At 61.9% G+C, this 57039-nt stretch carries 46 protein-coding genes, 3 tRNA genes and 3 rRNA genes (2 of these 52 only partly in view); 26 read left to right on the forward strand and 26 right to left on the reverse strand.

Annotated features, from left to right (window positions below; translation table 11 throughout):
• The 3 genes in view from pssA to msrQ are tightly spaced (at most 54 nt apart) and all read left to right on the forward strand, a layout consistent with a single transcriptional unit that may run on beyond the window.
• Positions 1–203, forward strand: partial view of a CDP-diacylglycerol--serine O-phosphatidyltransferase gene (gene pssA, locus LW136_RS04970; protein WP_014819285.1) — the end only. 637 nt of this gene lie to the left of the window's left edge; the window shows 203 of its 840 coding nt (coding positions 638–840); the start codon falls outside the window, past its left edge; it ends in the stop codon at positions 201–203.
• Between the two features lie 54 nt (positions 204–257).
• Positions 258–1265 carry a protein-methionine-sulfoxide reductase catalytic subunit MsrP gene (gene msrP / locus LW136_RS04975; RefSeq protein ID WP_042928850.1) on the forward strand — a complete coding sequence of 336 codons (1008 nt, stop codon included), beginning with the start codon at positions 258–260 and terminating at the stop codon, positions 1263–1265.
• Positions 1265–1876, forward strand: coding sequence for a protein-methionine-sulfoxide reductase heme-binding subunit MsrQ (msrQ, locus tag LW136_RS04980; protein WP_042928851.1), 612 nt, complete (start codon positions 1265–1267; stop codon positions 1874–1876). Before msrP ends, msrQ begins: the two co-directional genes overlap by 1 nt.
• Before the next feature lie 28 nt (positions 1877–1904).
• Here the strand turns inward: msrQ and LW136_RS04985 are convergent, their stop codons facing one another.
• Positions 1905–2345: a hypothetical protein gene (locus LW136_RS04985; RefSeq protein ID WP_042928852.1), complete on the reverse strand. Its 441-nt coding sequence runs from the start codon at positions 2343–2345 to the stop codon at positions 1905–1907.
• A gap of 101 nt (positions 2346–2446) precedes the next feature.
• Here LW136_RS04985 and LW136_RS04990 point away from each other — a divergent pair.
• From LW136_RS04990 to LW136_RS05025, 8 genes are all read left to right on the forward strand, one after another.
• Positions 2447–3983: ribosomal RNA gene (locus LW136_RS04990) — 16S ribosomal RNA — on the forward strand.
• A gap of 91 nt (positions 3984–4074) precedes the next feature.
• A tRNA-Ile gene (locus LW136_RS04995) sits at positions 4075–4151 on the forward strand.
• Between the two features lie 30 nt (positions 4152–4181).
• Positions 4182–4257, forward strand: a tRNA-Ala gene (locus LW136_RS05000).
• A gap of 253 nt (positions 4258–4510) precedes the next feature.
• Positions 4511–7401, forward strand: a 23S ribosomal RNA gene (locus LW136_RS05005).
• 133 nt (positions 7402–7534) lie between these two features.
• A 5S ribosomal RNA gene (rrf, locus tag LW136_RS05010) occupies positions 7535–7650 on the forward strand.
• The 16S, 23S and 5S rRNA genes sit together here with 2 tRNA genes alongside, the layout of an rRNA operon.
• 449 nt (positions 7651–8099) lie before the next feature.
• Positions 8100–8756: a paraquat-inducible protein A gene (locus LW136_RS05015; protein ID WP_041016175.1), complete on the forward strand. Its 657-nt coding sequence runs from the start codon at positions 8100–8102 to the stop codon at positions 8754–8756.
• On the forward strand, positions 8743–9366 hold the full coding sequence (locus LW136_RS05020) for a paraquat-inducible protein A (RefSeq protein WP_042927444.1): 624 nt from the start codon (positions 8743–8745) through the stop codon (positions 9364–9366). The genes LW136_RS05015 and LW136_RS05020 overlap by 14 nt, the downstream gene beginning before the upstream one ends.
• Positions 9359–11668, forward strand: a complete 2310-nt coding sequence (locus LW136_RS05025; protein WP_234174734.1) for a PqiB family protein — start codon at positions 9359–9361, stop codon at positions 11666–11668. The genes LW136_RS05020 and LW136_RS05025 overlap by 8 nt, the downstream gene beginning before the upstream one ends.
• 103 nt (positions 11669–11771) lie before the next feature.
• On the opposite strand, the gene mksF is transcribed toward LW136_RS05025, so the two are convergent.
• From mksF to mksB, 3 genes are all read right to left on the reverse strand, one after another.
• Positions 11772–14606 (reverse strand): Mks condensin complex protein MksF, encoded by a 2835-nt coding sequence (gene mksF / locus LW136_RS05030; protein ID WP_234174735.1) that lies wholly within the window; start codon positions 14604–14606, stop codon positions 11772–11774.
• Positions 14603–15304 carry an Mks condensin complex protein MksE gene (mksE, locus tag LW136_RS05035; protein ID WP_234174736.1) on the reverse strand — a complete coding sequence of 234 codons (702 nt, stop codon included), beginning with the start codon at positions 15302–15304 and terminating at the stop codon, positions 14603–14605. Before mksE ends, mksF begins: the two co-directional genes overlap by 4 nt.
• 108 nt (positions 15305–15412) lie before the next feature.
• The gene (mksB, locus tag LW136_RS05040) at positions 15413–16654 is read right to left on the reverse strand and encodes an Mks condensin complex protein MksB (RefSeq protein WP_234174737.1); all 1242 of its coding nucleotides are present in this window, start codon (positions 16652–16654) and stop codon (positions 15413–15415) included.
• A gap of 319 nt (positions 16655–16973) precedes the next feature.
• Between mksB and LW136_RS05045 the strand changes: the two genes are divergently transcribed.
• The 5 genes from LW136_RS05045 (at position 16974) to rimI (ending at position 22554) form a co-directional block, all read left to right on the forward strand.
• Positions 16974–18071 (forward strand): carboxynorspermidine decarboxylase, encoded by a 1098-nt coding sequence (locus tag LW136_RS05045; RefSeq protein WP_042927450.1) that lies wholly within the window; start codon positions 16974–16976, stop codon positions 18069–18071.
• A gap of 26 nt (positions 18072–18097) precedes the next feature.
• Entirely contained in the window at positions 18098–19339 is a 1242-nt protein-coding gene (locus LW136_RS05050) for a saccharopine dehydrogenase family protein (RefSeq protein ID WP_042927451.1), read from the forward strand.
• A 402-nt stretch (positions 19340–19741) separates the two neighbouring features.
• A complete protein-coding gene (locus LW136_RS05055) occupies positions 19742–21286 on the forward strand; it encodes a 2-isopropylmalate synthase (RefSeq protein ID WP_042927452.1) in 1545 nt (514 codons plus the stop codon).
• The gene (locus LW136_RS05060; protein WP_042927453.1) at positions 21283–22092 is read left to right on the forward strand and encodes a hypothetical protein; all 810 of its coding nucleotides are present in this window, start codon (positions 21283–21285) and stop codon (positions 22090–22092) included. Before LW136_RS05055 ends, LW136_RS05060 begins: the two co-directional genes overlap by 4 nt.
• A 9-nt stretch (positions 22093–22101) precedes the next feature.
• Complete coding sequence (gene rimI, locus LW136_RS05065) at positions 22102–22554, forward strand: ribosomal protein S18-alanine N-acetyltransferase (protein ID WP_003281964.1); 453 nt, start codon at positions 22102–22104, stop codon at positions 22552–22554.
• A 410-nt stretch (positions 22555–22964) separates the two neighbouring features.
• On the opposite strand, the gene LW136_RS05070 is transcribed toward rimI, so the two are convergent.
• Positions 22965–23507: a hypothetical protein gene (locus LW136_RS05070; RefSeq protein WP_042927454.1), complete on the reverse strand. Its 543-nt coding sequence runs from the start codon at positions 23505–23507 to the stop codon at positions 22965–22967.
• 180 nt (positions 23508–23687) lie between these two features.
• Here LW136_RS05070 and otsB point away from each other — a divergent pair, with 180 nt between their 5' ends.
• From otsB to LW136_RS05095, 5 genes are all read left to right on the forward strand, one after another.
• A complete protein-coding gene (otsB, locus tag LW136_RS05075) occupies positions 23688–24464 on the forward strand; it encodes a trehalose-phosphatase (protein WP_234174738.1) in 777 nt (258 codons plus the stop codon).
• A 16-nt stretch (positions 24465–24480) separates the two neighbouring features.
• Entirely contained in the window at positions 24481–25896 is a 1416-nt protein-coding gene (otsA, locus tag LW136_RS05080; protein ID WP_042927458.1) for an alpha,alpha-trehalose-phosphate synthase (UDP-forming), read from the forward strand.
• A gap of 80 nt (positions 25897–25976) precedes the next feature.
• Entirely contained in the window at positions 25977–26621 is a 645-nt protein-coding gene (can, locus tag LW136_RS05085) for a carbonate dehydratase (protein WP_234174739.1), read from the forward strand.
• Complete coding sequence (locus tag LW136_RS05090) at positions 26621–27520, forward strand: DMT family transporter (protein ID WP_042927461.1); 900 nt, start codon at positions 26621–26623, stop codon at positions 27518–27520. Before can ends, LW136_RS05090 begins: the two co-directional genes overlap by 1 nt.
• 125 nt (positions 27521–27645) lie before the next feature.
• Positions 27646–27722: transfer RNA gene (locus LW136_RS05095), tRNA-Met, on the forward strand.
• A gap of 82 nt (positions 27723–27804) precedes the next feature.
• Here the strand turns inward: LW136_RS05095 and LW136_RS05100 are convergent.
• The 5 genes from LW136_RS05100 to LW136_RS05115 all read right to left on the reverse strand — a co-directional run bounded on the left by LW136_RS05100 (position 27805) and on the right by LW136_RS05115 (position 31741).
• Positions 27805–28098 carry an excalibur calcium-binding domain-containing protein gene (locus tag LW136_RS05100; protein ID WP_080583047.1) on the reverse strand — a complete coding sequence of 98 codons (294 nt, stop codon included), beginning with the start codon at positions 28096–28098 and terminating at the stop codon, positions 27805–27807.
• Between the two features lie 157 nt (positions 28099–28255).
• Positions 28256–29119 carry an IS3 family transposase gene (locus tag LW136_RS05105; protein ID WP_043220498.1) on the reverse strand — a complete coding sequence of 288 codons (864 nt, stop codon included), beginning with the start codon at positions 29117–29119 and terminating at the stop codon, positions 28256–28258.
• Positions 29116–29418 (reverse strand): transposase, encoded by a 303-nt coding sequence (locus LW136_RS05110; protein WP_042922387.1) that lies wholly within the window; start codon positions 29416–29418, stop codon positions 29116–29118. The genes LW136_RS05105 and LW136_RS05110 overlap by 4 nt, the downstream gene beginning before the upstream one ends.
• 140 nt (positions 29419–29558) lie before the next feature.
• Positions 29559–29816, reverse strand: a complete 258-nt coding sequence (locus LW136_RS22855; protein WP_042922385.1) for an AAA family ATPase — start codon at positions 29814–29816, stop codon at positions 29559–29561.
• On the reverse strand, positions 29813–31741 hold the full coding sequence (locus LW136_RS05115; RefSeq protein WP_234174740.1) for an AAA family ATPase: 1929 nt from the start codon (positions 31739–31741) through the stop codon (positions 29813–29815). The genes LW136_RS22855 and LW136_RS05115 overlap by 4 nt, the downstream gene beginning before the upstream one ends.
• 305 nt (positions 31742–32046) lie before the next feature.
• On the opposite strand from LW136_RS05115, the gene LW136_RS05120 reads away from it, so the two are divergent.
• Positions 32047–32256 (forward strand): hypothetical protein, encoded by a 210-nt coding sequence (locus tag LW136_RS05120; RefSeq protein ID WP_234174741.1) that lies wholly within the window; start codon positions 32047–32049, stop codon positions 32254–32256.
• Between the two features lie 168 nt (positions 32257–32424).
• Positions 32425–32586, forward strand: a complete 162-nt coding sequence (locus tag LW136_RS05125; protein WP_014819307.1) for a hypothetical protein — start codon at positions 32425–32427, stop codon at positions 32584–32586.
• A 120-nt stretch (positions 32587–32706) separates the two neighbouring features.
• Here LW136_RS05125 and LW136_RS05130 read toward each other — a convergent pair whose 3' ends face one another.
• The 7 genes from LW136_RS05130 to LW136_RS05160 all read right to left on the reverse strand — a co-directional run bounded on the left by LW136_RS05130 (position 32707) and on the right by LW136_RS05160 (position 41430).
• A complete protein-coding gene (locus LW136_RS05130; protein ID WP_042922380.1) occupies positions 32707–33963 on the reverse strand; it encodes an OprD family porin in 1257 nt (418 codons plus the stop codon).
• 268 nt (positions 33964–34231) lie between these two features.
• Positions 34232–35947, reverse strand: a complete 1716-nt coding sequence (locus tag LW136_RS05135; RefSeq protein WP_042922390.1) for a tannase/feruloyl esterase family alpha/beta hydrolase — start codon at positions 35945–35947, stop codon at positions 34232–34234.
• A 251-nt stretch (positions 35948–36198) separates the two neighbouring features.
• On the reverse strand, positions 36199–36597 hold the full coding sequence (locus LW136_RS05140; RefSeq protein ID WP_042922378.1) for a DoxX family protein: 399 nt from the start codon (positions 36595–36597) through the stop codon (positions 36199–36201).
• Between the two features lie 111 nt (positions 36598–36708).
• Complete coding sequence (locus LW136_RS05145) at positions 36709–38208, reverse strand: sigma-54 interaction domain-containing protein (protein ID WP_042922375.1); 1500 nt, start codon at positions 38206–38208, stop codon at positions 36709–36711.
• A 77-nt stretch (positions 38209–38285) separates the two neighbouring features.
• Positions 38286–39656 carry a TRAP transporter large permease gene (locus LW136_RS05150; RefSeq protein WP_042922374.1) on the reverse strand — a complete coding sequence of 457 codons (1371 nt, stop codon included), beginning with the start codon at positions 39654–39656 and terminating at the stop codon, positions 38286–38288.
• Positions 39657–39672: 16 nt separating this feature from the next.
• Positions 39673–40275, reverse strand: a complete 603-nt coding sequence (locus LW136_RS05155; RefSeq protein WP_042922371.1) for a TRAP transporter small permease subunit — start codon at positions 40273–40275, stop codon at positions 39673–39675.
• 69 nt (positions 40276–40344) lie between these two features.
• Positions 40345–41430 carry a TRAP transporter substrate-binding protein gene (locus LW136_RS05160; protein WP_234174742.1) on the reverse strand — a complete coding sequence of 362 codons (1086 nt, stop codon included), beginning with the start codon at positions 41428–41430 and terminating at the stop codon, positions 40345–40347.
• Between the two features lie 335 nt (positions 41431–41765).
• Between LW136_RS05160 and LW136_RS05165 the strand changes: the two genes are divergently transcribed.
• Positions 41766–43148, forward strand: coding sequence for an IS1380 family transposase (locus LW136_RS05165; RefSeq protein ID WP_034018616.1), 1383 nt, complete (start codon positions 41766–41768; stop codon positions 43146–43148).
• Positions 43149–43498: 350 nt separating this feature from the next.
• Here the strand turns inward: LW136_RS05165 and LW136_RS05170 are convergent, their stop codons facing one another.
• The 9 genes from LW136_RS05170 to LW136_RS05210 all read right to left on the reverse strand — a co-directional run bounded on the left by LW136_RS05170 (position 43499) and on the right by LW136_RS05210 (position 53981).
• Positions 43499–43897, reverse strand: a complete 399-nt coding sequence (locus tag LW136_RS05170; RefSeq protein ID WP_014597531.1) for a MerR family transcriptional regulator — start codon at positions 43895–43897, stop codon at positions 43499–43501.
• Between the two features lie 77 nt (positions 43898–43974).
• Positions 43975–45156: an acetyl-CoA C-acetyltransferase gene (locus LW136_RS05175; protein ID WP_042922369.1), complete on the reverse strand. Its 1182-nt coding sequence runs from the start codon at positions 45154–45156 to the stop codon at positions 43975–43977.
• 255 nt (positions 45157–45411) lie between these two features.
• Positions 45412–46041 (reverse strand): CoA transferase subunit B, encoded by a 630-nt coding sequence (locus tag LW136_RS05180; protein ID WP_042922366.1) that lies wholly within the window; start codon positions 46039–46041, stop codon positions 45412–45414.
• Positions 46042–46045: 4 nt separating this feature from the next.
• Complete coding sequence (locus tag LW136_RS05185; protein WP_042922364.1) at positions 46046–46741, reverse strand: CoA transferase subunit A; 696 nt, start codon at positions 46739–46741, stop codon at positions 46046–46048.
• An 85-nt stretch (positions 46742–46826) separates the two neighbouring features.
• The gene (locus LW136_RS05190) at positions 46827–47726 is read right to left on the reverse strand and encodes a hydroxymethylglutaryl-CoA lyase (RefSeq protein WP_042922363.1); all 900 of its coding nucleotides are present in this window, start codon (positions 47724–47726) and stop codon (positions 46827–46829) included.
• A 251-nt stretch (positions 47727–47977) separates the two neighbouring features.
• The gene (locus tag LW136_RS05195; protein WP_042922360.1) at positions 47978–49879 is read right to left on the reverse strand and encodes an acetyl/propionyl/methylcrotonyl-CoA carboxylase subunit alpha; all 1902 of its coding nucleotides are present in this window, start codon (positions 49877–49879) and stop codon (positions 47978–47980) included.
• Positions 49880–50243: 364 nt separating this feature from the next.
• Positions 50244–51041 (reverse strand): gamma-carboxygeranoyl-CoA hydratase, encoded by a 798-nt coding sequence (locus LW136_RS05200; protein WP_234174743.1) that lies wholly within the window; start codon positions 51039–51041, stop codon positions 50244–50246.
• Positions 51042–51098: 57 nt separating this feature from the next.
• Entirely contained in the window at positions 51099–52706 is a 1608-nt protein-coding gene (locus LW136_RS05205) for a carboxyl transferase domain-containing protein (RefSeq protein ID WP_234174744.1), read from the reverse strand.
• Between the two features lie 111 nt (positions 52707–52817).
• Positions 52818–53981, reverse strand: coding sequence for an isovaleryl-CoA dehydrogenase (locus tag LW136_RS05210; protein WP_234174745.1), 1164 nt, complete (start codon positions 53979–53981; stop codon positions 52818–52820).
• 319 nt (positions 53982–54300) lie between these two features.
• On the opposite strand from LW136_RS05210, the gene LW136_RS05215 reads away from it, so the two are divergent.
• Entirely contained in the window at positions 54301–55323 is a 1023-nt protein-coding gene (locus tag LW136_RS05215) for an apurinic/apyrimidinic endonuclease family protein (protein WP_234174746.1), read from the forward strand.
• A gap of 305 nt (positions 55324–55628) precedes the next feature.
• Positions 55629–57039, forward strand: the 5' portion of a protein-coding gene (locus tag LW136_RS05220; protein WP_234174747.1) for an AMP-binding protein. 272 nt of this gene lie beyond the right edge of the window; only the first 1411 of its 1683 coding nucleotides appear in the window; it begins with the start codon at positions 55629–55631; its stop codon lies off the right edge, out of view.

Consider the following 57039-nt stretch of genomic DNA (forward strand, 5'->3'; position numbering starts at 1 on the left):
GCAATATCAAGTACTACAGCTTCAAGGATCTCGATTTGAAAGGGCGCGTACCTTTCGTCGCTATCCTGATAGTAGTGCTCGTGTTCGCTGTCGTATTCAGTGATCCGCCCCGCATTCTGCTGTTGATCTTCCTGGCGTATGCGGCGTCCGGTCCTGTGCAGTACCTGATGCAGTTGCGCCGCCGCAAGCGTGTCGAGGGTTGATTTTCAGCTCGGCTGCGCGTATTGCTCCATCGGAGTCAATACGCGGAGCAACCCATGCTGATCAAGATTCCCGCTTCCGGCGAGTGTCGTGAGTCAGAGGTAACGACCGAGGCTGCTTACTTGAGCCGTCGGCAGATTCTTGGTGGAGTGATGCTTTCGGGGGCTGCCGTCGGATTGCCAGCTCTCGCTAAAGCTTCCGAGCGTTATCCTGGCGTTACATCGGCGCCAGCGCCGAAATGGTTTACCGACAAGCTCGCCAGCGCCCGTTGGCAAGCCATGACCGCAGACGGCGAAGCCATCACGCCATTTGCGGACGCTTCCAAGTACAACAACTTCTACGAATTTGGCCCCAACAAGGGTGATCCGGCGCGTCATGCTTCGACTTTGAAAGTGGAGCCTTGGTCGGTGTTGATCGACGGTGAGATCGATCAGCCTGGGCGTTACTCTCTTGAGGAGCTGTGCTCGGAAAGCCGACTCGAGGAACGCATCTATCGGCTTCGCTGTGTTGAAGCTTGGTCAATGGTCATTCCGTGGCTGGGATTTCCTTTGGCTGATCTGATTCGCAAGGCCCAACCGCATTCCTCTGCGAAGTTCATTCGTTTCGAAACGGCGTACCGGTCGGAGGAAATGCGCGGAACCCGCTCCGGGTTTGGGCTGATCGATTGGCCCTATGTCGAAGGGTTGCGAATGGATGAGGCCATGCATCCGCTAACGTTGCTTGCAGTCGGGATGTATGGCCGTACGCTACCTAACCAGAATGGGGCGCCGCTGAGGCTGGTGGTCCCTTGGAAGTACGGCTTCAAGAGCATCAAGTCGATTGTACGCATCAGCTTCGTACGCGAGCAGCCGATTACGACCTGGCAGTCGATGGCGCCGCAGGAATATGGGTTCTACGCCAACGTTAACCCGAAGGTTTCGCATCCGCGATGGTCGCAAGCTCGTGAGCGCCGGCTCCCAGGAAGCCTGTTCAGCACAAACCTCCGGGACACCCAGCTGTTCAACGGCTACGCGGAGCAAGTCGCGGGGTTATATAGCTCGATGGATCTCAGTAAGGACTATTGATGCGCTACCCCGTGTGGCGGCCGGCGGTTTTCGCCTGCGCCGCGAGCTTGCCGTTGTATTGGCTGTATCTGGGCTGGCAGTTCGCGCTTGGTCCTGACCCAGGCAAGGTGCTGGTCGATAATCTCGGTGAGGGTGCGCTGGTTTTGCTGCTTCTGACGCTTTCGATGACTCCGATGCAACGGCTGACTGGATGGGGTGGCTGGCTCGCCGTCCGACGTCAGCTCGGACTGTGGTGTTTCACCTATGCACTGCTGCACCTGAGTGGTTATCTATGCTTCTTATTGGGTGGCGAGTTCTCTCGTTTGGGCGAGGAATTGCGCGACCGCCTCTATGTTCTGGTCGGTGGACTAGGGTTTGTCGGACTGACCGTCTTGGCGATGACATCATCCCGGTGGAGCATGCGTCGGCTTGGTAAGCGCTGGAAGAAAGTGCATAGGTTGGTTTATCTCATTGTCATTCTTGCGTTACTGCATATGCTCTGGGTCGTTCGAGCGGACGCGGCCCGTTGGTTTCTCTATGCGGGTATTGCAATGGCGCTGTTTTTCCTGCGTGTTCCAGCGGTGACTAAGACTCTCGCTTCAGTGCGCAGCCGAAAAGGCAGGGGTGAATAAAACTGAAATAAACGGTTGACGTTGATTTTCAGGCTCCTATAATGCGCACCACTTCCGGCGCAGTCCTTAAGCAAAACCTCTTGTAAATCAAAAGGTTAGCGAAATAAAAGGGTTGCACGGATGGCGGATTCAGATAGAATGCGCCGGGCTGGCAGGGTGGTGGTTGAATCCTGTTAGCGGCTTCGGTCGGGTTGATCGGAAGCGGTTGAAAGAGGTGGTTGACAGCGGTTTTGAACGCTGTATGATTCGCCTCCCGCTGACGAGAGACGCAGGTTGATCTGAAGCGCAAGCGGTTGAGAAGAAAGAAAAACTTCTTCAAAAACAGCTTGACAGGTAACAAGGCTGCTGTAGAATGCGCGGCCTCGGTTGAGACGAAAGGCTTGATCGAAACGCTCTTTAACAACTGAATCAAGCAATTCGTGTGGGTGCTTGTGAATGTAAGACTGATGGTCAGATAGATTATCAGCATCACAAAGCAACACTCGTTTATTCGAGAGTTACTCTTTACTTGTAAAGAGATTTGCGATTGCTGAGCCAAGTTTAGGGTTTTCTCAAAACCCAAGCAGTATTGAACTGAAGAGTTTGATCATGGCTCAGATTGAACGCTGGCGGCAGGCCTAACACATGCAAGTCGAGCGGATGAAGAGAGCTTGCTCTCTGATTCAGCGGCGGACGGGTGAGTAATGCCTAGGAATCTGCCTGATAGTGGGGGACAACGTTTCGAAAGGAACGCTAATACCGCATACGTCCTACGGGAGAAAGCAGGGGACCTTCGGGCCTTGCGCTATCAGATGAGCCTAGGTCGGATTAGCTAGTTGGTGAGGTAACGGCTCACCAAGGCGACGATCCGTAACTGGTCTGAGAGGATGATCAGTCACACTGGAACTGAGACACGGTCCAGACTCCTACGGGAGGCAGCAGTGGGGAATATTGGACAATGGGCGAAAGCCTGATCCAGCCATGCCGCGTGTGTGAAGAAGGTCTTCGGATTGTAAAGCACTTTAAGTTGGGAGGAAGGGCATTAACCTAATACGTTAGTGTTTTGACGTTACCGACAGAATAAGCACCGGCTAACTTCGTGCCAGCAGCCGCGGTAATACGAAGGGTGCAAGCGTTAATCGGAATTACTGGGCGTAAAGCGCGCGTAGGTGGTTTGTTAAGTTGAATGTGAAAGCCCCGGGCTCAACCTGGGAACTGCATCCAAAACTGGCAAGCTAGAGTATGGCAGAGGGTGGTGGAATTTCCTGTGTAGCGGTGAAATGCGTAGATATAGGAAGGAACACCAGTGGCGAAGGCGACCACCTGGGCTAATACTGACACTGAGGTGCGAAAGCGTGGGGAGCAAACAGGATTAGATACCCTGGTAGTCCACGCCGTAAACGATGTCGACTAGCCGTTGGGATCCTTGAGATCTTAGTGGCGCAGCTAACGCATTAAGTCGACCGCCTGGGGAGTACGGCCGCAAGGTTAAAACTCAAATGAATTGACGGGGGCCCGCACAAGCGGTGGAGCATGTGGTTTAATTCGAAGCAACGCGAAGAACCTTACCAGGCCTTGACATGCAGAGAACTTTCCAGAGATGGATTGGTGCCTTCGGGAACTCTGACACAGGTGCTGCATGGCTGTCGTCAGCTCGTGTCGTGAGATGTTGGGTTAAGTCCCGTAACGAGCGCAACCCTTGTCCTTAGTTACCAGCACGTTAAGGTGGGCACTCTAAGGAGACTGCCGGTGACAAACCGGAGGAAGGTGGGGATGACGTCAAGTCATCATGGCCCTTACGGCCTGGGCTACACACGTGCTACAATGGTCGGTACAAAGGGTTGCCAAGCCGCGAGGTGGAGCTAATCCCATAAAACCGATCGTAGTCCGGATCGCAGTCTGCAACTCGACTGCGTGAAGTCGGAATCGCTAGTAATCGTGAATCAGAATGTCACGGTGAATACGTTCCCGGGCCTTGTACACACCGCCCGTCACACCATGGGAGTGGGTTGCTCCAGAAGTAGCTAGTCTAACCTTCGGGGGGACGGTTACCACGGAGTGATTCATGACTGGGGTGAAGTCGTAACAAGGTAGCCGTAGGGGAACCTGCGGCTGGATCACCTCCTTAATCGAAGACTTCAGCTTCTTCATAAGCTCCCACACGAATTGCTTGATTCACTAGCGAAAAGCGATTGGGTTTCGACCCGAGAGAGACGATTGGGTCTGTAGCTCAGTTGGTTAGAGCGCACCCCTGATAAGGGTGAGGTCGGCAGTTCGAATCTGCCCAGACCCACCAATTGTCATGGGATGTGGCCGATCTGTAGATGGGGCCATAGCTCAGCTGGGAGAGCGCCTGCTTTGCACGCAGGAGGTCAGCGGTTCGATCCCGCTTGGCTCCACCATTAACTCGAAAATCGCTGAAAGCTCAGAAATGAGTGCTGCTTGCGCATCCTGTGATGTGTGAGGGTATTGATTTCTGGTCTTTGCGCCAGAACTGTTCTTTAAAAATTTGGGTATGTGATAGAAGTAGATTTGAGTGGTCACTTTCACTGGTGATTATTCAAGTCAAGGTAAAATTTGCGTGTTCTCTATGCAAATTTTCGGCGAATGTCGTCTTCACGTTATAGACAGTAACCAGATTGCTTGGGGTTATATGGTCAAGTGAAGAAGCGCATACGGTGGATGCCTTGGCAGTCAGAGGCGATGAAAGACGTGGTAGCCTGCGAAAAGCTTCGGGGAGTCGGCAAACAGACTTTGATCCGGAGATGTCTGAATGGGGGAACCCAGCCATCATAAGATGGTTATCACACACTGAATACATAGGTGTGTGAGGCGAACCAGGGGAACTGAAACATCTAAGTACCCTGAGGAAAAGAAATCAACCGAGATTCCCTTAGTAGTGGCGAGCGAACGGGGATTAGCCCTTAAGCTTCTTTGATTTTAGCGGAACGCTCTGGAAAGTGCGGCCATAGTGGGTGATAGCCCTGTACGCGAAAAGGTCTTAGAAGTGAAATCGAGTAGGACGGAGCACGAGAAACTTTGTCTGAATATGGGGGGACCATCCTCCAAGGCTAAATACTACTGACTGACCGATAGTGAACCAGTACCGTGAGGGAAAGGCGAAAAGAACCCCGGAGAGGGGAGTGAAATAGAACCTGAAACCGTATGCGTACAAGCAGTGGGAGCCTACTTTGTTAGGTGACTGCGTACCTTTTGTATAATGGGTCAGCGACTTATTTTCAGTGGCGAGCTTAACCGAATAGGGGAGGCGTAGCGAAAGCGAGTCTTAATAGGGCGTCTAGTCGCTGGGAATAGACCCGAAACCGGGCGATCTATCCATGGGCAGGTTGAAGGTTAGGTAACACTGACTGGAGGACCGAACCGACTACCGTTGAAAAGTTAGCGGATGACCTGTGGATCGGAGTGAAAGGCTAATCAAGCTCGGAGATAGCTGGTTCTCCTCGAAAGCTATTTAGGTAGCGCCTCGTGTATCACTGCTGGGGGTAGAGCACTGTTTCGGCTAGGGGGTCATCCCGACTTACCAAACCGATGCAAACTCCGAATACCAGCAAGTGTCAGCACGGGAGACACACGGCGGGTGCTAACGTCCGTCGTGAAAAGGGAAACAACCCAGACCGTCAGCTAAGGTCCCAAAATCCTGGTTAAGTGGGAAACGATGTGGGAAGGCTTAGACAGCTAGGAGGTTGGCTTAGAAGCAGCCACCCTTTAAAGAAAGCGTAATAGCTCACTAGTCGAGTCGGCCTGCGCGGAAGATGTAACGGGGCTCAAACCAGGTACCGAAGCTACGGGTTCAACGTAAGTTGAGCGGTAGAGGAGCGTTCTGTAAGCCTGTGAAGGTCAGTTGAGAAGCTGGCTGGAGGTATCAGAAGTGCGAATGCTGACATGAGTAACGACAATGCGAGTGAAAAACTCGCACGCCGAAAGACCAAGGGTTCCTGCGCAACGTTAATCGACGCAGGGTGAGTCGGTCCCTAAGGCGAGGCTGAAGAGCGTAGTCGATGGGAAACGGGTTAATATTCCCGTACTTCTAGTTACTGCGATGGGGGGACGGAGAAGGCTAGGCCAGCAAGGCGTTGGTTGTCCTTGTTTAAGGTGGTAGGCAGAGATCTTAGGTAAATCCGGGATCTTAATGCCGAGAGCTGATGACGAGCTTTCTTTTAGAAAGCGAAGTGGTTGATGCCATGCTTCCAGGAAAAGCCTCTAAGCTTCAGGTAACTAGGAACCGTACCCCAAACCGACACAGGTGGTTGGGTAGAGAATACCAAGGCGCTTGAGAGAACTCGGGTGAAGGAACTAGGCAAAATGGCACCGTAACTTCGGGAGAAGGTGCGCCGGTGAGGGTGAAGTATTTACTACGTAAGCCCATGCCGGTCGAAGATACCAGGCCGCTGCGACTGTTTATTAAAAACACAGCACTCTGCAAACACGAAAGTGGACGTATAGGGTGTGACGCCTGCCCGGTGCCGGAAGGTTAATTGATGGGGTTAGCGCAAGCGAAGCTCTTGATCGAAGCCCCGGTAAACGGCGGCCGTAACTATAACGGTCCTAAGGTAGCGAAATTCCTTGTCGGGTAAGTTCCGACCTGCACGAATGGCGTAACGATGGCGGCGCTGTCTCCACCCGAGACTCAGTGAAATTGAAATCGCTGTGAAGATGCAGTGTATCCGCGGCTAGACGGAAAGACCCCGTGAACCTTTACTATAGCTTTGCACTGGACTTTGAATTTGCTTGTGTAGGATAGGTGGGAGGCTTTGAAGCGTGGACGCCAGTTCGCGTGGAGCCAACCTTGAAATACCACCCTGGCAACTTTGAGGTTCTAACTCTGGTCCGTTATCCGGATCGAGGACAGTGTATGGTGGGTAGTTTGACTGGGGCGGTCTCCTCCTAAAGAGTAACGGAGGAGTACGAAGGTGCGCTCAGACCGGTCGGAAATCGGTCGTAGAGTATAAAGGCAAAAGCGCGCTTGACTGCGAGACAGACACGTCGAGCAGGTACGAAAGTAGGTCTTAGTGATCCGGTGGTTCTGTATGGAAGGGCCATCGCTCAACGGATAAAAGGTACTCCGGGGATAACAGGCTGATACCGCCCAAGAGTTCATATCGACGGCGGTGTTTGGCACCTCGATGTCGGCTCATCACATCCTGGGGCTGAAGCCGGTCCCAAGGGTATGGCTGTTCGCCATTTAAAGTGGTACGCGAGCTGGGTTTAGAACGTCGTGAGACAGTTCGGTCCCTATCTGCCGTGGACGTTTGAGATTTGAGAGGGGCTGCTCCTAGTACGAGAGGACCGGAGTGGACGAACCTCTGGTGTTCCGGTTGTCACGCCAGTGGCATTGCCGGGTAGCTACGTTCGGAAGAGATAACCGCTGAAAGCATCTAAGCGGGAAACTTGCCTCAAGATGAGATCTCACTGGAGCCTTGAGCTCCCTGAAGGGCCGTCGAAGACTACGACGTTGATAGGTTGGGTGTGTAAGCGCTGTGAGGCGTTGAGCTAACCAATACTAATTGCCCGTGAGGCTTGACCATATAACACCCAAACAATTTGGCTGTTAGACGGAAAGTCGACAAACAGACCGAAAATCTGCACGAACACGCAATACCAATTCATCACATACCCGATTGGCTGCAGCGGCTAAACCCCGAGGCAGCAACTGAATTGCTTGACGACCATAGAGCGTTGGAACCACCTGATCCCTTCCCGAACTCAGTAGTGAAACGACGCATCGCCGATGGTAGTGTGGGGTCTCCCCATGTGAGAGTAGGTCATCGTCAAGCTCCTTTCCCAAACCCCCGACCCGCGTAAGCTGGTCGGGGGTTTGCTTTTGGGCTGAAGAAATATCTATCGAGACAGCCAAGGCTGCTTCCGGCTCGGCGTGTAGGAGGGATGGCCGAATAGTGCGGGCGGCAGGCCGAGGCCGTGCAGGACTTTGTGGAGCGTGTCTGCCTGCGATCTATCAAGCGTCGTGGTCATGCCTTCGGATAGCGCTGATGCTGAAATCAGCCGTTGCCGTTTTCTGTTGACGAACGGTTGCGCGACAAGCCGCGGGCCGGTTTGCCCTCTGGTGGCTATGAGTAGGCACTCAGCAGATAGGGTGCCAACGACAACGTATCGATAGTCCCACTCGGTCGTTCACTGCTACTGAGTGTCGTCGTCTTCGCCGACTGACAGCTCACAGCGGCGTGTGCCGCTCGTTTAGAATGAGTGCTTTGCTCGGATATTTGCCATGCCGGAATCGGCTGCTACGCCAGGGCTTGATGAGGTTCCGCTCGAGCAGTTAGTCGCTTGCCCTGAATGTGATTTGCTGATGCTCAAGCCGAACCTCAATCTCGGCGAGGTTGCTGAGTGCCCTCGTTGTGGTTGTGAGCTGTTTCGCTTGCGGCATCGAATCGTCGGACCTGGGCTGGCGTTGGTGCTCGCTGCGTTGCTGCTGTACTTCCCGGCCAACTTCCTACCCATCATGAGACTGAATCTGCTCGGCCGGGTTACTGACGATACGGTCTGGAGTGGTGTGCTCAGTTTGTATAACAGCGGCATGCAAGGTATCGCCGTGGTGGTGTTTCTCTGCAGCATGGCTGTGCCGTTACTTAAACTCCTTTGCCAGCTCGCTGTATTGCTCTGCATTGCGGTTGATCGGGCGAAGCCATTGGGTATGCTGCTCTACCGGACGTATCACCATCTACGTGAATGGGGGATGCTGGAGGTTTACCTGCTCGGCATTCTGGTGTCGATCATCAAACTCAGGGACATGGCCGAACTCAGCCTGGGTATTGGGCTGGCGTGCTTTGCCGGTCTGCTGGTCGTTCAGGTCTGGCTGGAGTTGGTGATGTCGCCGCACCAGGTCTGGCAAGCGTTGTCGGAGCGCCGCGATGCGCGCCGCTGATGCTGGGTTGATGGTTTGCCACGAGTGCCATCAGCTCAACCGGGCGGACGCCGGTCAGCGTGATCAGCGATGCGTCCGCTGCGGTGCACGCGTGCATATGCGCAGACCCAACAGCATCGTTCGAACCTGGGCGCTATTGATCACTGCAGCTCTGCTCTACCTGCCGGCGAACCTGCTGCCGATCATGACGGTACGCATGCTGGGCAGTGGCACGCCGGACACAATCATGTCTGGCGTCGTGACCTTGGCCAAGCACGGCATGTTTCCAATAGCCGCCGTGGTGTTCATCGCCAGCATTCTGGTTCCCACGTTCAAACTTGTTGGAATCGCGATGTTGCTGTTTTCAGTACAGCGCCACCATCCAATGTCGCCGCGCCAACGGATATTGGTTTTTCGCTTTATCGAGTGGATCGGACGCTGGTCCATGCTCGATATTTTCGTCATCGCCATTCTGGTGGCGATCGTCAATTTCGGCAGCCTCGCCAGCGTCGAAGCGGGCTTCGGCGCGATAGCCTTTGCCAGCGTAGTCATCCTGACCATGTTGGCTGCGATTACATTTGACCCTCGTCTGATCTGGGATAACACGGAATCCGGGAACAAGCATGACTGACCTGCCACAAGCCAATACTCGCCCTGCCTCCAGCTGGTCGGCCATCTGGATTCTGCCTCTGATCGCACTGGCTATCGGAGCGTGGCTCGCCTGGCAGGCCTATAGCGAGCGAGGCATCCACATCGAGGTGGTCTTCGAGAGTGCCGAAGGGATCGAGATCGGCAAGACGTCGGTGCTCTACAAGGGCATGACGATCGGTGTCGTGCGTGATCTGCGTCTAGGCGACGATGAGCGTCGGCAGGTCGTTGTCGCGGACATCGAGATGAACAAGGACGTCGATGGCTATCTACGCAGCGGCACGCGCTTCTGGCTGGTCAAGCCCAGTGTGACGCTAGCCGGGATTACCGGGCTGGAGACTCTGGTGTCGGGCAACTACATCGGTATCAGCCCTGCTGATGGCGAGACAACGCGGCGTTTCGTTGCGCTGGCGGAAGAGCCGCCGATGTCCGACAGCCGCATCGGCCTGCACCTGACGCTCAAAGCCGAGCGCCTTGGCTCGCTGAATCGCGGCAGTCCGGTGTTCTATCGGCAGATCCAGGTCGGACAGGTGAAGAACTACGTGTTGTCCGAGGACGACAGTACCGTCGAGGTGCAGTTGTATATCCAGCCGGAGTACGCCCATCTGGTGCGCAAGCACACGCGATTCTGGAATGCCAGCGGCGTCACCGTGGATGCCGGTCTAACGGGGGTTAAGTTCCGTACGGAGTCTCTGGCTAGCATCGTCGCCGGCGGTATCGCCTTCGCCACGCCATCTCACCGCAAGGACAGCCCTGCGACCGATCCGAGCATCCCGTTCCGGCTCTACGAGGACTTCGATGCGGCCCAGGCGGGTATCAAGACACTCGTATCTCTGCAGGATTTCGATGGGCTGCAGGCCGGCCGGACGCCTGTCATCTACAAGGGCATGCAGGTCGGTCTGCTGAAGAAGCTGGATATCGATTCCGACCTCAGCGGCGCGCAGGCCGAACTCTCCATCGACCCGCTGTTCGAGGACTATCTGGTAGAGGACACGCAATTCTGGGTGGTCAAGCCATCGGTATCGGTCGCCGGTATTTCCGGGCTCGAGGCCTTGGTGCGCGGCAATTACATCGCTGTTCGCCCCGGCGAGAAGGGTGCAGAAGCCAGGCGCAACTTCGTCGCACGCGCCAAGGCACCACCGCTGGATATACGCTCGCCCGGCCTTCACCTGGTACTGACGGCGGACAACCTCGGCTCGCTGGATGTCGGTAGTCCTGTGCTCTATCGCCAGGTACGGGTTGGCTCCGTGCAGAGTTACCAGTTCTCACGCGACCAGCAGCGGGTCGTGGTTGGCGTGCACATCGAGCAGCCCTACGCCGACCTGGTGAACAGTTCGAGCCGGTTCTGGAATGCCAGTGGCATTTCCCTTACCGGCGGGCTTTCCGGTATTGAGGTACGCAGCGAATCGCTGCAGAGCCTGCTGGCCGGGGGCATCGCATTCGAGACGCCGGAGCCGCAAGCTCCGGCTACCAGAAAGGTGCCCCGATTTAAGTTGCACAAGGACCGGGACAGCGCAATACGGCGCGGTACCTCGATAGAGATTCGTCTCGATCGCGGCGACGGCCTCGGTGCCGGCACGCCGATCCGCTACAAGGGGCTGGAGGTCGGCGAGGTTGACAGTGTGACGCTTAGCGATGACCTCGGACACGTCGTGCTGCGGGCCCGGATTACCGCCGCAGAGTCGCGGATTGCTCGTGCTGGTACTCAGTTCTGGGTCGTACGGCCCGAGCTTGGCCTCATGCGCACCGCCAATCTGGATACGCTGGTCAGTGGTCTCTATCTTGAGGTGGCTCCCGGCAAACCAGGTGCGGTCGCTCAAGCGCGTTTCGTGGGCCAGGAGCGTGAGCCGCAGAAGGCTGGTGAAGGGCTCACCCTGGTCCTCAGCGCGGCGCGTCTGGGTTCGATCAAGCCAGGCAATGCGGTCACCTACCGTGAGGTGAAGGTCGGTGAGGTGACTGGCTACGAGTTGGGGCAGACTGCCGACCGTGTATTGATCCGCGTACTTATCGAGCCGCGTTATGCTGCACTGGTGCACACCGGCAGCCGTTTCTGGGAAACCAGTGGCTTCGGTGTCGACTTCAGCCTGTTCAAGGGCGCCAGTTTGCGTACCGATTCGCTGGAGTCGCTGATCGAGGGCGGTGTTGCCTTTGCCACGCCTGATGGCGAGCAGATGGGGCGCAGCGCACTACCGGGACAGACGTTCGCCTTGTTCAAGGAGCCGCAGGAGGAATGGTTTGGCTGGGCGCCGAAGATCGAGCTGGGGCGAGCTGCCAGTGACAAGTGACGATTGATCCGGGACGTTGTTGGTGGGCTGAAGTCCACCCTACGGCGATATCCGGATGTGTATGAGAAAGGGCCCCGCGGGGCCCTTTTTCATTGCAGGGAGATCAGGCCGGTTCTTCGGTCCGTTGGGCTGAAGCAATGTGCTCGCTGGCGATCGGTTCGCGGCGGCTGATGTATTTCCAGTCCGCCTCGTCGATGTAGATACCGGCCGGCCCGCTGCCGCCCTCTAGGTCGATGGCGACGTGCGCGGAGACCTGTGGCTTCACCGACGCGAGGATCGGCACGAAGCCCAGCTGCAGGCTGGTTTCGATCAGCGCCTGCTGGTTGCGTTCGTCGATGTCAGCCGCCTCGTCGAGGTAGTAGGGCAGTCGGATGCGCCCGGCCTGCTCGCGGTCCATCAGGTGCAGCAACAGATACATGTTGGTCAGCGCCTTGATGGTCATGGTGGTGCCGTTGGACGCCGCACCGTCGATGTCGGTGTGGATAACCGGCTGGCCGCCAACCTTGGTGATCTCGAACGCCAGCTCGAATAGGTCTTTCAAGCCCAGCTGGTTGTTGTTCGCCGCCACCAGCCGCGCCAGATACTCCTTGGCTTCCTCGTTCTTCGCGTCCTGTTCGGAAGACTGGGACAGATCGAACACCGAGAGCGTCTCGCCTTCCTCGTATTGCCCGGCGCTGTGGATGATCTGATCGATATGCTTGAGCGCATCCTTGTTCGGCGCCAGCACGATGCGGAAGCTCGCCAGGTTGGAAACCTGACGCTTGTTGATCTCGCGGTTGAACAGCGCCAGCTGGTGTTCCAGGCTTTCGTAGTCGCTACGGATATTGCGCAGCGTTCGAGCGATGTCGGTGACCGCGGCACGGCGCGCCTTGGCCAGGGTCAGCGCCTCGTCCTGGCGATGCGCGTAGGCGTTGACCAAGAGTTGCAGACGACGCTCGGGATCTTCCTCGCTGTCGAACTTGGCCACGCCTTTCAGGCGCACCTGGGCATACAGCGCCTCGATCTGGCCGTCGACGCGCTGTAGCGCCTGCCAGCTGTCCTGGTAGTCGTTGAGTAGCGGCAGCAGGTTGTCCAGCGAGTCGTCCACCGGATCCATGAACGGCGTGCCGAACGGTAGGTTGGCTGGCAGCAGCTGGCGACGACGCAGGGCGTCTTCCAGCGTGCGCTCCTTGGCTTCCAGATCGGCCAGCTGACGGCCGACCAGCTGCAGCTTGGCGGACAGGTGCTGGACGCGCTCGGCGAAGGCGTCACTGGTGCGCTTGAGTTCTTCCTGGGCTGCCTCGGCCTGGGCCAGCTGCTCCAGCTTTGCCGGCTCTTCTGCGGCCAGGGTCTGGCTGCGGCGGAAGTCTTCCAGCGCTTTCTGCGCATCCAGCACGGCCTGGTACAGCGCCTCGGCCTGGGCCTTGCTCGCAGCGCGGTCGACGGCCACGGCATGCTGGGTCTTGAGCTGCTTGAGCTCGCGCTCGAGACGATCCTTCTGGTCGCGCAGGGCGGCGCGGTCGGCGAGCGCCTGCAAGGCCGGTGGTTCGATATGCGAAAGGTCGATGGACAGGCCCGGCACCGAGAAGGTGTCGCCCTTGAAGCGATCCAGCACCGCTTCGACTGCCTTGACCCAGTCCTCGCCTTCTGCAGTGATGCCTTTCTCACCCAGCGGTAGGCTGAACAGCTGGCCGTTGAACAGGCGCATCAGGCGATCCACATCGGCCTGGGAAAACTCCTCGCGCAAACGCGAATAGCTGTTGTTGTCGGCATGGTCGAGCTGCTGCTTGACCGACTTCAAGCGCTTTTCCAGGTCGCGCAGGCGCTCGTCCAGGTCCTCGCTGGAGAACTGGCGGGACTGCGCCAGTGCACCGGCCAGCTCGTCATGGGCGTCCTTGGCGGCGAGCAGCTGCTGCTCCAGCACATGGGCGTCCTCCACCAGGGTGAAACGGTTCTTCAGCACCGCCAGCTCGCCGAGCCAGCGCTGGGCTTCGCTGATCTCGCGCTCCAGCCGCATCAGCTCGCCGGTCGAACCGCGCTGTTCATTCTGCAGGCCGTCCTGCTCGCGACGGTAGTGCTCGGCCTGGATCACCAGCTCTTCCTTGCGTGCATCGGCGTAGTCGTGCCAGGTGCCGAGCAGGTTGTCGAGCAACGGCGACAGGCGATGCAGCTTGCCGCGCAGCAGCTCGCGCTGGGCGACACCGGAAGCCAGCGCTTCGACCAGCGGGCCGGCGGCGACCAGTGCCTGGTAGTCCTGCTCCATGCGGCGCACGTCGCGGAAGGCTTCTTCGGTGGCTGCGATGTAGTCGACGCTGCCCGAGCGCAGGCTGTGCTCGAAGGCATCGAGGAACAGCTGCTTCAATTTGGCCGCCGTGATCTCGCGCATGTGCAGCAGGTTGATGAACAGCGCGCGGAAGGTCTTCAGGCTCTGCTCGCTGGTCGAGCGCAGCGGGATCAGCGTCATGTCCAACGGGATTGAGGTGTGCCCGCCGACCAGCAGCCGGCGCAGTTCATCCGGCTTGGCCTCGTAGGCCTTGATGCCGGCGCGTTCGAGATTGGCGAACAGCTCGCGCTGGCGCAGGCAGGTGCCGTTCTGCTGGTAATGGTCGAGATCCAGCGAGCCCTGGTAGACGAAGAACTGGTGGCCGAAGCCGCCGCCCGGGCCGCGACCGGCCACGCCGATCACATGCGGGCCGTGGGGCAGCATGACTTCCACCAGGATGTAGCTGGTGTCGCTGGCGAAGTAGAACTTGCGTGACTGCTCGAGGCTGTACTTGCCGAAGCTCATGTCCGACATGCGCGCCAGGATCGGGAACTGCAGCGCGTTGATCGAAGCGGACTTGCCGAGGTTGTTGGCGCCGTAGACCGACAGCGGGTTCTCCAGCGGGAAGATGCCGAGGCTGTAGCCGGCGGTGTTCAGCAGGGCGAAGCGGCGAATGCCGTAGCGTTCCTGGCTCATGCTTCAAGCTCCTTTTCTGCAGCAATGGCGCGGGCGAGGGCGGCTTCTTCGGACTCTTCGACGAGAGCTTCGTCCGGCTCTTCGATAAGGATGATGTCGTCCTCGCTGTCGTCTTCAGCGATCAGCTCCGGCGCTGGTAACGGCAGGTCGCTGCTGTGCAGGCTGGCGGCGAGATCGCGGTCCTGCTGCACCGACAGGCAGACGTCGAGGAAGCGGTGCATCGGTGGCAGGAAGCGGTAGACGCCGTTGCTGTCCTCGGCGAAGCCCAGCTGCGTCAGGCGGCGGATGACCTTTTCTTTCAGCTCTTCCTGCGTGGTGACTTCGGCCTGCAGGAACAGGTCGCGGTACTTGTCCAGCAGCGCCGGCAGTTCATCGCGACCGAGGCTGCCGCCATCGAGCACGGCCAGCGGATCGCGGCCCTGGTCGGCCAGGTGCTCGACGAGGATGAAGGTGAACAGTGCCAGGCGCTGGGCGGTCTTGTTCACCTGCGCGCCCATCTGCTCGGGGACGAAGTAATAGAAGCCGCGCGGATCGCAGACCAGCTCGAAGCCGAGCGCCTTGAACAATGCGCGGTACTGGTCCTGCATGTTCGACAGCTGCGCGTAGGGCTCCGGCTCGCTGCGCGACAGGTGATAGCCCTTGAACAGCTCGCGGAAGATCGGCGCCAGCTGGGTCATTTCCTTGAGGTCGATGTTCATAGATGTGGCTCACAGGCAATCGTAGGGTGGAAAACGGCGCAGCCTTTTCCACCGGAAAGTTCGGTGTCAGCGGTGGACAAGCAAAGCGTTGTCCACCCTACGTAGGGATTAGCCATTCGCATTGGCCACCAGGGCAAAGGAGCTGAGGCTGACGCGGTGCTCGCGGGTCAGGTATTCGCGGCGTTCCAGGCGGTCGCGCTGGAAGCGGGCATCACGCGACAGGCGCGAGAACCAGTAGAGCAGCTCGTCGGTGGCGCCCTCGGGTTCCTGTTCCAGCAGCCAGGCCATCAGGTCCGGCAGCGGCAGTGCCTGCTGGCAGCGCTCGATCATCTCGCGGGCGGTGCGCGGTGCGCGCGGCTGCTCGCCCTTGCGCTTGCCGCTGGCCCGCGGGAACTGCGCCGGTTTCGGCTCGAAGCGGGCCAGGGCATAGACGTAGGCCTCGACCTGGCTGGCAGTGCCGAGAAAGGTGCTCTGCGGACGGGTGAACAGCGGCAGCGAGGCCTGCGGTACGGCGTCCAGGCCTTTCTTGCGGATCGCCGACAGCGCCAGCGCGGCGCCGCGGGTCACCGCATTGTGCCGGCGGGCTTCCTCGCGCAGCGGCAGCAGCAGTTCGCGGGCCTTGCGCAGGGTCAGCTGGGCGGTGGTCTGCATCTCGAGGATGCGCGCGTGGGTGCGCAGCAGGAGGTCGTCGTCCACCAGCTGGCCAAGGCGTTGCTGTTCGCCGAGCAGTTTCATCAGCACCTGCTCGACGCGGTGCACGCCCTGCTCGAAGGCGCCATCGGCGGAGACCAGCTGGATCATCGGCTCGACGTATTCGTCCCAAGTCGCCAACACCTCGGCATAGCGCTGGCGCAGCGGAATCTGGCGGTCGCTGGTCTTGGCCCGGTCGGCCACGGCGACCAGGGCCTGTTCGTCGTTATCGAGCTTCTTCAATACATCGCGCACGCGCATGTCCAGCAGGCGCAGCTGGCGGGCCAAGTCGTTGCCGTCGCGAATCTCGAACGCATCGAGAATATGCCCGGCCAGGCGCTCCAAGTGGCGCAGGTAGGCTTCGATCTCCAGGCACAGGCCGAGGCGGTGCTCGCGGCGCAGGTATGCGAGGAAGTCGTGGATCTGCGCGTTCAGCTCGAAGCGGTTGGGGCTCTTGGCCACCGGCACTAGGATGTCCAGGCGGATCCACTGGTCGAGCAGGGCAGTGATATCGGTGGGCGTGCCTTCGGGCAGTTGCGCGGCCAGCTGATGACGAAGTTCGATCAGACTCAGGGTGCCGGCGTCGAAACGCTCGCACAGCGGCTCGAGCAACGTCCAGTGTTCGGCGAGGGCACGCAGTACGCGCTTGGGTTCGATCATCGAGGCGCCAGTCCAGCCAGTGAAAAAAGCGCGAATTGTACTGCATTGACAGCCCACTGAAGGCCCGCCGGACAATCGGACGCGCTCTGAATGCGGCGCCCGGCAATCAACTGGGCGATTCACTTGAACGTCATTGCAGGCGGGTTAGCCTGTCTAGCATCGGCGCTTGCAGCCACATCGGTGCTGCCGGATGTCCTTGAATGGTGACGAAGTGTTGAAAATCTATTTCGATCTGCGCCGGTAATCGGCACAATTCGCGGCTTTTGCAAACGGGAGCTGCCGGCTCCTGTCCGGCGAAATCCCTTGGGGGCACGTAGACATGATCCAGACGCCGTATTACCTCATTGATAAACAGAAGCTCCTGGGCAACCTCGAGAAGATCGCCTACGTGCGCGAACAGTCCGGCGCCAAGGCGCTGCTGGCCCTCAAGTGCTTCGCCACCTGGTCGGTGTTCGACCTCATGCAGCAGTACATGGACGGCACCACCTCGTCGTCGCTGTACGAGCTCAAGCTCGGCCGGCAGAAGTTCGCCGGCGAGACCCACGCCTACAGCGTGGCCTGGGCCGACGACGAGATCGAAGAGATGGTCGCCAACTGCGACAAGATCATCTTCAACTCCATCGGCCAGCTGGAGCGCTTCGAGGCTCCGACCTCCGGCACCATCCGCGGCCTGCGCGTCAACCCGCAGGTCAGCAGCTCCGACTACCTGCTCGCCGACCCGGCGCGGCCGTTCAGCCGCCTGGGCGAGCATGATCCGGCGAAGATCGAGGCGGTGATCGGCAAGATCAGCGGCTTCATGTTCCACAACAACTGCGAGAACGCGAGCTTCGAGCTGTTCGACCAGATGCTGACCACCATCGAGGAGCGCTTCGGCCATCTGCTGGCACAGGTCCAGTGGGTCAGCCTCGGCGGTGGCATCCACTTCACCGGCGAAGGCTATCCGCTCGATGCGTTCTGTGCGCGGCTGAAGGCGTTCTCGGAAAAATTCGGCGTGCAGGTCTACCTGGAGCCCGGCGAAGCGGCGATCACCATGAGCGCCTCGCTGGAAGTGACGGTGCTCGACACCCTGTACAACGGCAAGAACCTTGCGGTGGTCGACAGCTCGATCGAGGCGCACATGCTCGACCTGCTGATCTACCGCCTCAACGCCAAGATGGCGCCCTCAGGCGGCGAGCACAGCTACATGGTGTGCGGTAAGAGCTGTCTGGCCGGCGACATCTTCGGGGAGTACCAATTCGATCGCCCGCTGGCCATCGGCGATCGGCTGTCGTTCATCGACGCGGCAGGCTACACCATGGTCAAGAAAAACTGGTTCAACGGCCTGAAAATGCCGTCCATCGTGGTAAAGCAGCTCGACGGCAGCGTCGAGGTAGTTCGTGAGTTCGACTTTAACGATTACCTGTCCAGCCTTTCCTGAGGCCGCAGTACAAGGGGGTGAAACAATTGAAGAAAAACGTTCTTATCATTGGTGCAGGAGGTGTCGCCAAGGTGGTGGCCCATAAGTGCGCGCAGCACAACGACGAACTCGGTCGTATTGCTATCGCGTCGCGCAACATCTCCAAATGCCAGGCCATCATCGACAGCGTGCAAGCCAAGGGCGGGCTCAAGCAGCCCTGCGAGATCAAGGCCTATGCGCTGGACGCCATGGACGTGGAAGCGACCAAGGCACTGATTCGTGAAACCGAATCGCAGATCGTCATCAACGTCGGCTCTGCCTTCCTCAACATGTCCGTGCTGCGCGCCTGCATCGACACCGGCGCCGCGTATCTCGATACCGCGATCCATGAAGAGCCGGGCAAGATCTGCGAAACGCCGCCGTGGTATGGCAACTACGAGTGGAAGCACCTGGCCGAATGCCAGGAAAAGGGCATCACCGCCATCCTCGGTGCCGGCTTCGACCCGGGCGTGGTCAACGCCTATGCCGCCCTGGCGCAGCAGGAATACTTCGACAAGATCGAGTCGATCGACATCCTCGACGTCAACGCCGGTTCCCACGGCAAGTATTTCGCCACCAATTTCGACCCGGAAATCAATTTCCGCGAATTCACCGGTCAGGTTTACAGCTGGCAGAACAGCCAGTGGACGACCAACCGCATGTTCGAGGTCAAGCGCACCGACGACCTGCCGGTCGTGGGCGAACAGAGCCTCTACCTGACCGGTCATGACGAGGTGCACTCGCTTTCCAAGCACCTCGACGTGCCGAACATCCGCTTCTGGATGAGCTTCGGCGAGCACTACATCAACGTCTTTACGGTGCTGAACAGCCTTGGCCTGCTCTCCGAGCAGCCGGTGCGCACCGCCGAAGGCCTGGAAGTGGTACCGCTCAAGGTGGTCAAGGCCGTCCTGCCTGATCCCGCCTCGCTGGCGCCGGGCTATACCGGCAAGACCTGCATTGGCGATCTGGTCAAGGGCACGAAGGACGGGCAGCTTCGCGAGCTGTTCATCTACAACGTCGCCGACCATGAAGAAGCCTATGCCGAGACCGACAGCCAGGGCATCTCCTACACCGCCGGCGTACCGCCGGTTGCCGCCGCGCTGCTGATCGCCCGTGGCGAGTGGGATGCCAAGCGCATGGTCAACGTCGAAGAACTGCCGGCCCAGCCGTTCCTCAAGCTGCTCGACGTGATGGGCCTGCCGACCCGGATCAAGGATGAGCACGGCGATCGGGCCTGGGATCAGGCTTGATCGGCTGCGCGTCGGCCCTGCTGCGTTAAAAACAGGCTCGGACGGTGGCTTGCCACCGAACGGCCTTTAGGCCGGCCCGAAGGGCGAGCGGAGCGAGTCATGCTCATTTACAGCAGTAAACTCCGCTTCCTCGCCTGTTTTTGCCTTGCATGGCTCTAGCTCGCTCGATCAGCCCAAAGCCCGCCTAAAGGCGGGCTTTGTGTTTTCTGGCGTAGGGTGGAAAACGCCGAAGGCTTTTCCACCGACGGGGAACGCTGGTGGAAAACGCTTCGCGGTTTTTCACCCTACGCGGCAACAACCCACGCCAAACGCAGCTTCGCCTTCCCGCTTTGTTCATTTCACGCGACAATCCGCGGACTACAGCGCCCCCTGAGAGGCGCTCGGCAGCCGTGAGGATTTCCTATGAGCAGCAATGATCGCGTCATCATCTTCGACACCACCCTGCGCGACGGCGAGCAGAGCCCTGGCGCGTCCATGACCGGTGAGGAAAAGCTGCGCATCGCCCGGGCGCTGGAGCGGCTGAAGGTGGACGTGATCGAGGCCGGCTTCGCCATCGCCAGCCCCGGCGACTTCGCCGCGGTGAAGCTGGTTGCCGACAACATCAAGGACAGCACCGTGTGCAGCCTGGCGCGCGCCGTCGATGCCGACATCGAGCGTGCCGCCGAAGCACTGGCCGGCGCCAACTCCGGGCGCATCCACACCTTCATCGCCACCAGCCCGATCCACATGCAGTACAAGCTGCGCATGCAGCCGGACCAGGTGGTCGAGCAGGCGGTGCGTGCGGTGAAGAAGGCGCGCAGCCTGTGTGCCGATGTGGAATTCTCCTGCGAGGATGCCGGGCGCTCGGAGATCGATTTCCTCTGCCGCATCATCGAGGCTGCCATCGACGCCGGTGCGCGCACCATCAACATCCCGGACACCGTCGGCTATGCGATTCCGCACCAGTACGCCGACACCATCCGCCAGCTGCTCGAACGCATCCCCAATGCCGACAAGGCAGTGTTCTCGGTGCATTGCCACAACGACCTGGGCCTGGCCGTGGCCAACTCCCTCGCGGCAGTGGTCGCCGGTGCGCGGCAGGTGGAGTGCACCATCAACGGCCTCGGCGAGCGTGCCGGCAACGCCGCGCTGGAAGAGATCGTCATGGCCATCAAGACCCGCCAGGACCTGCTCGATGTGCACACCCGCATCGAGACCGAGCACATCCTCGCCGCTTCGCGCCTGGTGTCGGGCATCACCGGCTTCCCGGTGCAGCCGAACAAGGCCATTGTCGGCGCCAACGCCTTCGCCCACGAGTCGGGCATCCACCAGGACGGCGTGCTCAAGCACCGCGAAACCTACGAGATCATGTCCGCCCAGTCTGTTGGCTGGAACGCCAACAAGATGGTGATGGGCAAGCATTCCGGCCGCGCCGCATTCCGTTCGCGCCTGGATGAGCTGGGCATCGTGCTCGAAGGCGACGAGCTGAATGCCGCGTTCGCCCGTTTCAAGGAACTGGCCGACAAGAAACACGAAATCTTCGACGAAGACCTGCAGGCACTGGTCTCCGACACCCTGGCCGACGAAGCGCCGGAGCACTTCAAGCTGGCCAGCCTGGAAGTCGCGAGCAAGACCGGCACCATCCCCGAAGCCAAGCTGGTGCTCAGCGTCGATGGCGCCGAGCGCAGCGCCCAGGCCCAGGGCTCCGGCCCGGTGGACGCCACCTTCAAAGCCATCGAGGCGATTGCCGATTCTGGCGCCACGCTGCAGCTGTATTCGGTCAACGCCATCACCCAGGGCACTGACTCCCAGGGCGAGGTCACCGTGCGGCTGGAGAAGGGCGGACGCATCGTCAATGGCAACGGCGCCGATACCGATATCGTCGTCGCCTCGGCCAAGGCTTACCTCAACGCGCTGAACCTGATGCAGGTCGGCGCCAAGGCACATCCGCAGGTGGAAGGCGTTTGATCAACGAAGCCCGGCGTCGCGCCTACCTCGACGCCATGCAGGTAGCCAGCTGGCTGCCGCGTACTGAGCTGCCGTTCGCCGCACCGTCGCGGCCGGAGTTGCTGTTGCCGGTCGCGGCCGAAGCGGAGCCGGAGATTGCCGCTGCACCTGTAGCAGAGGTGTCCGTGGCCGCTCCAGTTGCGGAGCGGTCGGCCGCAGCGCCGGCAGTCGAGCAGCCGCAAGCGCCGCGTCCATGTATCGCCATGCCGGAACCCAAGCAGCCGGAACCGGTTGCTGCTGCGGCGGTAGAACAGGCGGCCGAACCGGCCAAACCCATCGAGCCACCGCCACGTTTCTCGCTGCAGCTAATGCGCGCCGGCAACGTGTTGCTGGTGGTGGAGTTGCCCACCGGCGAATCCTTCCAGAGCCGCGACCCGGCCTACATCCTGCTCAAGGACCTGCTGCGCGCCGCACGTCTGCCGGACAAGCCGCAGCAGGTCGGCGATGGCGAGCCGATTCGCTGGCCGCTGCTGAACAAGGGCAGCCTCGACCAGGGTGGAGAAGCCGCGCGTGATTACGTGCAGGGCGTGATGGCCGCCGAGCTGGAAAACATGGGCTGCGATTGCATCTGGCTGATCGGTCGTCCGGCGCTGCGTTTCGCCGGTGAAGTGGATGTCGACGCCTGCTATCGCGAACTGGCTGTCGAGGGGCTCGGTCGCGCACTGGCGATGCCCGGCCTGGAACAGCTGATGGAGCAGCCGGCCGCCAAGGCCGAGCTGTGGAAAACCCTGCGCCGCAGCATGCCGCGCTGGCACATAGGTTCATGAGTACGTGTGATGAGTGATGCTGTCAGCTTCCGCCCGATGACCGCGGCGGACATCGAAGCCGTGTTGAAGATCGAGTACGCCGCCTTCAGCCACCCCTGGACGCGCGGCATCTTCAACGACGCGCTGAGTGCCTACGAGTGCTGGGTGATGTTCGAGGGCGAGCAGCAGGTCGGCCACGGTGTGATCAACCTGATCCTCGACGAGGCGCACCTGCTCAATATCACCGTCAAGCCGCAGAGCCAGGGCCGCGGCCTCGGCCTGCGCCTGCTCGAGCATCTGATGGAGCGTGCCCGCGAACGCGGCGGCCGCGAATGCTTCCTCGAAGTACGTGCGAGCAACACCACGGCCTATCGGCTTTACGAGCGTTATGGCTTCAACGAAGTTGGCCGACGCCGGGCCTACTACCCGGCGGCAGACGGCCGTGAAGATGCGCTGGTGATGGCCTGCACGTTGCTGGATTGATTGCTGCGGGCTTCGGTTTTTGTGCTGGAGTTCGCCGGCGCCACGATCACGGTTGCCGACCTCTGACTGTCACCAGCCCCGGTAGGGTGGATCACGCTTCACCGATCCACCGAGTTCGCGTCATGGTGGATGTAAAAAGCGACATCCACCCTACGCCCACTGGACTGATTGCTGCGGGCCGAGGCCCCGGCTTTTGGGCCGCGCTCGTCGGCGCCCACGTCTCGCTGTTGCCGATCTCTGACTGTCGCCAGCCTTGTAGGGTGGATCGCGCTTCACCGATCCACCATGCTCGCGTCATGGTGGATGTAAAAAGCAAACATCCACCACGCCTACGCAAGGCAGCCGAGGCCGCCTTATGAGTTCCGCGACCCTGTCGCTTCCGCCTACCGAGTGCGGCAAATGGCTCCGCTCTATTCCCCCGGCCGCTTGTCCCGGCCCGAATCCAGAGGGGCTTCGCCTTCCAGTTCTTCGTCCGACAGCACGCTGTCGTCCTCACGCAATACCGCATCGCCGCCGCTGAGGCCGGTGTCTTCGTCGCCTTCGGCGGGGCCGTCCCAGGGTTTGCCGTCAAGCGGGTCGTGGCGGCCGAGTTCGGCCTCGTCGAGATCCACATCGGCGCCGATCTCATGCTCGGAAACCACGCTCAGGTCCTGATCCGCCGGCTCGCCATGGCCGCGCTCGCTCGGCGAGCGTGCGCCGTCCTCGGGGATCAGTGTTTCCGGCGCCATGTCGTCCATTGTGGTCTCGCCATCCGGGACTTCGCCGGCTGTCATGCCTGCTTCGGCGGCGCGTTCGGAGGTGAACTCGTCGGCCACCTGTTCACCGGGCACCTCGTCGCCGATGCGACCCTTGCGCTCGTCACGGCGCTGATCGAAATCGAGCTGTTCGATGGAGCCCATGCGGTCTTCGGTGTTGTCGATTTCCGTTGGGGTGTAGGGTTTTTGATCGCTCATGATCGTCTCCTGTCAGAACGTCGGTCATGCAGGTTGTGACCCGGCCGCCCTGGGAAGATTCAGGGCTGTCGGCTGGCCGATAACGCCATTCGGGTCCATCCTTTCCTGCGGCCGTAGATGCCTGAGCGTCTTGAGAAAAAGGGGACGAACCACCGCGCGTGATCCGGAGTCCTACTCTGCATGAATGATCAAAACGACCAACCTGCGCCAGCGCCTTGGCGCTACGCCTTCTTCTTCGATGTCGACGGAACGCTGGCTGAGATTCAGCCCCGACCGGAACTCGTCTTCATTCCACCGTCCACCCTCGCGGCCCTGGAACGCCTGCATGCCGGCGGCATTCCCGTCGCCGTGATCTCCGGCCGACCGCTCGCGCAGCTCGATGCGCTGCTGGCGCCCCTGCAACTTCCCGCCGCCGGCGTGCACGGTGCCGAGCGCCGTGATGCCACGGGTGAGCTGCGCAACCTGGCACTCGACAATCAGGCGCTGGAGCGCATCCAGCGTGAGTTGCAGCAGGCCTGCAGCGAGCATCCCGGCCTGCACCTGGAGAACAAGAGCGTCGCCTTTGCCCTGCATTTTCGTCAGGCGCCGGAGCTGGAGGAGGTTGCCCGCACACTCGCCGAAGACTTCGCCCAGCGTTACGCCGAGGTACTGACCCTGCAGCCCGGCAAGTGCGTGTTCGAACTCAAGCCCCGCGGCGCGAGCAAGGGCGAGGTGATCCGCGCATTCATGCAGGAGCCGCCTTTTGCCGGCTGCATCCCCGTGTTCCTTGGCGACGATCTCACCGATGAAGCCGGCTTTGCCGCCGTCAACGCGCTCGGCGGCCGGTCCATCAAGGTCGGCGACGGCCCCAGCGAGGCCCGCGAACGGGTGGCGTCGGTGGCTGCCGTCGGCAGCTGGATCGAAGCGCTGCTGAACGAACCCGGTGTGCCGGCCGAACCCAGAATAAAACCCGACTAGAGCGAGATTTACTGCCATGAGCCGTTTAGTAGTGGTTTCCAACCGCGTGGCGCCAATCAAACCGGGCAAGGTAGCCGCCGGAGGGCTGGCCGTCGGTGTCTACGATGCGCTGCGCCAAGCCGGTGGCATCTGGTTCGGCTGGAGTGGCGAGATCAGCGCGACCCCGACGATCAACACCGAGGAAGTGGGCAACATCACCTACGTCACGCTGCCGCTGAACAAGCGTGACTACGACCAGTACTACCGGGGCTTCTCCAACAACACACTCTGGCCGATCTTCCACTACCGTATCGACCTCGCGCGCTACAGCCGCGAAGAATACGACGGCTACCGGCGGGTCAACGGCATGCTGGCCGAGAAACTCCTACCGCTGCTTGAACCTGACGACATCATCTGGATTCACGACTACCACCTGATCCCGTTCGCCGAAGCCTGTCGGCAGCTGGGCATCCGCAACCGCATCGGCTTCTTCCTGCATATCCCGTTTCCCGCGCCGGAAATCCTCACCGCCATTCCGCCGCACAACGAGCTGCTGAAGACCCTCTGCTACTACGACCTGATCGGCTTCCAGACCGACACCGATCGCCTGGCCTTTCAGGACTACATCACCCGCGAAGTGCGCGGTGTGATCGAGCCGGACGGCAGCCTGACCGCCTACGGGCAGAACTTCCGCGCCGGGGTTTACCCGATCGGCGTGGTACCGGACGAAATCCAGAAGCTCGCCGAAGGCTACAAGGGCCGCGCCCATCCCATGCGCCGGGCCAGCGATACCCGGCGGCAGACCATCATCTCGGTCGACCGCCTGGACTACTCCAAGGGCCTGGTGGAACGCTTCCGCGCCTACGAGGAGTTTCTCGACCGCTATCCCAAGCACCGCAACAACGTCGAATTCCTGCAGATCGCGCCGACCTCGCGTTCCGACGTGCGCACCTATCAGCACATCCGCGAGCAGCTCGAGAGCCAGGCCGGGCATCTCAACGGGCGCCTGTCCGATCTTGACTGGACGCCGCTGCACTACCTCAACAAGAGCTACGACCGCCGCGTGCTCATGGGCCTGTTCCGCACCGCCGACGTCGGCTTCGTCACGCCGCTGCGCGACGGCATGAACCTGGTCGCCAAGGAATACGTCGCCGCGCAGGACCCGGAAGATCCCGGCGTGCTGGTGCTGTCGCGCTTCGCCGGCGCCGCACGCGAGCTGACCTCCGCGCTGATCGTCAATCCGTACGACTGCGTCGGCATGGCCGAAGCCCTCGACCGCGCGCTGAGCATGCCGCTGGCCGAACGCAAGGACCGCTACGAGCACCTGATGCGCGCCATTCGCGCAGCCGATCTGGATGCCTGGCGCGACAACTTCATGCGTGACCTGCGTTCGTACGTCTCCCAGCCCAGCACCACGGTCATCGAGACTGAAGAACTCGTCGAGCCGGACTGATCGCCCGTGCGAGCCGGCCTTGCTTGTCAAAGGCCAGGCCGGCTCGTAAGGTGCGGGGCCGAACCATAGGGACAACGTAGATGAGCGAGCTGGAACCGCTGTTCGAGAACAACGCCCGCTGGGCCGAGGCCATCAAGGAAGAAGACCCCACCTTCTTCGAGAAACTGTCCAAGCAGCAGGCACCGGAGTACCTGTGGATCGGCTGCTCCGATGCCCGCGTGCCCGCCAACGAGATCGTCGGCCTGTTGCCGGGCGACCTGTTCGTCCATCGCAACGTCGCCAATGTCGTGCTGCACACCGACCTCAACTGCCTGTCGGTCATCCAGTACGCGGTCGACGTGCTCAAGGTCAAACACATCCTCGTCACCGGCCACTACGGCTGCGGTGGCGTGCGTGCCTCCATGCGCGACGACCAACTGGGCTTGATCGACGGCTGGCTGCGCAGCATCCGCGACCTCTACTACGAGCACCGCGTGCACCTGTCCAAGCTGGACGGCGAAGAGGAGCAGGTCGACCGCCTCTGCGAGCTCAACGTCATCCAGCAGGTCGCCAACGTCAGCCACACCACCATCGTCCAGAACGCCTGGCACCGCGGCCAGCCGCTGGCCGTGCACGGCTGCATCTACGGCATCAAGGATGGCCTGTGGAAGAACCTCAACGTCACCGTCAGCGGGCTCGATCAGCTGCCGTCGCAATACCGCCTGCGTCCGCCGCGTAACGCCTGATGAACAGCCGCCACGCTCCGGCATTCGCCGGTCTGCTCATCGCTGTGCTCTGCTGGAGCGGCAACGCGCTGGTGGCCCGTGCCTTTTACGATCAGATCCCGCCGCTGAGCCTGTCGTTCTGGCGCTGGGTGCTGGCCACCACGCTGCTGCTGCCCTTCGTCGCCCGAGGCATCTGGTTGCACCGCGCCACCCTGCGGGCTGCCGGCTGGCGCCTGCCGGTGATCGCCGCGCTCGGCATCGCCAGCTACAACTCGCTGCTCTACACCGCCGCGCAAAGCACCGAAGCGATCAACCTGACGCTGGTGAACACCTGCCTGCCACTGGCGACCTTCATCGGGGCGGGCTTCCTGCTCGGTGAATGGCCACTGCGACGCGCCTGGTTCGGCATGGCCGTGGCGGCGGCGGGGCTGCTCTACCTGATCAGCCGTGGCAGCTGGCAGACGTTCGCCAGCCTGTCGTTCAAGGCCGGCGACCTCATCATGCTGCTCGCCGTGCTGGTGTGGGCGCTGTACACGCTGCTGCTGCGGCGCTGGTCGAGTTTCCTTACCGTGCCCCCTCTGGTGCTGCTCGGCGTGCTGATGCTGCTGGGCGTGCCGCTGATCCTGCCGTTCTACCTGTACGAACTGAGCCGGGTAGGGGGCTTCGCCGCCACGCCGGCCAACCTCGGCGCCATCGGCTACACCGCCGTGTTCGCCTCGCTGATCGCCTACCTCGCCTGGAACCACGGCGTAAAAGTCGTCGGCGCCGCCAAGGCCGCCATGGCCAGCTACCTGATGCCCGTGTTCACCGCGCTGCTCGGCTGGGTGCTACTAGGCGAAGCCCTGCAACCCTTCCACTGGATCGGCGGCACCTTGATCTTCGCCGGACTGCTCCTGGCCACGCGGCCGTCATTTCGCTAGCGGCGCCTCACATGGCGCGGCCTAGGCGCTATTGACCGTTCATAACTAACCGTTTGAAAAGGATAAAAAATCTGCGGAGCCAGGGTTGACAGCCCCAAGCGACCAGAGAATAATGCGCGCCACTTGGCTACATAGCTCAGTTGGTTAGAGCGCAGCATTCATAATGCTGATGTCCCAGGTTCAAGTCCCGGTGTAGCCACCAGACACAGAAAGGCGGTTAGCGAAAGCTAACCGCCTTTTTTGTTTTCTGGCCGATGACTACGAATCGCCAGATTCGACTGGCTTCAGCGGCAATACTGCTGCTCGCACGGAACGCCATCCATATCCCCGTCCATGGTCGTGCCAGGGCAATTCCGAAGAAAGAACGTCGCTTCTTCGCAGGATCGCATCTGCGAGCAATGCGTGCGCCCATCGCATGAATAAGCGCGTGCTGCTGGTTTAGAAAAACCAGCAGGCGCATTAGATGAGGCCGTCGATGTGGGATAAGCCGTGGAGGCAGCCGTCTGCGCTGCATCAGGCTTCAGGTAAAAATGCCAAATCGCCGCACCGATCATTAGCGCAATCACCAGGTTCTTCATTGTGAGTCCTTTCAGCAATCATCGAGAGGCGCGGACTGTAGATAATCGTACGGCTGCTCGCAATGTCTGGTTTTTGGTTGGCACAACGCTCTGGACTTGGTGATGGTGGGCCGCTGAAAAATAAATCTGAACTGACCCCGATTTCACGGACACCGACCTAAGAGACAGCGTGCAGGCGTTCATACTCGAACGGCGTCATATACGCCAAATACGAATGCCGTCGCTGTCGGTTGTAAAACACTTCGATGTAGTCGAACAAGCTTTGCCGAGCCTCGTCGAAGGTTCGGTATTTCTGATGCCGCACATGCTCGGTTTTGAGCGTATGGAAAAAGCTCTCCATCGCTGCGTTGTCGTGGCAATTACCTTTACGGCTCATGCTCGGCTGGATATCGTTTTGAGCAAGCAGAGCCTGATAACGAGCGGTTCTGTACTGCACGCCCTGATCGGTATGGAGCAGCAGGCCAACAGGCTTGGCACGCCTGCCCAGGCTCATTTCCAGTGCCAGCGTTGCTAGCTCTTGGCTGGGCTTCTTATCCATTGCCCAGCCAACTATCAGCCGAGAGTAGAGATCCATGATCACCGATAGGTACAGCCATCCTTGAGCGGTCGGAATGAACGTAATGTCCGCCACCCAACGCTCGTTTGGTCGATCCGCATAGAAGCGCCTCAGCAGTCGATGCTCAACGATATGTTCAAACGTTCGCCCGCGACCGGCCTGCTGCCAAACCAAGGTCTGCTTTGTCCTGAGACCGGCCTCTCGCTTCAAACGAGCTATGCGATTGAGGCCTGCACTGTTCCCCTGACTAGTTAGCTCTCGGTGAATACGTATCGGCCCATACGTTTGGCGACTATCACGATGAACCGCCTCGATCTGGCCCAGCAAAATACGGTTTGCCTTCGAACGCCGCGACTCTGCTCGATTGCGCCACGCGTAGTACCCGCTTGGCGAAGCGCCAACCGCTCGGCAAAGCCTGCGGATCGGATACTGGGCAGCATGATCACGAATGAAGGCGTACTTCACACGAGGCTCTTGGCGAAGTACGCAGCCGCCTTTTTTAGGATTTCGTTCTCTTCACGTAATCGCTCCATTTCGCGCTTCAGCTGAGCCACTTCGCTTTCTGGCTCAGCCTGGCGGCCAGAGCCCGGGAACGCGTGGCCCTGCTTCTGGTCAAGCTGCTGCTTCCACTTGTAGAGCTGATTGACCCGGATACCTAGCTCACGCGCAAGCTGCGTGCAGGACTTATCCGAGTCGGTCAGCTGACGGACTGCCTCTCGCTTGAATTCGGGGCTGTAGCGTTGGTACTCGCGTTTGTCTGTCATGGGACACCTTCCTATCTGACGGTATAGTCACATTTGAGGTGTCCGTAAAACCGGGGCTAGATCAATCTGTCCCCTTTGTTTGAAGCCGCTTCAACGCTCTAGTGCCTGATTGCCTAGAGCATTATTGGCAGGGAGGCTGTTTAACGAGTCATCATTTCGTAGTGACCTTCATGATTGGTCAACTGGAATATCTTTTTGAAAACCTTTCGATAAACCTGAACCTCGGCCCCATGCGCCTGTATGAAAAGATCGTCTGGCATACAGTGCGAACCATCGTTTATCCATGCTACAAGGGAGCGACACACCTCTCGGTCTTCATGAGTATCAAACATGGCAATCAAGTCATCGTCACCATACTTTCCTAAAATCTTAAAGTAATTCTCAATTATCCTTCTCATGACATCTGAAGCGTAACTGCTGACGTGTCAGGAGTCTCCTTATACTCCCTCCAAAGCAATTCATACGACGTGCTTATTGGATTGTTTATTCTATGATGAACGATGGCCGAAAATCTCTCGCCTTTTCGCAGAACCCAGTGGTTAACGTCATTAACACATTTCGTTCTTCCGTCGATGAAAGAAGCTTCTTTGTGGAAGTAAACATTATGAGTCAAAATTATAAGCTGGCGCACATCTCCTAGACCCGATTTAATCGCCTTGATCAAACTCTTAATTAACGTGCTTACAACAAACAATATCCCACTATCAAGGCTCGAGATTGGGTCATCAATTACCAAGACTCGCGGTGAGGATACATTCGCAACAGACTTGCCGCCTTTCACCAACTGCAAAAAATATAGAAAAGTGATGAAGGATATCTCACCCTCACTCAAGGTTGGTTCAGCCAGGCTTCCGTCAGCCCTCTTGATCTGATAATGATTAAGGACTGAATCGGCAGGAATAATTTCAAAGTTATCGAATCCACAGCCGCGAAGAATAGCATTTATCTCATCAACTGCAGGTTGAACACTGGTTGTCTGGCTTACCAAGGCTTTAATGTCTGCATTCAAACCAAAGTACTCAGCCCTTTTATCAGCTATGATTCTAGCTATGTTGTCGCGACCTTTGGACAGGCCATTAAGCTTCACGCGATATTCGGCAACATCTTTTTTTGCTTGCTGTGCAATGAAATCCCATACAGCAGATATGAGATTTGAGCGCTCTTCATCATAATGATCCAATATTTCATTGTGCGCTAAACAGTTGTCCCTACCTTTTTTCAAAAGCAACTCAATAGCCGCCCACTCATCCTTTATAGGATGCAATTGGATAGATAAACTAGGCTCTTTTAGCTTGCTGGCGACAAGCTCCATATTTGCTGAAAGCAGACTCAAAAACGCGTTTACGGCTAACTTGTAGTTGTTGATATCAACTTTAGCAATGAGATTTGATGCCAGCCTTTGCTCTGTTAATGCCAGATATTGGGCTAAATCATCAACGGCGCTCTTATAATCAATCTCCGCAGCTTTAAGCTCGGACATCGAACTAGTAAAGCTGTCATCGAAGTATTCTGCAACCTTAGCCCTAAAACTATCAGTTATGGTTTTCTGCTGACAAAAGGGGCAGGTGTCACCATGCATATACTTGAGACCTTGGTTGAGCCAATCACCAAGATTCAAAGCTCCTATGAGCTTGGCAATATCAACATCTTGCTTGCCGATAATCTTTTTCCGCCAGATAGAGTCATCCAGCAAGCTCGCCGACATAGTAAATAGTGAGGGGGCTTCCACTCTAGGCTGAGCATCTACGAAGACAATTTCAGCCTTAGCCTCTAAGTCCTCAATTTTGATCTGAGCCACCGGCGCAGCTTGTCGTAAAAGCCTAGCCTTGAAGCTTTCTTTTTGCGCAAAGCCTTTGAAGGCGACTTTGAAATTAGATTCATATTTCTTAAAGTAAGAAATCCAGACTTTGTCTTTAAATGATAATTCAACCTCCTCAATATCTGCGTTTATTTTTGCCAAGGTTTCACTTTTATTTACACCATCAATCCTGATATTTTCAAGCTCGGCTTTTTTCTGATCAATTACAGCAAGCTCTTCGGTTGTGGACTGCCCTAAAGTGAAAATCCCTTCAATAGTACTTTTTCCAAAGTTCTTTTCTCTAAATACCTTGTTATAAACCAGTAGCTCTAACGGCTGATTATTAACCCACGAGGCAGCACATGAACTGTAACGCTCAGAAAATTCGCCTGACAGAAAGTTAGAAACAGTAGTTTTGCCGCTACCATTTGCTCCATAAACAAAGTTAATTTTAGACAAACCATCTAAAGCAACTCCGTCAGAATCAAATGTAGCGACATTTTTTAGTGTGATGCTATTTAACATGGCGTTCCCTCGCTATAAATTCCTAATAGGCTTCGAAGCATGATAGTGCATTGCTATCACAGCACGATCAACTGCTAAGCTGTCGCAGTGGTGACCACAAATAGTGATTTTCATGGAAAGCTCTGCAGGCATGAGGGTACGCGGCCGTACAAGCCAAGTTTTATGGGCCTATAGGATTTTGCGAGGCTCTGCTCAAGTGATTCATAATTCTCAGTACTGCATTACTAGACATCCAAAGGCGCCTAGCCAAAGCTAGCCGCCTTTTTCGTTCCATCTATTCGCTGTTCCGTTTACCGAGGTAAACCATGCGTGACCGTTTCGATGAGATTCGTGCCGAGCGGGATGTTCATTCCGTGGAGCCGGTTGTTTACAACCGTGATCCCCATGCCGGGCTGTGGAAGCAGATTGCGTTGGGGATTGTGGTGGGTTATCTGGCGTTGGGTGTTTCAAGTGCCTTGGGTTGGGCGGTGTTTGTGCGGTTTGCGTTGGGCAGTTTGCAGGTTGCGGTGCCGTGAAAGCTGGGGCGTTAAGCTGGCGAGCAGGTTCTTCTGAGGCCTCGGTATCAGCGGGCTGTGGCGCCTTCTCTTGCCGTTGACGTTACCCGTGGTGCGGCGCAGAATCGGCGCCATTTCGCGGGGAGCCATCCTCCGCTAGCGGTTTCTTTGGTGTCTGAAGGGCGTGTGATGAATACGTTGCTGTCTGCGGTCTCGGTGATCGTTTGTGTGTTGGCAATCAGTGCGGGTGTGATGTTCGATGTTCGGCACAAGCCGAGCGACGAGGCGAAGCGGGTGTATACCGCGGAGCGGGTGAACGAGATTCTGCGGCGTAATACCAAGCAGAGCTGAGCCAGAGGCAAGGCGGCGGAATAAAAGAGGCGGCCCGAGGGTCGCCTTTTTCATGCCTGAAAAAAGCCGGGCGCGAGGCCCGGCGAAGTCCAACGAGGAGAGGTGCTGCGGCGTGGGTGTTTACCAGAGCGGCAGGCTGTAGCTGACGATGAAGCGGTTCTCGTCGAGATCGCTCTGGAAGTTGCTGCGCGTGGTGGCGTTGCGCAGCTTGAGGCCAAGGTTTTTCAGTGGGCCGCTCTGGATGACGTAGGCGATGTCGGTGTTGCGCTCCCAGGTCTTGCCTTCGCTGGCGCCGGCGCCACGGTCGACGTTGTCACCGGAGACGTAGCGGGTCATCAGGCTCAGCCCGGGAATGCCCATGGCGGCGAAGTCGTAGTCGTAGCGGACCTGCCAGGAACGCTCGTCCTGGTTACCGAAATCGTTGATCTGCAGCAGGTTGATCAACGCGTTATCGCCACCGGCGACGTAGGCGAAACCGGTATCGCCGCTCATGTGCTGGTAACCGCCGGTGAAGGCATGAGCGCCATGCTTGTAGGTGAACAGCGCGCCGAAGGCGTCGTTGTCGACGTTGCTGCCGCCATCGTCGGTGGAGCGTACATAGCGCAGGTCGGTCTTGAAGCTCTGCGACTCGCCGATCGGCAGCACATGGACCAGGCTGAGGTTGTGCTGGTCGTAGATGCCGTCCAGCCCACCGTAGTAGTAGCTGGTGGCCAACTGTGGCGACCAGTCGTAGCGCCCGCCGGCGAAGAGGAACTCGTCGCTCGTCGTATTGCTGCCAAGGGTGATGTTGCGCAGCCCGCCGTTGAACACCGTCATCTCTTCGTAGTTGGAAGAGTCGCGGTAGCTGGTGCGATCCAGCATGCCGAGATCCAGCGTGAGGCCTTCGACGTCCTTGCTCTGCAGCCAGGCGCCGCGATAGATGTTCGGCAGCAGGCGGCTGTCGTTACGCATCAGCACCGGGATCACCGGTTGCAGCGTGCCCACGTGCAGCGTGGTGGCGGACAGCTTGGCCTTGGCGGTCAGGCCCGCCGTGCCGTAGTCGTCCGCCGGTTCACCGGAGGCCGAGCGTGGCAGCAGGCCGGTGCCACCGCGACCGGAGCCGGAGTCGAGCTTGACGCCGAGCAGCCCGATGGCATCCAGGCCAAAGCCGACCGGCCCTTCGGTGTAGCCGGATTCCATTTTCAGGATGAAGCCCTGGGCCCACTCCTCGGCCTTGGACTGGCCGTCCCCCGAACGGAAGTCGCGGTTCATGTAGAAGTTGCGCAGTTCGACAGCGGCCTTGCTGTCTTCGATGAAAGCGGCGCTGGCGGGGCCGGTGGCGATCACTACGGCGCCGCCGCAGAGGGTGTGGCAGAGGGATTTGTGGTGCAGTCGCATGGTGTTTCCTCTTGTTGTTGTTTTAGGCCGCTCTCGGGCGGCTACAGGGCATAGAGCGAAAGGCGTGCCAGGCGCGGCGCTCGAGTGGCCACCCGCCGCAATGGCGCGTGGTAGAGCGGTCTATGGGCGGTTGGCTGGGCTTGCCGCGCGGGCTGCGGTGCGTCCGTTGGGCTGGACATGTATGGCGGAAGGCGGTGTTCTGCGGGGTCGAGGTGTCCAGTCGGGCAGACTGGGCGGCGCCGGCGGGGGAAGCCGGCGCCGGGTCAGGTCAGCGCTTGCCCCTGCGACTCTTGACGCAGACAAAGCTCTTCGCGGCGTTCACGTCGCCCTTGCCGACGTACTTCGGCCAGCCGGGGTATTCGCACAGCGGGCGGGTGCGGCCGGGCACGCCGACGCTATCGGCAACGACCTGCCGGCGCGGCGCACGGCCCTGTTCGACCCAGTCTTCCAGCGCGGTCAGCGAATCCCAGGCGGCGTTGAACACGGTGCTGGCGGCGTGGCCGTAGCCGGGGATCTCGTAGTAGCGCAGGAAGTGCTTGGTCTTGCCGGGGCCCATGTCGCGGCGCACGCGCTCGTAATACTCGGCGGTGGCGCGGGTGCTCACCAGCTGGTCGGAAGTGCCGTGGGCCATGAGGATCTTGCCGCCGTTGCGGGCGAATGCGGACAGGTCGGTCCGGTTGACGTCCTGGCGCAGCGACAGCTCGCTGATGCGCGCCTGCCATGGGCCGGGGTTCTGCGGGTCGAGGGTCAGCGAGTTGAAGGTGGGGTTGCGCGTCACGAAGAAGCGCACCCATTCATCCCAGAAGCCGGAATGGTAGGGCGCGCCCTCGGCGAACCCGGTGCCGTGCACCGGCATCGGGTAGCTCGGCTGCAGGGTGTTGAGGCCGAGGCGGTTGACCACCAGCTGCAGGCCTTCACCCGGCCGGCCGAGGTCGGTGCCCCAGGTGTTGAAGCCGGGGTAGTGGGTCTCGCCGCTGGCCAGCGGGAAGTTGAAGCGGATCGGCGTGTTGAACACCCGCAGCGCCTGGATCTGCGCATCCGACAGGCAGCGCTGCGAGGTATCGGCACCGCCCGGGCAGCGCAGCGGTTTGCCGTCGAGCCTGGCGCGGGCCGGGTCGAACCGTGCATTGCACGCGGCCTGGTGGCTGATCACGCCATCGCGCACGCCGTCCAGCCCGTCACAGGCCTGCATCGCGGCTTCCAGCAGTGCGGCGCGTTTCTCCAGGCTGGGAAAGGCGCCGGGCTGGGCGAGGGCGCGGGTGATGCGGCCGAACTGCAGGTCCAGCGCCAGGGCGTTGTAGGCGGGGTAGAGGACGATGGTGCCGTTGAAGTCGGTCGGCCATTGCTGCACCACGGCCAGCGCCTCGCGGCCACCGGTGGAGCCGCCGGCGAAATAGCTGCGCTCGGGCGCGGCGCCGTAGCGTTGCTCGATCAGGTAGACGGCGGCATCGCGGGTTTTCTTCAGCGCGTCGTGGGCGTAGTTGGCCAGGGCTTCGTCGTTCCAGGCAAAGGCGCCGGGGCTCAGCGGATCGGCGACATGCCCGGAATCGCTGCCGAACACCGCGTAGCCACGGCCGAGCGGCGTGGGTTGATCGACGGGGCCGGCGGGTACGTTGCCGGCGACGTTCGGCACCGTGCCGTTGTAACCGCCGCCGCCGAACATCATCGCCTTGCGGTTCCACTGTTCGGGCAGCACCAGGCGCATGCGTATTGCCGGTGCGGCGGGGTCGACCGGGCGAATCTCGGCGCTGAGGTCGCAGTAGGCGCCAAACGTCTGCGGTGCGCTGCCACCAGCCGCGATAGGGGTCGCTGCGGTGACGCGCGCACCGCTGCTGGGCAGGCCGATGGCCTGGGCCGGTATCTCGCGGCCAAGCAGTTCGGTGCAGGTCGCCGCCTGCACGGATTCGGCGGCAAGTAGCGCCAGCGCCAAGGGCGTCAGGCACAGCGCGCGGCGGGTAAACGGATTGCTACGGATAGGCATCATTGGGGCTTCCTTCTTGTTGTTGTCGAGCCGGTGCGCCGGGTCGGGCGCATAAGCGCTCAAGCCAATGACATGCCAGCGGGCGGAAGGAGGGGAGAGCAGGCGATAGCCGGTCATCGCCGTCAGGGCGAGGGCTCTAGGGCGGGGATGCAGAAGCCGTTGGGGGAGGCAGAAGATGTTCGGCGCGGCGGAGCTCAGCTGAAGCGATGTCCGGCGCGCTGGACGACTGTCCGCCTCGCCGGACACTCGGGTTGCTAGTTGTAGCGGCCGTTGATCCCGCCGACGCTGTAGCGCCCGGCGCCGAGCAGCAGGATGGCCAGCGAGCCGAACAGGAACAGACCCTGCAGTTCGATGGCCCAGCCGCCCATCGGCCCGATGTCGAACAGTTCGGCCCGGTGCGCCAGCGCCAGCGCGACGACCATGTTGCCCAGCATCAGCAGAGCGCCGAGGCGGGTATAAAGGCCAAGGATCACCAGCAGCGGCCCGACCACTTCGCCCAGGAACACGCCATAGGCGAGAAAGGCCGGCAGCCCCATGCCGGCCAGCATGCCGCCGATACCGTCGACGCCATGCAGCAGTTTGTGGATGCCATGCAGCAGCATCAGTACGCCGACCGAGAGCCTGAGAACGAGTTTGCCTGCATCGTCTGTCATCTTCGCGCATCCCAGTTGCGGCGCCGGAAACCGGCGGCCTGAGACCAATGTAGATCAGCCGCTGTGACATTGCCGCGTCGTCAACGACGGCCAAGCCGCGGGTTAGACCGCTCAGCGCTGGCTCAGGCCATGCTGCTGCAGCTTGCTGTAGAGGCTCGCGCGGGAGATGCCGAGTTCCATGGCGGCGCGCCGCCGGTTGCCCTTGCAGGCGGCCAGTGCGCTCTGCAAGGCGCGCCGCTCGGCCTGGGCGAGGGTCTGGGCCAGCGGTTGCAGCGGCAGTTCTTCGCTCGGCGCGGCCTCGGTCGGCAGGGCAGCGCTTGGCGCGCTTGACGCATAGGCCGGCGCATCGGCCGAGCGCGCCTGTTCGCCCAGCAGCGGCAGCAGGTGCGCGGCCTGCAGCTGCGGGCCGTCGGCGGACAGCTGCGCACGCTCCAGCAGGTTGCCCAGCTCGCGCACGTTGCCGCGCCAGGGTTGCGCGCAGAGCAGCGCCAGCGCCTCGGGGCTCAGCTCCATCGGCGGCTGCCCGGAGCGGTTGGCGATGTCGTCCAGCAGGTGCTCGACCACGGCGGGGATGTCGCTGGCGCGCTCGCGCAACGGCGGCACGCGCAGCGCGAGGACGTTGAGGCGGTAGTAGAGGTCGTCGCGGAACTGGCCGGCGGCGACCTTGGCTTCCAGGTCGATATGCGTCGCGGCGATCACCCGCACGTTGAGTGCCTTGACCTGATTGGAGCCGAGCGGCTCGACCTCCTGTTCCTGCAGCACGCGCAGCAGCTTGGCCTGCAGCGGCAGGGGCAGGTCGCCGATCTCGTCGAGGAACAGCGTGCCGCCGTTGGCCACCTCGAATTTGCCGATGCGCGCCTTGCGGTCGGCGCCGGTAAAGGCGCCGGGGGCGGTGCCGAACAGTTCGGCCTCGACCAGGCTTTCCGGAATCGCCGCGACGTTGACCGCGACGAAGGGCCCGCGCGCCCGCGGTGAGAGGTTGTGGATGCCCTGGGCCAGCAACTCCTTGCCGGTGCCGGTTTCGCCACGCAGCAGCACGGTGGCATCGAGCTGCGCGGCACGCCGGGCCTGGCGCTTGATCTCGCTGGCGGCCGGGCTGTTACCGATGAAGCCGGCGATGGTGTAACGCGCCCGGCGCGCCTTGGCCAGCTCGTTCTGGGTGGCGACCAGCTGGGTCTGCAAGCTGGTGTACTTGGACATCAGCGGCTTGAGGTGGCGGGCGCGGTCGAACAGCACGAAGCCCAGCGCGCCGACCAGGGTGCCGTCCTCGTCGCGCAGCGGAATGCGGGTGACGACGAAGTGCTCGTCGCCGAAGGCCATCAGGTCGATGATGCTCGGCAGGCCGCTTTCCACCACCTCGCGCAGGCGGCTGGCCGGCAGCACTTCCTCGATTTCCTTGCCGAGCACGCTGGCCGGATCGCGAATGCCGACCTTCTCGGCGTACTTGTCGTTGATCCAGACGATGCGCGCCTGGCGGTTGACCGCGATGGTGCCCTCGCACTGCGCGTTCAGATGATCGAACAGCAGTGGCATGGCCACGGCACGGAAGCGTTCCGGCGAAACGCCGACGATCAGGCCGTGGTTGTCGAGTGCGTCGCGGGCAATGCTCATGGGCAGTCAGGGTCCGTTCTGGGGCGACCGATTATGGTTGGCCCCGGCTGCCACGGGCAAGGCAGCCGGGGGCATGCTCACGGCTGGGAATACACTTCGTTCGGCAGCCAGGTGGCCAGCGGGGCGAAGTAAAACACCAGGGCCAGGCCGATCAGCTGAATGATGATGTACGGCAGCACGCCGAGGTAGACATCGCGGGTGGTGACGCCCGGCGGGCAGACGCCCTTGATGTAGAACAGCGCGAAGCCCACCGGCGGGGTGAGAAACGAAGTCTGCAGGCAGAGCGCGAAGAGAATCGCGAACCACAGCGGATCGACGCCCATTGAGAACAGCACCGGCGCCACCAGCGGCAGGATGATCAGGGTGATCTCCACCCAGTCGAGGAAGAAGCCCAACAGGAAGGTGATCGCCAAGACGGTGAGCAGCACGCCGGTCTGGCCGAACGGCAGGCCGGTCAGCGCCGCGCGGATCACGTCGTCGCCACCCAGGCCGCGCAGAACGGCGGCGAATACCGTGGCGCCGATGAAGATGCCGAAGATGAACGCAGCGGTGCGGCTGGTCTGGTACAGCGCATCCTTGAGCACCGGCAAGTTCAGCCGGCGGCTGGCCGCTGCCATCAACAGTGCACCGAAGGCGCCGACGGCGGAGGCCTCGGTGGTGGTGGCGATACCGAAGAAGATCGAGCCGAGCACAGCGAAGATCAGTGCCAGCGGCGGCACCACGGCCCAGAACACGTCGAGCAGCGCACGGGCGTCGAGCTTCGGCCGGTTGACCGGGGCCGGGGCGAAGTCCTTCTTCAGCCAGGCGGCGATCACGATGTAGAGGATGTACATCAGCGCCAGCATCATCCCCGGGATCAACGCACCCATGAACAACTTGCCCACCGAGGCTTCCGAGGTGCCGAGGCGGTCGGCCATCAGCACCAGCATGATGCTCGGCGGAATCAGGATGCCCAGCGTGCCCACCGAGCAGGCGGTGCCCACCGCCAGGCTCTTGTTGTAGTTGGCCTGCAGCATCGGCCCGATGGAGAGCATGCCGAGCAGCGCCACCGAGGCGCCGACGATGCCGGTGGAGGCGGCGAGCAGGATGCCGACCACCACCACGGTCACCGCGTAGCCGCCTCGCAGCGGGCCGAGCACACGCACCAGGCTGTGCATCAGGCGCTCGGCGATGCCGGAGCGGTCGAGCATGATGCCCATGAAGATGAACAGCGGCAGGGCCACCATCAGCTCATTGGCGACGATGCCGTAGATGCGCGCGTCGAGCACGCCGATGGTGCCGTCCCAGGTAAACCAGAGATTGGCGTCGAAGTGTTCCACCAGCACATAGCCGACCACGGCGAACAGCAGGCCGATGCCGGCCAGCGACCAGGCGACCGGGAAGCCGAGCAGCAGCAGGCCCATGAAGCTGGCGAACATGGCGATGACGAGGATTGCTTCCAGACCCATGATTGCGACTACTCCATCAGGGCTGCGAACGAGTGCGGTCGCGCTCGTCCGAGGGGGCCGTCAGGGCCCGCGGGAAATTGAACAGCAGGGTGCTGCAGCGCAACGCGCGGGACAGCAGCGCCAGCGCTACCAGGGCGAGGCCGATGGGCAGCACGCTCTTGAAGATGAAGCGATGGGGCAGCCCGCTGGGTGCCTGGGAGCGTTCGTTGTAGAGGTAGGCCTTGTAGGCGTAGGGAATCAGCGCATCGATCATCAGCGCGATCACCGGCAGGGCCAGCAGCACGATGGCGACCAGCTCGATCCAGGCGCGGCTGCGCAGGCTGAAGCGTTCGCTCAGCACATCGACACGCACATGGTCGTCGCGCACTACGGCATAGGCGAGGGCAAGCATCAGCGCGGCGCCGAACAGGTGCCAGGACATTTCCTCCAGCGCGATGGAGCCGCGCGAGAGGGCAAAGCGGCTGAACACATTGGCCAGCACGACCAGCAGCACGGCCAGCCAGAGCCAGGCGCTGGCTTCGCCGATGGCCACCAGCAGGCGATCCAGCGGCCGCGAGATGCGGTTGTACGGCAGCGCGTCGGGCGCTGGCGCATCGGGAGAGACGGGCTTGAAGGACACGGCGGACCTCGAAATCTCGACACAGGTGAAGAACGCGGGCACGTGCCGTGCCCGCCTTAGGCGCAGCTGTCAGTCGTACTTGTAGAAGTCGCGCGGCAGATAGCCCATGCCGTGCCAGATCGAGTGGTGCTGCATGAACTCACGCTGGCTGGTCAGCACGCGCTTGAACATCTCGTCCTTGGCGGCCATCTCGTCGAGCACCTCGTCGGTGACCTTCTGCAGCTCGCGCAGTACCGGCTCAGGCAGCACCTGGGCCTTCACGCCCTGCTTCTGGTAGTCACGCAGGGCGGTCGGCTGGGCCCACTCGCTTTCGGCAAAGCCCTTGAGGGTGGCCGACTCGCAACCCATCTCGATGAGTGCGCGGCTTTCCGGCGCGAGCTTGTCCCAGACGTCCTTGTTCACCAGCAGATGCGAGGTGGTCAGTGTCTGGTGCCAGCCGGGCATGATGTAGTTCTTGATGATCTGGTCCAGGCCGAGCATCTTGTCCACCGCCGGCTGCGAGAACTCGGTGGCGTCGATGGTCTTGCGCTCCAGCGCCTGGTAGATCTCGCCGCCCGGCACCATGGTCACCGAGGCGCCGAGCTTTTCCAGCACCTTGCCGCCGATACCGGCGAAGCGGATGCGCAAGCCATCGAAGTCATCCAGCTTCTCGATGGGCTTGGCGAACCAGCCGGCGCCTTCCGGGCCGATGATGCTGCACAGCATCGGGTGGATATTGCGCTCGGCGTAGATCTCCTCGAGCAGCTTCTTGCCGTCGCCCTGGTAATACCAGGCCAGGTGCGCCGGCGGCTCCATGTTGAACGGCGCGCCGGAGTACAGCGGCAGGGCCGGGATGGTGCCCTGGTCGTAGCCAATCCAGGTGTAGCCGGCCGGGTACTTGCCGCTGCTCACCGCATCCATGATTTCGAACGGCGGCACCAGCTCGCCCGGCTCGTAGTAGCCCAGCTGGATGTCGCCGCCCGAGACGGCCTTGAGCGATTCGGAAAGGTGCTTGACTGGTGTGGAGAGGCCGATCAGGTGGGAAGGGAAAGCCAGCGGTACCTGCCAGCGGATCTTTTCCGCGGCGCTGGCGACGCCACTGAGCAGGCTGGCGCCGAGCAGGGTTGTGGCACCGATGGCGCAGGCGATACGGGAGAGTTTGTTCTTGGTCGACATGCAGGTTTCCTTCTTGTTGTTGTTCTGGTGCCCGAGGGCGGACGCGCAACCGCCCGTGGGTCGAGGGCGTTAACAGGCCAGAACAAGAACAGAGGCCGAGCCGATGCTGCCGATTCGGCGCCAGTCTTGTTCTTTGGTTTGTTCTGGCGTCGCAGGGTGGATTGCAGGTTCTGTGCCTATCGCCCGCGAGCGAGGAAAGGCGCGGTCTGCGGCGGCATTCGGATGATTGCAGGGCGATAGCCCGCATTTCTCACAGGAAGAGATGCACCGGGCCGTCGGATGCGCGAAAATTGTTGTGCAAAGAACGATTTAGCGCGACAACGGAGAGCGGCCCGATGCAGACACAGTGTAATCCGAAGCAGTACACGTTTTCAGGGGTGGGGCGGCGCGCGGTGGTAGCCGGATTTGATGGCGGTCGGGTGAGTTCGGATGGCGGCGCGTTGCTGCTCAAACAAACCGATGAAGCGGTGGGGTTGTTCGATCGCCTGGCCGGCTGTTTCCAGGACGATCGGATGCCCGAGGCGGTGGAGTTTCCGCTGCGCACGCTGGTGGCGCAGCGGGTGATGGGCATCGCGCTGGGCTACGAGGATCTCAACGATCACGAGCAACTGCGCCACGACCCGCTGCTGGGCGCGGTGATCGGCAAGCTGCAGTCCGGACGTGCGCGCTGTGCGCCCTTGGCCGGCAAGAGCACGCTCAACCGGCTGGAGCGCTTCCAGGCGCAGGGCAGTTCGCGCTATCACAAGATCCGGCCGCAGGCCGGCATGATCGAGGATCTGTTCGTCGATCTGTTTCTGGACGCCCACCGCAGGCCGCCAGAGGAGATCATCCTGGATCTGGATGCCACCGACGATCCGCTGCATGGGCAGCAGGAGGGCCGGTTCTTTCACGGCTACTACGGGGGTTACTGTTACCTGCCGCTGTACATCTTCTGCGGCCGTCACCTGCTGTGCGCCAAGTTGCGCCCGGCCAACGTCGATGGCGCCGCCGGGGCGCTGGAAGAGGTGCAACGCATCGTCAAGCAGATTCGCGCCCGCTGGCCAGACACGCGCATCGTGCTGCGCGCCGACTCGGGGTTCTGCCGGGATGACCTGATGACTTGGTGCGAAGCACAGTCGGTCGATTATGTCTTCGGACTGGCGCGCAACGCGCGCCTGACCCGGGCCATCGGCCCGAGCCTGCGGCAGGCCCAGGCGCAGTGCGAAGCGACGGGAGTCCCGGCACGGGTGTTCCAGGAACTGCACTACCGCACGAGGAAAAGCTGGAGCGCCGAGCGCCGGGTGGTGGCCAAGGCCGAGGCCTTGCCGGGCAAGACCAACCCACGCTTCGTGGTGACCACGCTTGCGGTCGGGGACTGGCCGGACAAGGCGCTGTATGAGGATCTCTACTGCGCGCGCGGCGAGATGGAGAACCGCATCAAGGAGTGTCAGCTCGACCTGTTCGCCGACCGCACCTCCACCGCGACGCTGCGCAGCAACCAGCTGCGGCTGTGGCTGTCCTCGTTCGCCTACGTGCTGCTCGAAAGCCTGCGCAGGCTGGCGCTGTCGGGGACCGAACTGGCCCAGGCCACGGCCGGTAGCATCCGCCTGAAGCTGCTCAAGATCGGCGCGGTCATCACCGTGAGCGTGCGCCGGGTCAAAGTGGCCATGAGTTCGGCCTTCCCGCAGCAGGAGGTGTTCGATCACGCCTTCGATGTCTTGAGCGCCGCGGCGCGCTGACAGCCGCACACCCACCGTCCCCCTCCACATCACACCCCGTCCACCCTGCCGCAAGCGCCTTGTTCAAGCGCGCTCGCAGGCGCTTGCCCGAAATCAGCGCTGTCGGCAGCCTGCGCCACCTGCGACGACCTGCGTCCGTCAAAACGGCCCAATGCGCAGGGCTGTGAGAAATGCGGGATAGCGGTGTCCGCTGCGGCAGACACTGCTCAGGTGAACATGCGGCTGTGTCTGGAATTCTGGAACATGTCCAGTTTCATGGACGGCAGCAATGACTGACAGCTGGACAAACAAAATCCGGCGTTGCGCGGGGCGCGACGCCGGATGAGAGGAGTAGAGCGGAGGGTGTGCGATCAGCTGGCGGCTTGCTTGGCCAGGGTGCTTTCCAGGGCGCTGCGGCAGCGCTCCTCGGCGGTGTCCAGCTCCAGCTGCATCTGCTGGATGTCGAGCAGTTGCTGCTCCAGCTGCTGGCGCCGCTCGGCGATCATCTGCAGCATGATGTTCAGCTGCTTCTGGTTGCCGGCCTTGGGGTCGTAGAGCTCGATCAGCGTCTTGCATTCAGCCAGCGAAAAGCCGATGCGCTTGCCGCGCAGGATCAGCTTCAGCGCGACGCGATCCTTGGGTGAATAGATGCGTTCCTGACCGCGGCGGGTCGGCGTGAGCATGCCCTGTTCTTCGTAGAAGCGGATGGCGCGAGTGGTGATATCCAGCTCATTGGCCAGGTCGGAAATACTGTAGGTTTGTTTCGCCATGATTCTTCCGATCATCCTCTGTCACGCCCGGCGAACCGGGCGCGTGTCTGCCAGCATGCCCTGCCGCGACGGTGCGCTCAGGGGCGTTCGACTGCCAAGGCTACTCCCTGGCCACCACCGATGCACAGCGTTGCCAGGCCCTTGCGAACATCGCGGCGCTGCATCTCGTGCAGCAGGGTCACCAGGATGCGGCAGCCCGAGGCGCCGATCGGGTGGCCGAGGGCAATGGCGCCGCCGTTCACGTTGACCTTATCGGCATCCCAGCCCAATTCCTTACCGACTGACAGCGCCTGCACGGCGAAGGCTTCGTTGGCTTCGATCAGGTCCAGCTCGGCCAGCGTCCAGCCGGCCTTTTCCAGGCAGCGACGGGTGGCGGTGACCGGGCCGATGCCCATGATCGCCGGGTCGACGCCGGCGTTGGCGTAACCGGCGATCTTGGCCAGTACCGGCAGGCCGACGGCCTCGGCCTTGCTGGCGCTCATCAGCACCACCGCGGCGGCGCCGTCGTTGAGGGTCGAGGCGTTGCCGGCGGTGACGCAGCCGTCCTTCTTGAAGGCTGCACGCAGGCCGCCGAGGGATTCGGCCGTGGTGCCGGCGCGCGGCTGCTCGTCACGGGCGAAGGCGACCGGGTCGCCCTTGCGCTGGGGAATCATGACCGGGGTGATCTCGGCATCGAAGCGGCCGCTTTCGATGGCCGCCGCGGCACGCTGCTGCGACTGTGCGGCGAAGGCGTCCTGCTGGGCGCGGTCGATGCCGTACTTGTCGGCCAGGTTCTCCGCGGTGATGCCCATGTGGTAGTCATTGAAGGCATCCCACAGGCCGTCGGTGATCATGGTATCGACGATCTGCGCGTGGCCCATGCGCAGGCCGGTGCGTGCGCCGGGCAGGACGTAGGGCGCCAGGCTCATGTTCTCCATGCCGCCGGCGATGACCACTTCGGCATCGCCGCAGCGGATCGCCTGCACGGCCAGATGCACGGCCTTGAGGCCCGAGCCGCAGACCTTGTTCAGCGTCATGGCCGGTACGGCGTGGGGCAGGCCGGCCTTGATCGAGGCCTGGCGCGCGGTGTTCTGCCCGGCGCCGGCGGTGAGCACGTGGCCGAGGATGACTTCATCGACCTGGGCCGGTTCGATGCCGGTCTTTTCCAGCAGGGCGCGGATCACGGTGGCGCCCAGTTGGACTGCCGGCACATTGGCCAGCGAGCCCTGGAAACTGCCGATGGCGGTGCGGGTTGCAGCTACGATGACGACGTCTTGCATGACGGACTCCGAATAAAAAGGCGCCACGCCGGGGCGTAACGCGAGGGCCAGGCACGCGGCCTGGCTCCGGGAAAGGGTGCCCTCGAACGACAGGGGGCAAGCCGTTGGTCAGCGCGCTGGCAGACCGGTCGATGCCGCAGTATACGGGCGCCTGGGTGACTGGCCAGTGCTGGCGCGCCGCCGGCTCGGGACGTTCGGGACAGGCGGGAAGACGCGGCGGGCAAGGGTTGCTCCGGCGTCATTCCCGCACTCGCTTCAGCGCTGGATAGGGCTGCCGGTGGCCGCTTGCAGCTCCTCGAAGCTGACACCTTCGGCCAGTTCCACCAGTTTCAGGCCCTGCTCGGTGACGTCCAGCACGCCGAGGTCGGTGATGATCCGGTCGACCACGCCGAGGCCGGTGAGCGGCAGGTCGCAGGCCGGCAGGATCTTGTGCGCGCCGCCCTTGGCGGTGTGCTCCATCAGCACCACGACGCGCTTGACGCCGGCCACCAGGTCCATCGCGCCGCCCATGCCCTTGACCATCTTGCCGGGGATCATCCAGTTGGCCAGGTCGCCCTTTTCCGACACCTGCATGGCGCCGAGGATGGCCAGGTTGATGTGACCGCCGCGGATCATGGCGAAGCTCTGCGCGTTGTCGAAGAAGCTCGAGCCGGGCAGGGCGGTGACGGTCTGCTTGCCGGCGTTGATCAGGTCCGGGTCGATCTCTTCCTCGCTCGGGAAGGGGCCGATGCCGAGCAGGCCGTTCTCGCTCTGCAGCCAGACGTCCATGCCTTCGGGGATGTAGTTGGCCACCAGGGTCGGCAGGCCGATACCGAGGTTGACGTAGAAGCCGTCCTGCAGCTCCTGGGCGGCGCGCTGCGCCATCTGTTCACGTGTCCAGGCCATGGTCTCAGCTCCTCACCGTGCGTTTTTCGATGCGTTTTTCCGGATTCGGGTTGTGCACGATGCGATGCACGTAGATGCCCGGCAGGTGGATCTGGTCCGGGTCCAGCTCGCCGGTTTCGACGATCTCCTCCACCTCGACGACGCAGACCTCGCCGGCCATCGCTGCCAGCGGGTTGAAGTTGCGCGCGGTCTTGCGAAACAGCAGGTTGCCGGCCTTGTCGGCCTTCCATGCCTTGACCAGGGCCAGGTCCGCGGTCAGCGATTCTTCCATCACGTACCACTCGCCGTTGAACTGGCGGGTTTCCTTGCCTTCGGCCACCAGCGTGCCGTAGCCGGTCCTAGTGTAGAACGCCGGGATGCCCGCGCCGCCGGCACGCAGCTTCTCGGCCAGGGTGCCCTGCGGGGTGAACTCCAGGGCCAGCTCGCCGGCCAGGTACTGGCGCTCGAACTCCTTGTTCTCACCCACGTAGGAGGAAATCATCTTGCTGATCTGCCGCGTCTCCAGCAGCAGGCCGAGGCCGAAACCGTCGACACCGGCGTTGTTGCTGATGGCAGTCAGGTCTTTCTTGCCGCTGTCGCGCAGGGCGGCGATCAGCTGCTCGGGGATGCCGCACAGGCCGAAGCCGCCGACGGCGATGGTCATGCCGTCCTCGACCAGGCCTTCCAGGGCGTGGGCGGCGCTGGGGTAAATCTTGTTCATGAATTACCTCTACTTGTTGTTCTGTCTGTGCCGGGCGCTACCTGAACGGCCGCCCGACGAATAGGGTTTAGCAAGAACGGTGCCGCTAACCGGCCTGCCTGGCGCGGGCGACCCGCGAACCGCTGGCGCGCCCCAGCAGCTGGCTGATGCGCTGGCCGGCGGCGATCAGTGCGTCGAGGTCGATGCCGGTGGCTATGTCCAGCCCGTTGAACATGTACAGCACGTCTTCGCTGGCGACATTGCCGCTGGCGCCTTTTGCGTAAGGGCAACCGCCGAGGCCGGCGACCGAGCTGTCGAACACCGCGATGCCTTCCAAGAGGCTCGCATAGATATTCGCCAGCGCCTGGCCGTAGGTGTCGTGGAAATGCCCGGCCAACCGTTCGCGCGGCACTTCGCGGGCTACGGTATCGAACAGCGTGCGGGTCTTGCCCGGTGTGCCGGTGCCGATGGTGTCGCCCAAGGAAACCTCGTAGCAGCCCATGGCATACAGCTCGCGGGCCACTTCGGCGACCTTGGCTGGCGATACCTCACCCTCATAAGGGCAGCCGAGCACGCAGGAAACGTAGCCACGCACGCGAATGTCGTGTTCGCGGGCAGCCTCCATCAAAGGCGCGAAGCGTGCCAGGCTCTCGGCGATGGAGCAGTTGATGTTCTTCTGCGAGAAAGCTTCGGAGGCCGCACCGAACACCGCGACTTCCTTCACGCCGGCCTCAATGGCCGCTTCTAGGCCTTTCATGTTTGGCGCCAGCGCCGCATAGGTGACCCCGGCCTTGCGCTGGATCTGCGCGAAGACTTCGGCGGAGCCCGCCATCTGTGGCACCCACTTGGGCGAGACGAAGCTGCCGACTTCGATATAGGGCAGCCCGGTGGCGCTCAGGTCGTCGACCAGACGCACCTTGTCCACCACGCTGATCGGCTGCTGCTCGTTCTGCAGACCGTCACGCGGGCCGACTTCCACCAGCCGGACCTGTTTGGGCAGGCTCATATGTCCTCCAGGGGGTGAACGCTTAGCGAGCCTTCACCCGTGTCGTTGAATTGTGGCGCTGCTGGTGGGCTAAAGCCCACCCTACGAAACCTGCACGCGTCCACCGTAGGGTGGGCTTCAGCCCACCGATGTCGCCGTGTGTCAGCCGAGGCGTCCTACCGGTGGAAAAGCCTGCGGCGTTTTCCACCCTACGGCCTTGCGTTCGTGCGTGGGGTGGACAACGGCGAAGCCTTGTCCACCTTGTGCATCCTTCAGGCCTCTTCCATCTCCAGCAGCACCGCGCCTTCGCTGACCATTTCGCCTTCGTTGCAGAACAGGCTCTTGACCACGCCAGCCTGGGCGCTGCGGATGCTGTGTTCCATCTTCATCGCTTCCAGGACGATCAGCGCGGTGCCGGCTTCGACATGCTGACCGGCCTCCACCAGTACACGCACGATACTGCCGTTCATTGGCGCGGTCAGGCCGCCGTGATGCTGGTGGCTGGCCTCGGCTTCGGCGATGGGGTCGAAGGCGCGCACGGCCAGCCATTCGCCGTTCCACTGCAGATACAGCGCATCGCCCTGGCGAATTGCCCTGGGCGTACGGACGTTCTGCTGCGGTGCTGCCGGGTCGACCTTCAACCGGCGGCTTTCGCCATTGCACTGCAGATGCAGGCTGATCTGCGCCGGCATGCCGAAACGCAGCCCGCTGCGCTTGGACCACGGCGAATGGGCATCGTCGCCGCGTACCTTGGTCGGTTCGGTCTGCACGAAGCACTCCGCAGCCTGCTGCCAGAAGGCATCGGATAGCTCGCCAGCCGGACGCAGCAATTCGCTTTCGTGACGCGGAATAAAGCCGGTATCCAGCTCGGCCTCGGCAAACGCGCGGTGGCCGACGACGCGGTGCAGGAACGCGAGGTTGGTGCGCACGCCGCCGACGGCGGTCTCGTCGAGCATGGCCAAGAGGCGCAGCCGCGCTTCCTCGCGGTTCTCGCCCCAGGCGATCAGCTTGCCGAGCATCGGGTCGTAGAACGGCGACACGGTATCGCCCTCGGCGACGCCGCTGTCGACGCGACGCCCCGGGCCATCCGCCGCTTCACGGTAGAGCTCGAGGGTGCCGGTGGCGGGGAGGAAATCGTTGTCGGGGTCCTCGGCGTACAGGCGCACTTCGATGGCGTGGCCGATCAGTGGCACCTGCTCCTGACCGATCGGCAACGGCTCGCCGCGGGCGACGCGGATCTGCCAGGCGACCAAGTCGAGGCCGGTGATGGCCTCGGTGACCGGGTGCTCGACCTGCAGGCGGGTATTCATTTCCATGAAGAAGAATTCGCCACGGGCGTCGAGCAGAAACTCCACCGTGCCGGCACCAACGTAGCCGATGGCCTGCGCGGCCTTCACCGCCGCTTCACCCATGGCGCGGCGCAGCTCGGGGGAGAGGCCTGGCGCTGGCGCCTCTTCAACCACTTTCTGATGGCGGCGCTGGATCGAGCAGTCGCGCTCGTTGAGGTACAGGCAGTTGCCGTGCTGGTCGGCGAAGACCTGGATTTCCACATGGCGCGGTTTGAGCACGTATTTCTCGACCAGCATGCGCGAATCGCCGAACGACGACTGCGCCTCGCGCTGGGCGGACGCCAGCGCCTCGGCCAGGTCCGCCTCGCGCTCGACCACCTTCATGCCCTTGCCGCCACCACCGGCGGTAGCCTTGAGCAGCACCGGGTAGCCGATCTTTTCCGCGGCGGCACGGAAGGTTTCCACATCCTGCGCCTCGCCGTGATAGCCCGGCACCAGCGGCACGCCGGCTTCTTCCATCAGCGCCTTGGCGGCGGACTTGCTGCCCATGGCGTCGATGGCGGAGGCGGGTGGGCCGAGGAAGATCAGCCCGGCCTGTTCGATGGCGCGGGCGAATTCGGCGTTCTCCGAGAGAAAACCGTAGCCCGGGTGGATCGCCTGGGCGCCGCTGGCATTGGCGGCATCGATCAGCTTGTCGATGCGCAGGTAACTGTCGGCCGGCTTGGCGCCGCCCAGGTCGATGCAGATATCGGCTTCGCGGGCATGGCGCGCCGTTGCGTCGATGGCGCTGTGCACGGCAACGGTGGTCAGGCCCATGGCCTTGGCGGTGCGCATCACGCGGCAGGCGATCTCGCCGCGGTTGGCAACCAGGAGGGTGGTAATCATTGTTGTGGCTCCTGCGTGGCCTTCAGTGGGTTTCCCCTCACCCTAGCCCTCTCCCCGGAGGGGCGAGGGGATGACGGAGTGAGGCGAAGCAATGATGTGGTTTGGTTGTCGGCGGCTTGCCGGATGGAGGCAGCAGGCCGAGCGTCGTGGCGGTGGCCGCGTGGTGCGCTTTGGTTTTTTGGCTGCAACTGCATCGTGCTCCAGACCCCGCACGGCCAAACCCCCTCGCCCCCTTGGGGAGAGGGCTGGGGTGAGGGGGCGATGCCAAGGACCGACACAGCCTCCCGACCACCACACAACGCAACCCTCTCACCGCGCGTACGCGACAACGTATACGAGCGAGCACCCCACAGAAGCCCGGTCATCACGCGCGCTCCTGCCAGGCGGGCGTGCGTTTTTCCAGGAAGGCGCTCAGGCCTTCCTGACCTTCCGGGCTGGTGCGCAGGCGCGCAATGGCTTGTTCGGTGGCCTGGCGCAGGTCGGCGCTGAAATCGCCATCGCCCACTTCCAACAACAAGTCCTTGCAGGCCTTGAGCGCTTGCGGGCTGTTCAATAGCAAATTGTCGACCCACTGCTCGAGTGCTGCGTCCAGTTCGCCGGCCGGATAGGTCTCGGCGAGCAGGCCGAGTTCGCGGGCACGCTTACCGTCGAAGCGTTCGGCGGTCAGCGCGTAGCGGCGGGCGGCGCGCTCGCCGATGGCCTTGACCACGAACGGGCTGATCACGGCCGGCGCCAGGCCGATGCGGACTTCCGACAGGCAGAACAGCGCGTCGCTGGCGCCGATGGCCATGTCGCAGCAGGCGATCAGCCCCAGCGCGCCGCCGAACGCCGCACCCTGCACCACGGCCAGGGTCGGCTGCGGCAACAGGTAGAGGCGCTGCATCAGTTCGCCGAGTTCATGGGCGTCAGCCAGGTTCGCCTGGTAGTCGAGCTTGGCCGACTCGCGCATCCAGCCGAGATCCGCACCAGCGGAGAAGTGCTTGCCACGCCCGCGCAGGATCAGGAAGCGGATGCTGGCATCGTCCTGCACCTGGGCCAGGGCCGCATTCAGTTCGCCGATCACCCGGGCGTCAAAGGCGTTGTTCTTGTCCGCGCGGTTGAGCCAGAGGGTGGCGACGCCGCGCGCGTCTTTGTTCAGTTCGATGGTCTGGAAATCGGTCATCTCGGCATCCTCAATGCGACTGCAGTCGCCGGCGCGTTCGGCTGCCGGCGGCACGGATTACATGCGGAACACGCCGAAGCGGGTCGGCTCGATCGGCGCATTCAGCGCGGCGGACAGCGCCAGCCCCAGCACCTCGCGGGTCTGCGCCGGGTCGATCACGCCGTCGTCCCACAGCCGAGCGCTGGAGTAGTACGGATGGCCCTGGCGCTCGTACTGCTCGAGGATCGGCTGCTTGATCGCGGCTACCTCGTCGTCGCCGAGACTCTTGCCGGCGCGCTCGCTCTGTTCCTGCTTGACCTGGGCGAGCACCCCGGCGGCCTGCTCGCCACCCATTACGGCGATGCGCGCGTTGGGCCACATCCACAGGAAGCGCGGGTCGTAGGCGCGGCCGCACATGCCGTAGTTGCCGGCGCCGAAGCTGCCGCCGATGAGCACGGTGAACTTCGGCACCTGGGCGCAGGCCACCGCGGTGACCAGCTTGGCGCCGTGCTTGGCGATGCCGCCGGCCTCGTATTTCTGCCCGACCATGAAACCGGTGATGTTCTGCAGGAACAGCAGCGGAATGCCGCGCTGGCAGGCCAGCTCGATGAAGTGCGCGCCTTTCTGCGCCGCCTCGGCGAAGAGGATGCCGTTGTTGGCGAGGATGGCGATCGGGTAGCCGTGCAGATGGGCGAAGCCGCAGACCAGGGTGGTGCCGAACAGCGCCTTGAATTCATCGAACTCACTGCCGTCCACCAGCCGCGCGATCACCTCGCGCACGTCATAGGGCTGCTTGGCCTGCGCCGGGATCACGCCGTACAGCTCGTCGGCGGCATACAGCGGTGCGCGCGGTTCGCGGGTCTGCAGCTGACCGAGCTTGCGCCAGTTGAGGTTGGCCACGCAGCGGCGGGCGATGGAAAGGGCGTGCTCGTCGTTCTCGGCGTAGTGGTCGGCGACGCCCGAGGTCTTGCAGTGCACGTCGGCGCCGCCCAGTTCCTCGGCGGTTACCACTTCGCCGGTGGCGGCCTTCACCAGCGGCGGGCCGGCGAGAAAGATGGTCGCCTGGTTGCGCACCATGATGGTTTCGTCGGCCATCGCCGGCACATAGGCGCCGCCGGCAGTGCAGGAGCCCATCACCACAGCGATCTGCGGGATGCCCATGGCGCTCATGTTGGCCTGGTTGAAGAAGATGCGGCCGAAGTGCTCGCGGTCCGGGAACACCTCGTCCTGTCGCGGCAGGTTGGCGCCGCCGGAGTCCACCAGGTAGATGCAGGGCAGGCGGTTCTCGCGGGCGACGGTCTGCGCGCGCAGGTGCTTCTTCACCGTCAGCGGGTAGTAGGTGCCGCCTTTCACGGTGGCGTCGTTGGCGATGATCATGCACTCGACGCCTTCGACGCGGCCGATTCCGGCCACTACGCCGGCAGCAGCGACGTCTTCGCCATAGACCTCATGAGCGGCCAGCGGCGCGAGTTCGAGAAAGGCCGAGCCGGCGTCGAGCAGGGTATCGATGCGATCGCGCACCAGGAGCTTGCCGCGTGATACATGGCGCTGCTGGGCGGTGGCGCCGCCGCCTTCGCTGACACGGCCGAGCAGGGCGCGCAGGTTGTTCACCTGTTCGAGCATGGCCGCGCTGTTGGCGGCGAACTCCGGCGAACGGGTATTGATCTGGGTGTGCAGGATGGCCATGGTTGGCTCCGTTCAATTCCATCATGGATGGCTCTGCCATCCACCGACTGCGGTGGAAAACGCTTCGCGGTTTTCCACCCTACGAGGGTTGGGCGTTGTTCCGCCCGCAGCTCACCTGGATTCGTTGAACAGCTCGCGTCCGATCAGCATCCGGCGGATCTCGCTGGTGCCGGCGCCGATTTCGTAGAGCTTGGCGTCGCGCAGCAGTCGGCCGGTGGGGAATTCGTTGATATAGCCGTTGCCACCGAGGATCTGGATCGCCTGCAGGGCCATCTGCGTGGCGTTTTCGGCGGTATAGAGGATCACCCCGGCGGCGTCCTTGCGGGTGGTCTCGCCACGGTCGCAGGCCTGGGCGACGGCGTAGAGATAGGCGCGGCTGGCGTTGAGCTGGGTGTACATGTCCGCCACCTTGCCCTGGATGAACTGGAACTCGCCGATGCTCTGGCCGAACTGCTTGCGGTCGTGGATGTAGGGCACCACCACGTCGAGGCAGGCCTGCATGATCCCGGTCGGGCCGCCGGCCAGCACCACGCGTTCGTAGTCCAGGCCGCTCATAAGCACCTTGACGCCGCCGTTCTCGGCGCCCAGCACATTCTCTTGCGGCACCTCGACGTCATCGAAGAACAGCTCGCAGGTGTTGGAGCCGCGCATGCCGAGCTTGTCGAACTTGTTGCCGCGGGAGAAACCCTTCCAGTCGCGCTCGACGATGAACGCGGTGATGCCGTGCGGCCCCTTGTCCAGGTCGGTCTTGGCGTAGATCACATAAGTGTTGGCGTCCGGGCCGTTGGTGATCCAGGTCTTGCTGCCGTTGAGCACGTAGCGGTCGCCGCGCTTTTCTGCGCGCAGCTTCATGGAGACCACGTCGGAGCCGGCATTCGGCTCGCTCATGGCCAGCGCGCCGACGTGTTCGCCGCTGATCAGCTTGGGCAGGTAGCGGGCCTTCTGCTCGGGGTTGCCGTTGCGGTTGATCTGGTTGACGCACAGGTTGGAGTGGGCGCCGTAGGAGAGGGCGACCGAGGCCGAGCCGCGGCTGATCTCTTCCATCGCCACCACGTGGGCCAGGTAGCCGAGGCCGGCGCCGCCGTATTCCTCGGAGACGGTGACGCCGAGCAGACCCATCTCGCCGAATTTCTTCCACATGTCGGCCGGAAACAGGTTGTCCTGGTCGATGGCCTCGGCGCGCGGCGCCAGCTCGGCGGCGACGAAGGCCTGGACCTGCTCGCGCAGCATGTCGATGGTTTCACCGAGGGCGAAATTGAGGCTGGAGTAGTTCATGGGGCCACCTGCTTGTCTTGTAATTGTTCTGTTTTCAGAGGATTCGTTCGTCCGGCGGAGTGCTGCCGGCGCTCTGGTAGCGGTCTGACGTCATCGACAGGGATGGTCATTCGTTGCTTTACGTTAACGTAAAGGTCCGCTCTCGGTCTGTCAACACACCACCGAGCCGGCATGCTGCAAGCATAGGCCTGCCAAGGTGCGGTCGTCGGTAGTCGGTCCTGCGGTGGTGTTTCGTCGGTGGCGGGGCACTCGCCGCGAGGCTGGCGGGACTAAACAGGCAGTGGCCGCAATGCCGGCCTGCCACCCGACGAGGAACTCCATGCCCCGTATCGGCTTCGCCTGCATGTATCGCCATCCGCAACAGAGCCTCTCGCTGAAGGAGCTGGAGCGCATCGAGCGCACCTTCAACCCGCGCAGCACCACGCTGCGCTGGATGGCCTCGGCGGGGCGCGAGGCGGCCGAAGCGAAGCTCGAGGAGATCGTCGAGCACAACCTGAACGCCCAGCGGGTGCTGCTCGAATACGTCGCCACGTTGCCGCCGATGCTGCGCATGTTGCGCCTGTCCAGCGACTTGCTGCCGTTCTACAGCCATGCCGAGATCGCGCCGTTCTACCGTCGCGCCGAGATACGGAACCGCCTCGAGGCTGGCTTCGCCGCGATCGGCGAACTGGCACGGGCCAACGAAATCCGTCTGTCGATGCATCCGGGGCAGTATTGCGTGCTTGGCTCGGACAAGCCGCAGGTGGTGGAAAACAGCCTGGCGGAATTCGAATACCACGCCGACATGATCCGCATGATGGGTTACGGCCGGCGCTTCCAGGACTTCAAATGCAACCTGCATATCGCAGGGCGGCTCGGCGCCGAGGGGGTGCGTGCCGTGTGGCCGCGCCTGTCGACCGAGGCGCGCCACTGCATCACCTTCGAGAACGACGAAAAGACCTATGGCCTGGACGACTGCCTGAGCCTCGCGGACCTCGCGCCGGTGGTGCTGGATATCCATCACTGCTGGATTCACGAGGGCCGCTACATCGAGCCGGACGACCCGCGCATCGAGCGCGTTCTGGAAAGCTGGCGCGGTGTGCGGCCGACCATGCACTACTCGCAGCCGCAGGAGAGCCTGATGGAGCTCGGCTTCGCGCCGGAGCAGAAGCTGGAAATCCCCGAGTTGCTGGAGAAGGTCAACAAGCGCGACCTCTATGCGCATAGCAAACGCATGTGGAACCACTGGACGAATCACTATGCGTTTCAGTTTCTTGATCGCTTCGACATCATGCTCGAAGCCAAGGACAAGAACCTCGCCGCGCTGGACTTCCATAACGAGTACCAGCGCGAATGCGGCTGACGAGGCGTCTTCGGCAGACGCATGCGCGGCAACGTTGCAGAGGCTCCGGCGCAACCGTTTTGCGCCGCTCAGGCATGCCTTCCGACACGTCGTGTCAGCGCCGATCTGGCCGCGGCTGACCCATTTATTCGTCACCAGATAATGGCCATTTGACTGCTCGAGCTCCTCGACTTTCGCCTACCCTGCGACATATTGTCAGCTAGTTACCTTTACGTTAACGTAATCGTGGCCTAGGGTGACTGTCAGCAGCGCCAGCACCCTTGCGAGCACGCCTCATAACAAACATAAGACTGAGGAAAATCGTCATGAGTCTTCCGAGCTATACCTGCGGACCGCAGAGCAAACCACTGTTGCCCATGACCATCGGCGCGGCATTCGACCGTACCGTGGAGCGCTTTCCCCAGCGCGAGGCCCTGGTGGTGCGCCATCAGCAGCTGCGTTACACCTGGGCGGAACTGGCGGAGGCGGTGGACCGTTGCGCGCGTGGCCTGCTGGCCCTCGGACTGCAAGCTGGCGAACGAGTGGGAATCTGGTCACCGAACAATGCCCAGTGGTGCATTACCCAGTTCGCCACGGCGAAGATCGGCGTGGTGCTGGTCAACATCAATCCCGCCTACCGCCTCAGCGAACTCGAGTACGCCTTGAAGCAATCCGGCTGCCGCTGGCTGATCTGCGCCGATGCCTTCAAGACCTCCGATTACCACGCCATGCTCCACGAGCTGCTGCCGGAGCTGGAAAGCGCCGCTGTCGGCGCCCTGCAGAGTCATATGCTGCCGGAGCTGCGCGGGGTGATCAGCCTGTGCGACAAGCCGGAGGACGGCATGCTCCAGTGGCAGGCGCTGATGGAGATGGCCGAGCAGGTCGGCCCCGAACAGCTGCGCCAGTGCGGCGAACGCCTGCAGTTCGACGACCCCATCAACATCCAGTACACCTCCGGCACCACGGGCTTTCCGAAAGGCGCCACGCTCAGTCACTACAACATCCTCAACAACGGCTACATGGTCGGCGAGAGTCTCAGGCTCACCGAGCACGACCGCCTGGTGATCCCGGTGCCGCTGTACCACTGCTTCGGCATGGTCATGGGCAACCTCGGCTGTGTCACCCACGGCACCACGATGATTTACCCGAGCGCCGCCTTCGAACCGCTGGCGGCACTGCAGGCCGCGGCCGAGGAAAAGGCCACCGGCATGTACGGCGTGCCGACCATGTTCATCGCCATGCTCGATCACCCGGAGCGCCAGTCGCTGGACCTCAGCAGCCTGCGCACCGGCATCATGGCCGGTTCCACCTGCCCGATCGAGGTCATGAAGCGCGTCATCGACGACATGCATCTGGCCGAAATGCAGATCGCCTACGGCATGACCGAAACCAGCCCGGTCTCCACCCAGACCAGCGCCGACGACGACCTGGAACGTCGCGTGACCAGCGTCGGCCGCACGCAGCCGCATCTGGAAAGCAAGATCGTCGACGAGCACGGCGCGGTGGTGCCGCGCGGGCAGATCGGCGAACTGTGCACCCGCGGCTACAGCGTGATGCTCGGTTATTGGAACAACCCGGACGCCACCCGCGATGCCATCGACGGCGCCCGCTGGATGCACACCGGTGACCTCGCGGTAATGGACGATGAGGGTTACATCAAGATCGTCGGCCGCAACAAGGACATGATCATCCGCGGCGGCGAGAACGTGTACCCGCGCGAGATCGAGGAATTTCTTT

The sequence above is a fragment of the Stutzerimonas kunmingensis genome, assembly GCF_021432085.1.
GTDB lineage: Bacteria > Pseudomonadota > Gammaproteobacteria > Pseudomonadales > Pseudomonadaceae > Stutzerimonas.

What these genes read in the sequence shown, in the direction of transcription:
- msrP (WP_042928850.1), top strand. Translation starts at nt 258, where the DNA reads ATGCTGATCAAGATTCCCGCTTCCGGCGAGTGTCGTGAGTCAGAGGTA.
- msrQ (WP_042928851.1), top strand. Translation starts at nt 1,265, where the DNA reads ATGCGCTACCCCGTGTGGCGGCCGGCGGTTTTCGCCTGCGCCGCGAGC.
- LW136_RS04985 (WP_042928852.1), bottom strand. Translation starts at nt 2,345, where the DNA reads ATGCTGATAATCTATCTGACCATCAGTCTTACATTCACAAGCACCCAC.
- LW136_RS05015 (WP_041016175.1), top strand. Translation starts at nt 8,100, where the DNA reads ATGCCGGAATCGGCTGCTACGCCAGGGCTTGATGAGGTTCCGCTCGAG.
- LW136_RS05020 (WP_042927444.1), top strand. Translation starts at nt 8,743, where the DNA reads ATGCGCGCCGCTGATGCTGGGTTGATGGTTTGCCACGAGTGCCATCAG.
- LW136_RS05025 (WP_234174734.1), top strand. Translation starts at nt 9,359, where the DNA reads ATGACTGACCTGCCACAAGCCAATACTCGCCCTGCCTCCAGCTGGTCG.
- mksF (WP_234174735.1), bottom strand. Translation starts at nt 14,606, where the DNA reads ATGAGCCAGGAACGCTACGGCATTCGCCGCTTCGCCCTGCTGAACACC.
- mksE (WP_234174736.1), bottom strand. Translation starts at nt 15,304, where the DNA reads ATGAACATCGACCTCAAGGAAATGACCCAGCTGGCGCCGATCTTCCGC.
- mksB (WP_234174737.1), bottom strand. Translation starts at nt 16,654, where the DNA reads ATGATCGAACCCAAGCGCGTACTGCGTGCCCTCGCCGAACACTGGACG.
- LW136_RS05045 (WP_042927450.1), top strand. Translation starts at nt 16,974, where the DNA reads ATGATCCAGACGCCGTATTACCTCATTGATAAACAGAAGCTCCTGGGC.
- LW136_RS05055 (WP_042927452.1), top strand. Translation starts at nt 19,742, where the DNA reads ATGAGCAGCAATGATCGCGTCATCATCTTCGACACCACCCTGCGCGAC.
- rimI (WP_003281964.1), top strand. Translation starts at nt 22,102, where the DNA reads ATGAGTGATGCTGTCAGCTTCCGCCCGATGACCGCGGCGGACATCGAA.
- LW136_RS05070 (WP_042927454.1), bottom strand. Translation starts at nt 23,507, where the DNA reads ATGAGCGATCAAAAACCCTACACCCCAACGGAAATCGACAACACCGAA.
- otsB (WP_234174738.1), top strand. Translation starts at nt 23,688, where the DNA reads ATGAATGATCAAAACGACCAACCTGCGCCAGCGCCTTGGCGCTACGCC.
- otsA (WP_042927458.1), top strand. Translation starts at nt 24,481, where the DNA reads ATGAGCCGTTTAGTAGTGGTTTCCAACCGCGTGGCGCCAATCAAACCG.
- can (WP_234174739.1), top strand. Translation starts at nt 25,977, where the DNA reads ATGAGCGAGCTGGAACCGCTGTTCGAGAACAACGCCCGCTGGGCCGAG.
- LW136_RS05090 (WP_042927461.1), top strand. Translation starts at nt 26,621, where the DNA reads ATGAACAGCCGCCACGCTCCGGCATTCGCCGGTCTGCTCATCGCTGTG.
- LW136_RS05100 (WP_080583047.1), bottom strand. Translation starts at nt 28,098, where the DNA reads ATGAAGAACCTGGTGATTGCGCTAATGATCGGTGCGGCGATTTGGCAT.
- LW136_RS05110 (WP_042922387.1), bottom strand. Translation starts at nt 29,418, where the DNA reads ATGACAGACAAACGCGAGTACCAACGCTACAGCCCCGAATTCAAGCGA.
- LW136_RS22855 (WP_042922385.1), bottom strand. Translation starts at nt 29,816, where the DNA reads ATGAGAAGGATAATTGAGAATTACTTTAAGATTTTAGGAAAGTATGGT.
- LW136_RS05115 (WP_234174740.1), bottom strand. Translation starts at nt 31,741, where the DNA reads ATGTTAAATAGCATCACACTAAAAAATGTCGCTACATTTGATTCTGAC.
- LW136_RS05120 (WP_234174741.1), top strand. Translation starts at nt 32,047, where the DNA reads ATGCGTGACCGTTTCGATGAGATTCGTGCCGAGCGGGATGTTCATTCC.
- LW136_RS05125 (WP_014819307.1), top strand. Translation starts at nt 32,425, where the DNA reads ATGAATACGTTGCTGTCTGCGGTCTCGGTGATCGTTTGTGTGTTGGCA.
- LW136_RS05130 (WP_042922380.1), bottom strand. Translation starts at nt 33,963, where the DNA reads ATGCGACTGCACCACAAATCCCTCTGCCACACCCTCTGCGGCGGCGCC.
- LW136_RS05135 (WP_042922390.1), bottom strand. Translation starts at nt 35,947, where the DNA reads ATGATGCCTATCCGTAGCAATCCGTTTACCCGCCGCGCGCTGTGCCTG.
- LW136_RS05140 (WP_042922378.1), bottom strand. Translation starts at nt 36,597, where the DNA reads ATGACAGACGATGCAGGCAAACTCGTTCTCAGGCTCTCGGTCGGCGTA.
- LW136_RS05145 (WP_042922375.1), bottom strand. Translation starts at nt 38,208, where the DNA reads ATGAGCATTGCCCGCGACGCACTCGACAACCACGGCCTGATCGTCGGC.
- LW136_RS05150 (WP_042922374.1), bottom strand. Translation starts at nt 39,656, where the DNA reads ATGGGTCTGGAAGCAATCCTCGTCATCGCCATGTTCGCCAGCTTCATG.
- LW136_RS05160 (WP_234174742.1), bottom strand. Translation starts at nt 41,430, where the DNA reads ATGTCGACCAAGAACAAACTCTCCCGTATCGCCTGCGCCATCGGTGCC.
- LW136_RS05165 (WP_034018616.1), top strand. Translation starts at nt 41,766, where the DNA reads ATGCAGACACAGTGTAATCCGAAGCAGTACACGTTTTCAGGGGTGGGG.
- LW136_RS05170 (WP_014597531.1), bottom strand. Translation starts at nt 43,897, where the DNA reads ATGGCGAAACAAACCTACAGTATTTCCGACCTGGCCAATGAGCTGGAT.
- LW136_RS05175 (WP_042922369.1), bottom strand. Translation starts at nt 45,156, where the DNA reads ATGCAAGACGTCGTCATCGTAGCTGCAACCCGCACCGCCATCGGCAGT.
- LW136_RS05180 (WP_042922366.1), bottom strand. Translation starts at nt 46,041, where the DNA reads ATGGCCTGGACACGTGAACAGATGGCGCAGCGCGCCGCCCAGGAGCTG.
- LW136_RS05185 (WP_042922364.1), bottom strand. Translation starts at nt 46,741, where the DNA reads ATGAACAAGATTTACCCCAGCGCCGCCCACGCCCTGGAAGGCCTGGTC.
- LW136_RS05190 (WP_042922363.1), bottom strand. Translation starts at nt 47,726, where the DNA reads ATGAGCCTGCCCAAACAGGTCCGGCTGGTGGAAGTCGGCCCGCGTGAC.
- LW136_RS05195 (WP_042922360.1), bottom strand. Translation starts at nt 49,879, where the DNA reads ATGATTACCACCCTCCTGGTTGCCAACCGCGGCGAGATCGCCTGCCGC.
- LW136_RS05200 (WP_234174743.1), bottom strand. Translation starts at nt 51,041, where the DNA reads ATGACCGATTTCCAGACCATCGAACTGAACAAAGACGCGCGCGGCGTC.
- LW136_RS05205 (WP_234174744.1), bottom strand. Translation starts at nt 52,706, where the DNA reads ATGGCCATCCTGCACACCCAGATCAATACCCGTTCGCCGGAGTTCGCC.
- LW136_RS05210 (WP_234174745.1), bottom strand. Translation starts at nt 53,981, where the DNA reads ATGAACTACTCCAGCCTCAATTTCGCCCTCGGTGAAACCATCGACATG.
- LW136_RS05215 (WP_234174746.1), top strand. Translation starts at nt 54,301, where the DNA reads ATGCCCCGTATCGGCTTCGCCTGCATGTATCGCCATCCGCAACAGAGC.